Annotated in this window: 47 protein-coding genes, 1 tRNA gene and 2 pseudogenes (1 of these 50 running past the window's edge); 23 read left to right on the top strand and 27 right to left on the bottom strand. The window is 68.0% G+C overall.

The features are described 5' to 3' along the window. Together FMP39_RS20690 and FMP39_RS20685 are read left to right on the top strand one after the other, a co-directional pair. A protein-coding gene (locus FMP39_RS20690) for a DUF692 domain-containing protein (RefSeq protein ID WP_141592041.1) crosses the window boundary here: on the top strand, window positions 1-16 show its final stretch. 830 nt of this gene lie to the left of the window's left edge; 16 of the gene's 846 nt are visible here — the last part of the coding sequence; its start codon lies beyond the left edge, outside the window; it ends in the stop codon at window positions 14-16. After that, on the top strand, window positions 13-750 hold the full coding sequence (locus FMP39_RS20685) for a DUF2063 domain-containing protein (protein WP_141592040.1): 738 nt from the start codon (window positions 13-15) through the stop codon (window positions 748-750). The genes FMP39_RS20690 and FMP39_RS20685 overlap by 4 nt, the downstream gene beginning before the upstream one ends. 22 nt (window positions 751-772) lie before the next feature. Here the strand turns inward: FMP39_RS20685 and FMP39_RS20680 are convergent, their stop codons facing one another. Genes FMP39_RS20680 through FMP39_RS20660 form a run of 5 tightly spaced genes read right to left on the bottom strand, consistent with a single transcriptional unit; the run spans window position 773 to window position 7,739 of the window. Then, window positions 773-3,523, bottom strand: coding sequence for a PKD domain-containing protein (locus FMP39_RS20680; RefSeq protein WP_228558179.1), 2,751 nt, complete (start codon window positions 3,521-3,523; stop codon window positions 773-775). A 37-nt stretch (window positions 3,524-3,560) separates the two neighbouring features. Then, a complete protein-coding gene (locus FMP39_RS20675; RefSeq protein WP_141592038.1) occupies window positions 3,561-4,685 on the bottom strand; it encodes a carboxypeptidase-like regulatory domain-containing protein in 1,125 nt (374 codons plus the stop codon). After that, a complete protein-coding gene (locus FMP39_RS20670) occupies window positions 4,685-6,328 on the bottom strand; it encodes a caspase family protein (protein ID WP_141592037.1) in 1,644 nt (547 codons plus the stop codon). Before FMP39_RS20670 ends, FMP39_RS20675 begins: the two co-directional genes overlap by 1 nt. Before the next feature lie 10 nt (window positions 6,329-6,338). Then, window positions 6,339-7,157, bottom strand: coding sequence for a hypothetical protein (locus FMP39_RS20665; protein WP_228558178.1), 819 nt, complete (start codon window positions 7,155-7,157; stop codon window positions 6,339-6,341). A gap of 6 nt (window positions 7,158-7,163) precedes the next feature. Further along, complete coding sequence (locus FMP39_RS20660) at window positions 7,164-7,739, bottom strand: RNA polymerase sigma factor (RefSeq protein WP_141592035.1); 576 nt, start codon at window positions 7,737-7,739, stop codon at window positions 7,164-7,166. A 159-nt stretch (window positions 7,740-7,898) separates the two neighbouring features. Between FMP39_RS20660 and serC the strand changes: the two genes are divergently transcribed. The 3 genes from serC (at window position 7,899) to FMP39_RS20645 (ending at window position 10,018) form a co-directional block, all read left to right on the top strand. Continuing rightward, entirely contained in the window at window positions 7,899-8,987 is a 1,089-nt protein-coding gene (gene serC, locus FMP39_RS20655; RefSeq protein WP_141592034.1) for a 3-phosphoserine/phosphohydroxythreonine transaminase, read from the top strand. 41 nt (window positions 8,988-9,028) lie between these two features. Further along, window positions 9,029-9,586, top strand: a complete 558-nt coding sequence (locus FMP39_RS20650; protein ID WP_011554925.1) for a chalcone isomerase family protein — start codon at window positions 9,029-9,031, stop codon at window positions 9,584-9,586. A 183-nt stretch (window positions 9,587-9,769) separates the two neighbouring features. Continuing rightward, window positions 9,770-10,018, top strand: coding sequence for a GlsB/YeaQ/YmgE family stress response membrane protein (locus tag FMP39_RS20645; protein WP_011554924.1), 249 nt, complete (start codon window positions 9,770-9,772; stop codon window positions 10,016-10,018). A 22-nt stretch (window positions 10,019-10,040) separates the two neighbouring features. On the opposite strand, the gene FMP39_RS20640 is transcribed toward FMP39_RS20645, so the two are convergent. The 3 genes from FMP39_RS20640 to FMP39_RS20630 all read right to left on the bottom strand — a co-directional run bounded on the left by FMP39_RS20640 (window position 10,041) and on the right by FMP39_RS20630 (window position 12,277). Continuing rightward, entirely contained in the window at window positions 10,041-11,078 is a 1,038-nt protein-coding gene (locus tag FMP39_RS20640; RefSeq protein ID WP_141592033.1) for a PA0069 family radical SAM protein, read from the bottom strand. Between the two features lie 121 nt (window positions 11,079-11,199). Beyond that, on the bottom strand, window positions 11,200-11,595 hold the full coding sequence (locus FMP39_RS20635; protein WP_141592032.1) for a hypothetical protein: 396 nt from the start codon (window positions 11,593-11,595) through the stop codon (window positions 11,200-11,202). A gap of 238 nt (window positions 11,596-11,833) precedes the next feature. Beyond that, complete coding sequence (locus FMP39_RS20630; RefSeq protein WP_194858495.1) at window positions 11,834-12,277, bottom strand: transposase; 444 nt, start codon at window positions 12,275-12,277, stop codon at window positions 11,834-11,836. Window positions 12,278-12,667: 390 nt separating this feature from the next. Between FMP39_RS20630 and FMP39_RS20625 the strand changes: the two genes are divergently transcribed. Next, window positions 12,668-13,144, top strand: coding sequence for a hypothetical protein (locus FMP39_RS20625; RefSeq protein ID WP_141592030.1), 477 nt, complete (start codon window positions 12,668-12,670; stop codon window positions 13,142-13,144). A 638-nt stretch (window positions 13,145-13,782) separates the two neighbouring features. Here FMP39_RS20625 and FMP39_RS20620 read toward each other — a convergent pair. Beyond that, window positions 13,783-14,247: a hypothetical protein gene (locus FMP39_RS20620; RefSeq protein WP_141592029.1), complete on the bottom strand. Its 465-nt coding sequence runs from the start codon at window positions 14,245-14,247 to the stop codon at window positions 13,783-13,785. Window positions 14,248-14,622: 375 nt separating this feature from the next. Between FMP39_RS20620 and FMP39_RS20615 the strand changes: the two genes are divergently transcribed. Together FMP39_RS20615 and FMP39_RS20610 are read left to right on the top strand one after the other, a co-directional pair. Next, window positions 14,623-16,071, top strand: a complete 1,449-nt coding sequence (locus tag FMP39_RS20615; RefSeq protein WP_194858494.1) for an EGF domain-containing protein — start codon at window positions 14,623-14,625, stop codon at window positions 16,069-16,071. 153 nt (window positions 16,072-16,224) lie between these two features. Then, on the top strand, window positions 16,225-21,234 hold the full coding sequence (locus FMP39_RS20610) for a hypothetical protein (RefSeq protein WP_228558177.1): 5,010 nt from the start codon (window positions 16,225-16,227) through the stop codon (window positions 21,232-21,234). A gap of 99 nt (window positions 21,235-21,333) precedes the next feature. Here FMP39_RS20610 and FMP39_RS20605 read toward each other — a convergent pair whose 3' ends face one another. Beyond that, window positions 21,334-21,657: a hypothetical protein gene (locus tag FMP39_RS20605; RefSeq protein WP_141592027.1), complete on the bottom strand. Its 324-nt coding sequence runs from the start codon at window positions 21,655-21,657 to the stop codon at window positions 21,334-21,336. Between the two features lie 417 nt (window positions 21,658-22,074). Here FMP39_RS20605 and FMP39_RS20600 point away from each other — a divergent pair, with 417 nt between their 5' ends. Further along, the gene (locus FMP39_RS20600; protein ID WP_228558176.1) at window positions 22,075-23,121 is read left to right on the top strand and encodes an EGF domain-containing protein; all 1,047 of its coding nucleotides are present in this window, start codon (window positions 22,075-22,077) and stop codon (window positions 23,119-23,121) included. Window positions 23,122-23,247: 126 nt separating this feature from the next. On the opposite strand, the gene FMP39_RS20595 is transcribed toward FMP39_RS20600, so the two are convergent. Then, window positions 23,248-24,132: a hypothetical protein gene (locus tag FMP39_RS20595; protein WP_194858493.1), complete on the bottom strand. Its 885-nt coding sequence runs from the start codon at window positions 24,130-24,132 to the stop codon at window positions 23,248-23,250. Between the two features lie 456 nt (window positions 24,133-24,588). On the opposite strand from FMP39_RS20595, the gene FMP39_RS20590 reads away from it, so the two are divergent. Continuing rightward, a complete protein-coding gene (locus FMP39_RS20590) occupies window positions 24,589-25,590 on the top strand; it encodes an alpha/beta hydrolase family protein (protein WP_141592026.1) in 1,002 nt (333 codons plus the stop codon). A gap of 142 nt (window positions 25,591-25,732) precedes the next feature. Here FMP39_RS20590 and FMP39_RS20585 read toward each other — a convergent pair whose 3' ends face one another. Further along, a complete protein-coding gene (locus tag FMP39_RS20585; protein ID WP_228558175.1) occupies window positions 25,733-27,004 on the bottom strand; it encodes a hypothetical protein in 1,272 nt (423 codons plus the stop codon). A 408-nt stretch (window positions 27,005-27,412) separates the two neighbouring features. On the opposite strand from FMP39_RS20585, the gene FMP39_RS38470 reads away from it, so the two are divergent. The 3 genes from FMP39_RS38470 to FMP39_RS20575 are packed head-to-tail and all read left to right on the top strand — an operon-like array spanning window position 27,413 to window position 30,980. Then, entirely contained in the window at window positions 27,413-27,535 is a 123-nt protein-coding gene (locus FMP39_RS38470; protein WP_011554910.1) for a hypothetical protein, read from the top strand. Window positions 27,536-27,553: 18 nt separating this feature from the next. Then, window positions 27,554-29,539, top strand: a complete 1,986-nt coding sequence (locus tag FMP39_RS20580) for a YcaO-like family protein (RefSeq protein ID WP_141592025.1) — start codon at window positions 27,554-27,556, stop codon at window positions 29,537-29,539. A 31-nt stretch (window positions 29,540-29,570) separates the two neighbouring features. After that, entirely contained in the window at window positions 29,571-30,980 is a 1,410-nt protein-coding gene (locus tag FMP39_RS20575; RefSeq protein WP_141592024.1) for an NAD(P)/FAD-dependent oxidoreductase, read from the top strand. Window positions 30,981-31,081: 101 nt separating this feature from the next. Here FMP39_RS20575 and FMP39_RS38060 read toward each other — a convergent pair whose 3' ends face one another. Further along, window positions 31,082-32,341 (bottom strand): hypothetical protein, encoded by a 1,260-nt coding sequence (locus FMP39_RS38060; protein ID WP_228558174.1) that lies wholly within the window; start codon window positions 32,339-32,341, stop codon window positions 31,082-31,084. Beyond that, window positions 32,325-32,996, bottom strand: a complete 672-nt coding sequence (locus FMP39_RS20560; RefSeq protein ID WP_228558173.1) for a hypothetical protein — start codon at window positions 32,994-32,996, stop codon at window positions 32,325-32,327. Before FMP39_RS20560 ends, FMP39_RS38060 begins: the two co-directional genes overlap by 17 nt. Before the next feature lie 212 nt (window positions 32,997-33,208). On the opposite strand from FMP39_RS20560, the gene FMP39_RS20555 reads away from it, so the two are divergent. The 5 genes from FMP39_RS20555 to traA all read left to right on the top strand — a co-directional run bounded on the left by FMP39_RS20555 (window position 33,209) and on the right by traA (window position 38,659). Continuing rightward, window positions 33,209-33,580: a hypothetical protein gene (locus FMP39_RS20555; protein WP_141592022.1), complete on the top strand. Its 372-nt coding sequence runs from the start codon at window positions 33,209-33,211 to the stop codon at window positions 33,578-33,580. Then, entirely contained in the window at window positions 33,577-34,074 is a 498-nt protein-coding gene (locus FMP39_RS38055; protein ID WP_228558172.1) for a hypothetical protein, read from the top strand. The genes FMP39_RS20555 and FMP39_RS38055 overlap by 4 nt, the downstream gene beginning before the upstream one ends. A 646-nt stretch (window positions 34,075-34,720) precedes the next feature. After that, window positions 34,721-35,611 carry a hypothetical protein gene (locus FMP39_RS20545; protein ID WP_141592021.1) on the top strand — a complete coding sequence of 297 codons (891 nt, stop codon included), beginning with the start codon at window positions 34,721-34,723 and terminating at the stop codon, window positions 35,609-35,611. A gap of 66 nt (window positions 35,612-35,677) precedes the next feature. Next, window positions 35,678-36,835 carry a class I SAM-dependent methyltransferase gene (locus FMP39_RS20540; protein WP_141592020.1) on the top strand — a complete coding sequence of 386 codons (1,158 nt, stop codon included), beginning with the start codon at window positions 35,678-35,680 and terminating at the stop codon, window positions 36,833-36,835. Window positions 36,836-37,087: 252 nt separating this feature from the next. Beyond that, window positions 37,088-38,659 (top strand): outer membrane exchange protein TraA family protein, encoded by a 1,572-nt coding sequence (gene traA / locus FMP39_RS38580; protein ID WP_141592019.1) that lies wholly within the window; start codon window positions 37,088-37,090, stop codon window positions 38,657-38,659. On the opposite strand, the gene FMP39_RS38040 is transcribed toward traA, so the two are convergent. Together FMP39_RS38040 and FMP39_RS38035 are read right to left on the bottom strand one after the other, a co-directional pair. Continuing rightward, window positions 38,584-39,573 carry a hypothetical protein gene (locus FMP39_RS38040; RefSeq protein WP_228558171.1) on the bottom strand — a complete coding sequence of 330 codons (990 nt, stop codon included), beginning with the start codon at window positions 39,571-39,573 and terminating at the stop codon, window positions 38,584-38,586. The genes traA and FMP39_RS38040 overlap by 76 nt on opposite strands. Window positions 39,574-39,627: 54 nt before the next feature. Further along, window positions 39,628-39,852, bottom strand: a complete 225-nt coding sequence (locus FMP39_RS38035) for a hypothetical protein (RefSeq protein WP_228558170.1) — start codon at window positions 39,850-39,852, stop codon at window positions 39,628-39,630. A 417-nt stretch (window positions 39,853-40,269) separates the two neighbouring features. On the opposite strand from FMP39_RS38035, the gene FMP39_RS20520 reads away from it, so the two are divergent. The 3 genes from FMP39_RS20520 (at window position 40,270) to FMP39_RS20510 (ending at window position 42,683) form a co-directional block, all read left to right on the top strand. Continuing rightward, entirely contained in the window at window positions 40,270-41,262 is a 993-nt protein-coding gene (locus tag FMP39_RS20520) for a discoidin domain-containing protein (protein WP_141592018.1), read from the top strand. Window positions 41,263-41,378: 116 nt separating this feature from the next. Further along, window positions 41,379-42,368, top strand: a complete 990-nt coding sequence (locus FMP39_RS20515; protein WP_141592017.1) for a WD40 repeat domain-containing protein — start codon at window positions 41,379-41,381, stop codon at window positions 42,366-42,368. Window positions 42,369-42,503: 135 nt separating this feature from the next. After that, window positions 42,504-42,683, top strand: coding sequence for a hypothetical protein (locus tag FMP39_RS20510; protein WP_141592016.1), 180 nt, complete (start codon window positions 42,504-42,506; stop codon window positions 42,681-42,683). 33 nt (window positions 42,684-42,716) lie between these two features. Here the strand turns inward: FMP39_RS20510 and FMP39_RS20505 are convergent, their stop codons facing one another. From FMP39_RS20505 to FMP39_RS20485, 6 genes and pseudogenes are all read right to left on the bottom strand, one after another. After that, on the bottom strand, window positions 42,717-43,871 hold the full coding sequence (locus tag FMP39_RS20505; protein ID WP_228558169.1) for a cytochrome P450: 1,155 nt from the start codon (window positions 43,869-43,871) through the stop codon (window positions 42,717-42,719). Window positions 43,872-44,411: 540 nt separating this feature from the next. Continuing rightward, window positions 44,412-45,239 (bottom strand): hypothetical protein, encoded by an 828-nt coding sequence (locus FMP39_RS20500; protein ID WP_141592014.1) that lies wholly within the window; start codon window positions 45,237-45,239, stop codon window positions 44,412-44,414. A gap of 458 nt (window positions 45,240-45,697) precedes the next feature. Then, a pseudogene (locus FMP39_RS38695) lies at window positions 45,698-46,867 on the bottom strand (discoidin domain-containing protein); the annotation flags it as partial. A gap of 72 nt (window positions 46,868-46,939) precedes the next feature. Further along, window positions 46,940-47,755, bottom strand: a pseudogene (locus FMP39_RS38690) (discoidin domain-containing protein); the annotation flags it as partial. A gap of 596 nt (window positions 47,756-48,351) precedes the next feature. After that, window positions 48,352-48,424: transfer RNA gene (locus FMP39_RS20490), tRNA-Gly, on the bottom strand. A gap of 60 nt (window positions 48,425-48,484) precedes the next feature. After that, a complete protein-coding gene (locus FMP39_RS20485) occupies window positions 48,485-50,641 on the bottom strand; it encodes an ABC transporter substrate-binding protein (protein ID WP_194858492.1) in 2,157 nt (718 codons plus the stop codon). 157 nt (window positions 50,642-50,798) lie between these two features. Between FMP39_RS20485 and FMP39_RS20480 the strand changes: the two genes are divergently transcribed. Further along, window positions 50,799-51,638, top strand: a complete 840-nt coding sequence (locus FMP39_RS20480) for a discoidin domain-containing protein (protein ID WP_228558168.1) — start codon at window positions 50,799-50,801, stop codon at window positions 51,636-51,638. A 53-nt stretch (window positions 51,639-51,691) separates the two neighbouring features. Here the strand turns inward: FMP39_RS20480 and FMP39_RS20475 are convergent, their stop codons facing one another. The 4 genes from FMP39_RS20475 to prfA form a co-directional block, all read right to left on the bottom strand. Then, on the bottom strand, window positions 51,692-52,081 hold the full coding sequence (locus tag FMP39_RS20475; RefSeq protein WP_011554891.1) for a zf-TFIIB domain-containing protein: 390 nt from the start codon (window positions 52,079-52,081) through the stop codon (window positions 51,692-51,694). Between the two features lie 145 nt (window positions 52,082-52,226). Next, window positions 52,227-53,489 carry a UDP-N-acetylglucosamine 1-carboxyvinyltransferase gene (gene murA, locus FMP39_RS20470; protein WP_141592010.1) on the bottom strand — a complete coding sequence of 421 codons (1,263 nt, stop codon included), beginning with the start codon at window positions 53,487-53,489 and terminating at the stop codon, window positions 52,227-52,229. A 14-nt stretch (window positions 53,490-53,503) separates the two neighbouring features. Further along, the gene (prmC, locus tag FMP39_RS20465; RefSeq protein ID WP_141592009.1) at window positions 53,504-54,385 is read right to left on the bottom strand and encodes a peptide chain release factor N(5)-glutamine methyltransferase; all 882 of its coding nucleotides are present in this window, start codon (window positions 54,383-54,385) and stop codon (window positions 53,504-53,506) included. Further along, window positions 54,382-55,470 carry a peptide chain release factor 1 gene (prfA, locus tag FMP39_RS20460; RefSeq protein WP_141592008.1) on the bottom strand — a complete coding sequence of 363 codons (1,089 nt, stop codon included), beginning with the start codon at window positions 55,468-55,470 and terminating at the stop codon, window positions 54,382-54,384. Before prfA ends, prmC begins: the two co-directional genes overlap by 4 nt. 155 nt (window positions 55,471-55,625) lie before the next feature. Here prfA and FMP39_RS38465 point away from each other — a divergent pair, with 155 nt between their 5' ends. Further along, the gene (locus FMP39_RS38465; protein WP_002637587.1) at window positions 55,626-55,748 is read left to right on the top strand and encodes a hypothetical protein; all 123 of its coding nucleotides are present in this window, start codon (window positions 55,626-55,628) and stop codon (window positions 55,746-55,748) included. Window positions 55,749-55,756: 8 nt separating this feature from the next. On the opposite strand, the gene FMP39_RS20455 is transcribed toward FMP39_RS38465, so the two are convergent. Then, window positions 55,757-56,837 (bottom strand): CapA family protein (locus tag FMP39_RS20455; RefSeq protein ID WP_141592007.1); only part of this gene is annotated, 1,081 nt, incomplete at its 5' end.

Below are 56,837 nucleotides of genomic sequence, written 5' to 3'. Positions count from 1 at the left end.
GGTCGCCGGCCCATGAAGCCGTCCCTGCGCGACTTCTTCGACAGCATGGGGGACTACCTCGCCGAGCCCGGCCCGGAGTCGCTGGCCGCGCTGTACGCGAGGCACCCGGGGTGGGAGGCGCCGCGCGAGCGGGTGTCGCTCTACGGCAGCTTCGTGCTCGGCCATGTGCGCTCCGCGCTGGACAAGGTCTTTCCGCTGACGCGCCAGGCCCTGGGGCAGGACGCATGGGATGACCTGGTGGTGGCCTTCACGCGGACGCGGCCCTCTCGGCACCATGAGCTCAACCACCTGTGCGAAGGCTTTCCCGCGTTCCTCGCGGACGCGGCGGCCTCGCGGGGATTGGCGTCCTTCGTGCCCGCACTGGCCCGCTTCGAGTGGACCGACTTCGCGGTGTTCGCGTCCCTGGAGCCCTCGCCCGAGCGCGTGGAGCGGCTGACTGCCAATCCCACCCTGGTGGTGCTGGAGCACGACTTCCACCTCTGCGCGTATGTGCGGGCCCGAGGCGCCGCGACGTCACCGGAGGCAGGCGCGGAGCTGGCGCTGCTGTGGCGCCACCCGGAGCAGTTGAAGACGCTCTACATGGCCGCCACGCCACCGGCGCTGCTGGTGTTGAAGATGGCGGTGGAAGGGCTGGCCCTGGCGGACGTGGTGGCGGCCACGGGCATGGCGGAAGCCGACCTGCGCGCGACGGTGGCGCGCTTCGGCCGCGACGGACTGGTGTTCCTCCCGGAAGACAGCGACGGGGAATGAAGGGCCCGCGCTGTCTGGGCGCTCAGTGCCACGGGTACGTCACCAGACCTCTCGCCGTGCCCACGTAGCGCGGTCCTCCCGGAGCCACCAGCAGGGCGCTCACGTCCGGGTCCGGCAGGCCCTCTTCCGTTCCGAAGTGGGTGGCGATGTCTGCTGACACGTCATAACGCACCAGCCCGTTCTTCGTGCCGGCCCAGAGGATGTCCCGGGTGCGCGCGTCCACGGCCTGCCGTTCGAAGTGGAGCGTGCGAATCTCCTCGTCCTGCAGTCTCCAGGGGGCGTCGCGCAGCGCGGGACCGGGTTGTCCCAGCGCGCTGAAGCCCTTCCTCGTGCCGGCGAACACCTGGCCCTCCGGCCCCACGGTCACGGAGAGGACGTCGTCATCGGGGATGGCGGGCGGAGCGTGAAGCCGCACCGAGACGTCGGCGAGCCCGGGCTCGAAGTCGTCGTCCGCCCAGATGGTGATTTCCGCCAGGCCGTCCGACGTGGCCGCCCAGGCCGTCACGCGTTCCGGGCTGGAGTCCGGGGAGATGGCGAGCTGGCGCACCTCGCGTCCCTCCAGCAGGCGGCGGCCTCCCACGGTGCCCGCGCGTCCTCCAGAGGCGGGGTCGCTCGCGCGTGTGAGGACCAGGCCCCGGCGGGTGCCCAGCAGCAGCACGTCCGGGGATTCCCATGCGGCCACCGCGGTCACCGCCGCGCCCGTGGCCCCCAGCATGGCGCCCGTGTGCCGGGTGCAGGTGCGCTGGACGCACCGGAGCACGCCGCCGCCGTCGGTGCCCACGAAGAGCACGTTGCCACCTTGAAACACATGGAGCGACAGGGCCGGGGCGTTCACGTCCAGCACCGTCGTGGACGCACGCTCCGCATACACGCGGGAAGAAGTGCCATCCGCGTAGCGGAGCCCGTCCGGGGTGAGTGCCAGGGCCACCACGGGCCGCTGCGCGTCCGGGACGTCCTCCATCAACCGCGCGCGTCCCAGCGGCAGCACCGTGAAGGACGTCGCCGCGCGGCTCACGGCGCCGTCCTGGTCGGTGGCCGCCAGCACCGTCGTATGGCGACCGGCGAGGGGGAAGGCGAGGGTGGCGGTGGGCACCGGCTGCGCGACCGTCAAGAGGCTCCCCGCCAGGTTGTCCAGCCACGCCAGTTCCGCGATGTGGCCCTGGGGGGCGGCGGGCCTCGCGAAGCCGGTGAGGACCACGGGTTGCCCCTCCAGGCATGGGCCTCTGCCGCAATCCAACAGTCCTTGCATCACGCTCTCCACCCGCACGTCGGGCGCGCCGTTCACGGTGACGGCCACGGCCGCCGCGCAGGCCAGTCCCCACGGGTCCGTCGCGGTGAGCGTCAGCACGTGGTGGCCGGGCGTGGACAGGCGGACGGTGTGCGTGCTCGGACCCTGGGCCAGTGCGCCGTCCCGCGAGGACACCCACGTGTAGCGCAGGCCCGTCCGCGCATCCTCCGCGTCCGACGCCGAACCCGTGAGCGTCAGCGGCACACCCGCGTTCACCACCGCGTTCGGAAGCGGTGCCTGGATGGAGCAGCCCGTGGGCGGCGTGTTGATGATGGCGCGCACCGGCCGCTCCACGCAGCCGCGCAACGCGGTGTCCTCCGGGTCCACGGCGCACGCGGACAACACCTGCGCACCGGCCACGGACAGCACGGCGCTCACGGCTTCACCCGTGCCAAGGGGCGTGGGTTCGGCGCTGGTGGTCCAGATGGGCTCCACCCGTTGCTCCGTCTCCGGGTCTACGCAGTGGGCCCGCAGCCGGCTGGGGACACCCACGAGCACGCGTGGATTCTCGGTCGTGGGGAGCTCCAGCTCGCACCGGGGCGGAAGGTTGGTGACCAGCCGCACCCGCACGCTGTCCGAGGCGGTGTTGCCGCGCCCATCCACCACCCGCGCCCTCACCGTGTAGACGCCGGGCGTGGTGAAGGCGTGTGTCAGGGCCGGGCCTCGGCCCAGCGGTTGCCCCGAGGGCGCGAGGCTCCACTCCACCGCGCCGTCCAGGTTGCCCGCGCCTCCCTCGGCATGGAAGTCCTGGGCGGTGGCCGCGAAGCGGACGGAGGCGCCGTGGGGCGGGGCCTCGCCTTGCTTCACGAAGATTTCCGTGGGCTCGGGCCGGAGGATGCGCACGCTGGGGGCGCGTGTGGCGCGGACGGTGACGCGCACTTCGGCGGTGGCGGAGACCTTCGTGGCGGAGTCCACCGCGGTGCAGCGGAGGGTGTCCTCGCCGGCGACGGACAAGGTCGCCCGCACCACGTCACCGGCAGGCAGCGGCCCGGACAGCGCGGATGTCCACTGCACCGCGCGCCCCTGGAGCCGCACGCCACGCTCCGTCATCGCCATGCACTCCAGGCCCAGCACTTCGCCGAGGTTGAAGGTGCTGCCCGGCGCGGGGCGCAGCACGGTGGCCACGGGAGCCCCCCGCGCGAGGACGTTCAGGTGGAGTGACGCGCTCGCGGCCAGTCCACCGGCGTCCACCACCGAGGCGGTCAGCCGCTGCGCTCCGGGTTCGCGGAAGGCGAGGGTGGCGCGCTCGCCGCGGGCCAGTTGCCCTTCGACGGAGGACACCCACAGCACGTTGGCGCCCAACGCTGCGCCTTCCTCCGCATCCTCGACGGTGGCCGCGAACTCCACGGCCTGGCCCACGCGCACCGGGATGATGTCCAGGGTGGGGCTGACTTCGAGCCGGGGAGGCGTGTTGTCCGGCGTTGACGGAGGGCGGGGGACTGGCCCACAGCCCCACAACGTGGCGGCGTACAGCGGGACCAGCACGAGGCGGAGCCGAGGGGGGCCTTGGCTCGCCACGGGGTCACGTCCCGGCCTGGCAGACGCGGCCCGCCGATGAATCCACGCACCGCCGGCTGCCCGGGCAATCGAGGTCCGTTGCGCAGGGCGCCGTGCAGGCCCCGCTGACACAGCGCCCTTCGAGCAGTCCCAGCTCGTGGCAGCTCGCGTCGTCGGTGCAGGGCGCGTCCATGCGACGCAGGGCATGGCAGCCCGCGAAGTTCGCGGCATTCGGCAGGCACCGCCCGGACTGGCAGGTGAAGCCCGGCGCGCACTGTGCCGACCCAACGTCGTCCGGCGGGGCCTCGACGGAGGGGGGGACGTCATCGTCGCCGCCACACCGGGTGGCGCACGCGGCGCTTCCTTCGGGCAGCGCCTCGCAGTGCGCCCCTGCGGCGCATTGCCAGTCACCCGTGCAGGGCGCGCACAGGGGACCCGGGCCCTCGCAGCGGTTGCCCTTGCAGGTCAATCCCTCGCCGCAGTGCGAGTTGCCGAAGCACTCCAGGCACTTCTTGTTCGGCGCGCACACCAGGCCGTCCTCGCAGCCAATCTCCTGGCAGCCCAGGTCGAGGAGCGACTCGTCCACCACCAGGTCGACCTTGAGCTCCTTCTTCTCGCCCGGGCCCGCGCAGTCCTGGGCCTGGGTGGCTGGAAATCCCAGGGCCGTCACCGTCACCGTGTAGCAGCCGTCCGGAAGGGGCCCCACGCGCAGCCGCCCCCTCGCGTCCAGCAGCAGCCGCTGGAAGGGGGTGCCCTCCACGGACGCCTCCGCCGCGGACAGCCGGAAGCCGTTGGTCGTCTTCACGTGCAAGTCGAGGAAGCCCGCGGGCGTGGGCGCCACCGGTTGCACCTGGACGGACTGGCCACCCAATACCCGCACCTGGACGCGGGCGGCCTTTTCGGTCGTGGCGATGATGAAGAGCTCCGCCATCCCCGTGGGCACGTCTTCCAGGGTGAAGCGCCCGTCCGCGTCGACAGGGCTGCTCACGCCGGGTTGGCCCACCAGCGACACCATGGCCACCGCGGGGTCGCTCTCCGTGAGCTGCCCATGCACGGTGCCCACCCGGAAGGGGGCGTTCTCCAGGTTGCCGCAGCCCGCGGCGCAGCAGGCCACGAGGGTGGCTACCGCGATGTGAATCGTCGAGCGCATCAGAATCGATATCCCGCGCCGGCCCAGCCACCCGTGAAACCCACGGCCTGCCCCTGCCCATCCACAACGACATACGTCAGCATGAACTGGGCCTGTGTCATCAGCTCCAGCCGCTCACCCACCCGCCACACGATGCCGCCCACGACGCCGGGGCTGACGGTAAAGAACCGTTGCCCGTTGACGGCGGCCTCTACGTCAAAGGACCGCCTGAGGTGCAGGCCGGCCACACGCGGCCCCGCGAACAACGTCAGCCGCTCCCAGCGCCACAGGTAGGGAAGGGCCACGCCCGCGGAGATGGTGGTGTACCGGAAGGGCACCTCGCTGCCCGGCGTCAGCTGCAGGGCCCGGTCGCCGGTGCTGAAGGCCACGTCGAAGAGCAATCCGAAATCCTGAAGCGGCTGGTCCTCCAGCCGCAAGGACAGGGCGACTTCGGGGGACACGGGCAGCAGCTCCGCGCGGCTGCGGGCATCCGCGAAGCTGAACAGGCCGCCCAGCAGCGACAGCGAGCGCCGAGGGAAGGCCTCCGCCATCAGGCGCTCCAGGGGGAGACGGTCCCCCTGGCCCACCTCCACGTCGCGGCGCATGAGGACGGCGTCGCCCTTGGTCAGCTCCACCGTCCGCTTGCCGGGCGCCACCGCCGCGCCGCCGGGCAGGTCCGTGCGCTCCTCGCCGTCCACCTTGAGCGTGAAGCCGTCCAGGCGCGGGTTGTAGGAGAACAGCTCGGGGCGGCCCGTCCGGGTGATGCTGCCGGAGAGCACCACGGGGTCCGCGCCCACTTCCATGATTTCCGCCGACGGCCGTTGCCGCCCCTCGGTGAAGGCGAAGGTGCGGCGGCGTGCGTGGTCGTGGGCTTCAGTGGCAGTGACGGCGCCATCACCATTGCGGTCCGCCGCGCCGCTCAAGCCGTCGATGAGGAAGTGGGTGTAGATGTCGTTGCGCAGGCTCTCGTCCTCGCGCGCCGTCTCGCCCCAGTCGCAGGCGGCGAAGACCATGGACGCGCGCGACGACTCCTCCAGCGGCCGGGTGTAGAAGCCGGACTTGATGCCCTCCAGCTCCGCCTTCAATTCCTTGGGCAGCAACGACTTGCCGCTGCCGCTGTGGCAGGTGGCCAGCACCAGCATGCGGCGCCGGCTGGCCAGCCCGTCGAACTCCTCCTTCAGCGTGTCCATGCTCAGCGCCGTCTGGGGAATGTCCCGGTAGGCCGCGTCGCGGGTGACCAGGTATCGCCGCAGCTCGCCCTTCGCGTCGCGCGCCAGCGTGCCGTGCGCGGAGAAGTAGACGACCACCACGTCGTCGGGCCGGCTCGCCTCCTTCTTGAGCTGCCGGAGCGCCGCGAGGATGGCCTCGCGCGTCGTCTCCTCGCGGCGGGTGAGCATGCGCACCTGGTCGAACCCGCCGCGCGCGGGGTCCTTCAGCGCGGCGCCCAGGTCATGGGCGTCCTTGACGGTGTAGCGCAGCCCCTTCCAGCGCGGGTCGTCGAACGAGGCGATGCCCACCAGCAGGGCCATCCGGCGCGGCTTGTAGGCGCTGGACAGCGACGCTTCATCGAGCTTCAGCGGGACGAGTCCGCCCTTCTCCCCGGAGGAGGAGGGCGTCGCGCACGCGGCCAGGCAGGCCAGCAGGATGGGAAGGAGTCGCCTCACGTGGAACCGTTCAAGGACGATTCTGGCTGCTTCGCACGCTCACGTCGAACCGGATGATGGCCAGTGGGTCCTGACCCTCGGGGCCTGCTCCGTTTCGTCCCTCCAACATTTCACTGACCGTCTCGGCCTCAGGCGGCTCACCGGTGGAGCCCACCAGCCACAGCGTCACCGGGCCTTCCTCTCCCGCGAGGCTCACGCCCGCGAGCCCCTGCGGTCCCTGCAGGTCGTGGGTGCCCGCGACCAGGGGAAAGTGGCCCAGCAGCTCCGGCGCCGCGCCCTGCCGTTGCTCGAAGAGCAGGGCGGTGCCCGCCTCGGTGGCGTGGTAGCGCAGGAGCAACACATCCGAATCCTCCACCAGGCTGCCCGGGTCCAGACGCCGCAGGACTCCCGCGCTGTCGCGTGCCACCACCGACAGCTCCAGGGCGATGCGTGCCAGGCGTCCCTTCTCACCCGTCCATTCCACCGCGGAGCCTTCCTGGCCGGCCGGGTCCGCCGCCCGCATGCGGGGCAGCAACACCACCGCCAGCAGGCACGCGGCAAGTCCTCCGGCGACCAGGCCCCAGTGCCCGGCCGCGGGCCGATGGGCCCGCAGCGCGCGCCGCACGCGCGCCAGACCCAGGTCATCCAGGGGCGGGGCGGACGCGCCCGTCGGAGCGAGCCCCAGCAGCAGCGAGTCCACCTGGCCGTCGAGCAGGCCCGGGCCCGGGTGCGTGGCGAGGAACGCCTCGCACGTCTCACACGGGTGAGCCAGGTGGGTGGCGAAGTAGGCCACGGCCTCGGGCTCTCGGCGGGAAAGGGCGCTCAGTGCGCCATCGTTCAGGTGTTTCATGAACACTCACTCCCACCGGCCGGCGAGGACTCGCCGCAGCAGCTCGCGCTTGATTCGAGACCGGAACCGCTCCAGCCGCATCGTCACCGCGCTTTTTCCCACGCCCAGCTTCTCCGCAATCTCCCGCGCGGACAGCTCACCCTCCACGTAGAAGAGGTGCACCGTCCGTTTCTCCTCGCCCTCGGGCAGCTCCGCGATGAGTCGCCGCACCACCTCGATGTCACGCTCCAGTTGCAGCGCCTCGGGAATGTGGGGGACCGGTTCCGGTTCCGGGTCCGCCACGTCCTCCTCCAGCCGCCGGGTACTGGACTTCCGCTCCAGCCGCGTCCGGGCCCGGTTTCGGGCAATGGACAGCAGCCATGACTCGAAGGCCCCGGGCTCCTTCAGCCGCGGGAGCGCCCGGAACGCCCGGACGAAGGTCTCCTGGATGACGTCCTCCACCTCATCCGAGTCCAGTTGGGCGAAGCCGCCCACCAGCCGCGCCACCAGGGGGCGTGTGCGCCGGTAGATTTCGCTATAGGCAGACGCCTCCCCATGCGCTGCCCGCCGCACCCAATCCGTCAGTCCCTCCGACGCACCCACCTGTCCTCCAGACCCTCGTCAAGGCCCGCCGGCCACAGGGCCGGTGGACGCTACCGTCTCCATGGAAGCAAGCGGGCAACCTTCTTCTCGCTGGCACCCGGGGGGGCGCTGGGGGGAAGAATGTCGCCGCGGCCGTTCATTTCAAGAAGGGACACTGACATGCGCGTCATCAACTTCAATGCCGGCCCGGCCGGATTGCCACTACCGGCCCTCGAGCGGGCTCGGGACGAACTGATTGACTTCCAGGGCTCCGGCATGTCGGTGATGGAGCACAGCCACCGGGGGCGGGAATACGAGGGGGTCCACGACGAAGCCATCTCCCTGTTGACCCGGCTGCTGGGGATTCCCGACACCCACCAGGTCCTGTTCCTCACCGGCGGCGCCTCGCAGCAGTTCGCCCAGGTGCCGATGAACTTCCTGCGGCCCGGCGCCAGCGCGGACTACCTCATGACGGGCGTGTGGAGCGAGAAGGCCTTCGACGAGGCGAAGTACTACGGCACGCCGCGCGTCGCGGTGAGCACGGCGCAGCCGGACAAGCGCTACACGCGGGTGCCCCGCCAGGATGAGCTGCGCCTCGAGTCGAACGCGGCGTATGTCCACCTGACGAGCAACAACACCATCTTCGGCACCCAGTGGCACACCTTCCCGGACGTGGGGAACGTGCCCTTGGTGGCGGACATGAGCTCGGACTTCCTGTGGAAGGGCTTCGATGTCAGCCGCTTCGGCCTCATCTACGCGGGCGCGCAGAAGAACCTGGGGCCCTCCGGCGTGACGCTGGTGGTGGCCGACAAGGCGTTCATCGCGCGGGGGCGGACGGACATTCCGAAGATCTTCCGCTACACCACCCACGCGGAGAACAACTCGCTCTACAACACGCCGCCTACCCTGGCCATCTACCTGGTGCGCAACGTCCTGGCCTGGATTCAGTCGGTGGGGGGGCTCGCGCAACTGGAGCAGTGGAACCGGGAGAAAGCGGCGTTGCTCTACGGGGCCGTGGACCGGCACCCGGAATTCTACCGCGCGCCGGTGGAGCGCGAGTCCCGTTCAGTGATGAACGCTGTCTTCCAGTTGCCCACGGAAGCGTTGGAGGCGGCCTTCGTCGCTGACGCGAAGCAGCAAGGAATGGTGGGCCTCAAGGGGCACCGGACGGCCGGAGGAATCCGCGTTTCGATGTACAACGCGGTGAGCGTGGAGAATGTGCGCACGCTGGCCGCCTTCATGGACCACTTCGTGAAGACGCGCGGGTAGGCTGCGTCCAACCGCACGGATTACCCACACCCGGAGGATTCATGAAAGCCACGCTGACCGCCGTCGTGCTGTCCCTGATGTTCGCCGCTCCGGCCTTCGCCAAGGAGGTCGCGGGGGTGAAGTACCCGGAGACCGCGTCCGTTGCCGGCAAGGAGCTGAAGCTCAACGGCGTGGGCCTGCGCAGCAAGCTGGTGTTCAAGGTCTACACGGCGGGGCTCTACCTGGAGACGCCGTCCAAGGATGGCGCCGCCATCATCAGCTCGGACCAGATCAAGCGCGTGCGCATGTACATGCTGCGGGACCTGGACAAGAAGACCATCGTCGATGCCATTGGCGACGGCTTCAAGAAGAACGCGGGCTCCAAGCTGCCGGAGCTCCAGCCCAAGCTGGACACCTTCAACGCGGCCATCCCGGACGTGAAGAAGGGTGACGAGCTCATCCTCACGTACATCCCCGGCCAGGGCACGCAGGTGTCCAGCAAGACGGGCAAGGAGATCTCCGTCGAGGGCAAGGACTTCTCCGACGCGCTCTTCTCCGTCTTCGTGGGCAAGAGCCCGGTGGATGGCAGCCTGCGTGACGGGATGCTCGGCAAGGACTGAGTGACTCCGGTGCGCGCCACGTGCGGCGTGGATGCCCCGTGTCTCCGAGCGAGGCACGGGGCGTCGTCGTTTCAGGGGCCGGATGCAATGCGTCCGTGGCTCGCGCGTACAAGATGAGGACGGCCGGCCGCTGCGCGAGGGCGGGAGGTCTGATAGCAACCGGAGGGCACGAAGGAGGTCGTCATGGGAATCTGTACGTGGTTGGTGCTGGGTGGCATCGCGGGCTGGCTGGCCAGCATCATCAAGGGCACCAACGCCCGCATGGGCATGTTCGCCAACATCGCCACCGGCATCGTCGGGGCCATGATTGGCGGCTGGATTTTCAGTCTGATGGGCGGCACCGGGGTGACGGGCTTCAACCTCTGGTCACTGCTGGTGGCGACGGTGGGCTCCGTCATCCTCATCACCATCGTCCAAGCCATCCGGAAATGACGCCCGCCGCCCGCGTGCGCGCTCAGAAGAGGCTGAGCTGCGGCGTGGGCGGCGGCTTGCGCTCCGGGCGCCGGAAGGTGTCCGGGGCGTCCTCGGTGATGTAAGAGGCGCGGATGCCCACCTTGCGCGCCGCCGTGTGGAAGAGGCGGTGGATGGTCTCCGCGTAGAGGCCGTCACCGCGCATGCGGTGCTTGAAGCGGCTGTCGTTGAGCTCCCCGCCGCGGGTTTCCCGGATGCGGTGGAGCACCCGTTCCGCGCGCAGGGGCAGCTTCGCGCGCAGCCGCTCCGCGAAGACGTCCTTCACCGGGCCGGGCAGCCGCACCAGGATGTGGTGCGCGCGGGTGGCGCCGGCTTCACGTGCCGCGGCCAGCACGCGGTGGATGTCCTCGTCGTTGAGGCCCGGGATGATGGGCGCCACCGACACCGCCACGTCGATGCCCGCCTCGGTGAGCCGGCGGATGGTCAGCAGCCGGCGCATGGGGGAGGCGGCATAAGGCTCCATGGCCCGGGCCAGCTCCGCGTTGTGGAAGGGGAGGCTGATGCTGACCCACAGGCGGGCGTCCCGGGCCAGCCGTTGGAGGACGTCCAAGTCCCGTTCGACGAGTACGCCCTTGGTGATGATTCCCACCGGGTTGCGGTACTCGGCGCAGACCTCCAGGCAGCGTCGCGTCAGCCGTAAGGAGGCCTCCAGCGGCTGGTAGCAGTCGGTGACGCCGCTGAAGACGACGGTCTCACCCTTCCAGGAGGGTTTCTCGAAGGACTCGCGGAGCAGCTCCGGCGCCCGGGGCTTCACGACCAGCTTCGTCTCGAAGTCGGTGCCCGCACCCATGTCCAGGTACTGGTGCGTGGGCCGCGCGTAGCAGTACGCGCAGGCGTGGAGGCAGCCCCGGTACGGATTGACGCTCCAGCTGAACCCCACGTCCGGGCTGTCGTTGTGCGACAGCACCTGCCGGCTGTGGTCCTCGAAGACCTCCAGCTTGGACGGCGGGATTTCGTCCAGGTACTCCACCGCGGTGCTCGCCCAGGGGTTGGGCGGATTGTCGATGGGACGCGCCTTCATGCGCCCACCGTGGGCCTGAAAGCACGTTCAGTCAAGGGGCGAGCGACCCTGAAAAAGGGGAACCCCCTGCAGAGAGTTCCCCCAATGCGCCATCCGGATGGCGGGCTCCCGAAACAGCGCGCTACCAGGTCCAGACGTAGAGCTTGTGGGTGCCGACGGTGCCGCTCGTGTTGCTCACGTAGAGCCGCGCCCCGGGCCACGCGCAGTTGAGGTTCAGGTTGCTGTGCGTCTGGCCGACGTTGACGGTACCGGAGATGTTGTTGCTCCCGCAGTACGCGTAATACGACGTGGGGGCGGTACCGACGTTCTGGATGGAGAACGGCGTCACGCCGAACAGCCAGGTCGAGAAGTCGCGCGTCTGACCAGCGTCAATCCACGCGGACTCCATGGCCTGCTCCACTTCGCTCAACTCAGGCTGCTGCATGGCCTGCTCTTCCTCCGGCGTGTACTCCCCACCGCAGCCAACGGCAGCCAGAGACAGCAGACCCACAACTCCCAACGTATTGATCTTCTTCATGACTTCCCCCTCATTGCTAGTTGTTCCCGAATTGGGAACGCGCGGTGTGTATGGGGGTTTTCACTTAATGTAAATGGTGTGTTTTTGACACCCGGTGGGGTGAAATGGATTGCATCGTTGGATGACGCATTGCGATGGCGGCGAGCGCTGACCCAGCCCTTCAGGTGAGTGCCAGATTTGCTTCGCGCCTGGCCGTTACAATGGCGCGAGGAAACCGGGACTGGGCGCGCAGCAGGCATCAATCGCATCGAAGGATGCGATGCGAGGGACGCCGGCAGCAGCAGACGACGATGTTCCGCCTGAGGACGCCGGGTTGACGCAATCCCTCCAGGAAGTGTCGCAACGTGCTGTCACGCCCGTAGACTTCGTCGCCCACCACCCATGCCTGCTTCAGTCCTGAGGCCAATGCCCGTTGCAGCAGGCCTTGAGCAAGGGCTGGCTTGGACTCGAAGTCGGCGTCGTTTGGGATGCCGCCTGCGTCACGGTGCGCCGCGTCCGGTGTCCAGGCTTCTGGCAGGTACAACTCCCTGTCCACCAGCGCGTGCCCGCGGGGCGTGGCATACGAGAGAAAGACGCCTCCCCGCGCGTTCTCGGTTTTGCCCGCCGTGGCGGTGTACTGGCGCGCGACTCCGACGGACTTGTCTCCCTTCTTCAAGAAGCCCGTCTCGTTCACCGCCAACACGCTGCCTTCCCCAGGCTCCTTCGGGCGTACTCCAAGACGTCGTCGCGCACCGAGTCCGCGTCTCACTTCGCGCGTAGCAGCAGGTGCTGGAAGGCATACGGGGTGGGGTGCTCCGCGTCCTCTGAAAGGCCCCACGCATTCTTCCGCTGCGCGCGACCCAGCAACGCCCTTACGTACTCCACTGCGGCGGCATGTGCTTCGCGCCTGCGGAATCGGCATGTCATCCACCAAGGCCTTGCCCTGGGAGGAGGCGGTTTGGCAGGCTCCTTGTTGGGAAGGGAAACTGCTCCCGTGCCGAATCAGCAGCGTCCTTGAGGTCTTTTGAGTGCTGCTCAATGCGAGTTCGTTGGGCGGCACTCATGTCGGTGTGTTTCAGGAAGGAGACCGCAGGTGTTCACCCTCTTTGGACTGATACGGTGGGTGTCATTAGTCGCTGGTGCCCTGCTGGTCGGGCTGGCCGGTTTCCATCTCGCAGGCATGGGAGGTGGAGTGGGAGGGGCATTGGCGGGGATGGCGCTTGGATGGTGGCTGGGCGTTCTCCCGTACACTCTCTCCCTGCGAGCATTGAGGAAAGACCTCAGCGGGGCCGATTCGGTCGCCTTGAAGCAGCGGCTGGTCGATGAATACTATATTTCGGGCATAATCCTGGATGAGTTGAACAGGCGGGGGGAGGATTGGGCGTCGCTTGAAGGGGAAGTGTTTCAGATGATGCGGTCTGATTCGGTCTCCCGCAGGTGCATTGGGTTTCAGAATCTCCAGGTCTTGTTTCCGGAGCGGGCACGAGTCATGTCAGACTACGACCCATACGCCCCCGCCGAGGATTGCCGTCAGCAGGTGGCGAAAATTCAAGATTCGCCAATGTGTTGAGGACGACGCGCTTCTTCTCCTCGGGACTGTTCTACAAACCTTCGCCCCTGGCTTGTTCATTTTGGAGGGTGTGCCGTCGCGCCATAACCGTCCGGCCAACGACATGCCGTGAGGGATTGTCGAGGTAGCGGAGCACAGGGGGCGCTGCTGTGCATGTCGATGCAGGTGGAGAAGCCGGAGTGGGTGCGCGTCGCGAAAGCGTTCGAGGCCAGCGGAATGACGCAGAGAACTCCAGCTGTCCTCTTCCTCGGTAGGGCGGTTGGCTGGTCGACTCGCTTTACCAGACCTCGACGCAAGCGGGAGCGACATGGGCGTCACGCGTCCAGGGAAGCAGCGCTTCGAAGCCGTCCCCGAAGAGCGCGCGCATCCTTGCCAGCGAGCTTCTCCTCGAAGTGCTGACGAAGGTGGCCAGGGAGCCACTGCTTGAGTCGAGCAAAACGCCCTTCCGCCAACAAGGCCATCTGGGATTCGCGAATCACCAGCACGAACCGTCCCTCGCTGGAGGCGTTCACTTGAGGCCCTGTCCCGCAGCGTCAATGCATGGCGCCTTGAGTCCGTTGAAAAGCTCGACATAGCACACTTGTTTCGGGCTCGGGTCCGCCTATGGAAGCGGCGACTCTCAGTCGCGTCTGAAATTCTTACGCGCCCAGGTACGCGAGCATGGCGTCCTTTCCACCCGTGGCCAGTACGTAGGGCGTGCCTGGTGCGATGAGCCCCTTGCGCGCCGCGACACCGTCCACCGCGTCCTGCGCGTGGGTGAGCTGCATGCCTGCTCCTCCGCCGCCGAAGACGAGGGGTGCCCCCATTTTCAGGTCGAGCACCACTACCCGGCGTCGAGCGGGCCGGGGCTCCGCCATGTCCACGACGACGAAGTCTCCCGCGAAGCGACGCTGGTCACAGCGGAAGACCCACAGGTTCCGTTTGCGGCCGAGGAGCTCTCGCACGAAGGGCTTCTCATCGCTCTTCAAGGCGTAGCGTTCGGAGAGGAGGGCGGCGGTGGCGAGCGGATAGCCTTCCTCCTTCACGAGAAGCAGCGCCCACGGGTTCGCATGCCGGAGCAACGACAGAGAGACGGGTAGGACGACGGGAGGTTCTCGAGGCATGTGTCAGCGTGCTCGACGGGTGATGTTGCTCATGTCGGACACGCATTTGAACACGCATCGCCGCGGTGTGTTCATCAAGGATGGCATCCATGGAATCGCTCCATGGATGGGCCTCTTCACTTTCGAGAATCGAGAGGATTCTCTCTCGCTGGCATGAAGGTGCCGGCCCTCATGTCCAGGAGGGATGTCGCATGGTGTTCGCCGCGGAGCCGTCGGGCGAAAATGCTGTCCAATGGAATGCGTGTCTCAATGTCGGCGCGCATGTGTTTGAGGCCACGCCGCCGCCTCGTACCTAGCTATGGATTGGCGGCGCTTCGTTGTGATTGTCCTCGTGCCGTGCCGCCATCCCCCAATTCACGTGGAATGGAGCAGATAATGGATGTTCGTCGACTGGCCCGCGAGTGGCGATGGATGCGCATGGCCTTGGCGTTCGGAATGTTGGCCGCGTGTGGGCCTCAGGCGGAGGAGGAGTCCCTTGTTGCCGGAGAGGCTTTGACGGAGGTCGGATCGTCCTCGAAGGTGTCGGCGTTGGCGCCTGACCCCTACGCCAACCTGGTCGTCCAGAGTGGTGTCATCGCCGTCATCAACCCAGGAAATGCGGTGGGTGCGCCTGATGGGAATGTCGCCAGCTTCTTGGGCCTTCTGGGGGGCTCACTGCTGCTGGACATGGGCGAGGGGGAGGCGGGCACGGGCCCCCTGCGCATCTACTACCGGGGGCTGTCGCTGTCGGTGATTGCCCAGGTGGACTTCCTTCGGGAGGACCTGAGCCTCATCAGCACGGGGCAGGCGGCCCTCGTGGACCTGGGCATTGGGACGCACTCCGCGCTGGTGCCTTTCAGCAGCGCGACGCCCTACCGGTACGTGCGGCTGCGCGGTGGGCTGGCCGCCCTGTACAGCGTGGATGCCGTGGAGGACATGGGCTTTGGAGGGGGTGTCTTCTGCGGCAATGGCCAGGTGGATACGGAGGAGCAGTGTGATGATGGCAATCTGGTATTGGGAGATGGCTGCGGTGCTGGCTGCCAGGTGGAGCCGGGCTACTCCTGCTCCGGCACGCAGCCCAGTGTCTGCACCGACGTCAACGAATGTACGAATGGCACCTCCCAGTGCTCGGTGAATGCAACCTGTACGAACACGCCGGGGAGCTACATCTGCACGTGCAAGCCGGGCTACTCGGGCAATGGCTGGACGTGCGACGACATCGACGAGTGCGCGAATGGGACGGCCGTGTGCCAGGTGGGCGAGCTGTGCGTGAACACGCCCGGTGCCTACACCTGCGTGGCCGGTGCCTGCCAGTCGCCCACGGTGCAGTGTGGCTCGCAGTGTGTGGATGTGTCGTCGGATGCGTCCAACTGCGGCGCCTGTGGAAATGTTTGTGACGTTGGGCAGACCTGCTTGGAGAGCGCTTGTGTGGCGGATGGCATCAAGCTGCAAATCGCCACGTCGTGGGCGCGCGCGGGCGATGGGGACCTCGTCGTCCGGACTCCCTCGGGGAAGCTCATCCACGGCGGCAACCGGGGGCCCGGCATTGAAACGGACTATGGGACGCTGGACCGGATTGCGTCAGCCGGGTGGGGGCCGGAGCGGGTCATCTGGAACGCTGGTGCGCCCCCGCCGGCTGGCCAGTACGACGTCTGCTTCAAGGCGGCGGGTTTTTCTCCGCCGCCCAGCGCTGAGAATCCCGTCTCGTACACTGTCACGGTGAGGTGGCTCGGGCGGCCGGACCTGATTGTCTGGAGCGCCGCCACCAGCGCCGACCTGGGGGCCGAATGCTCCCCGGAGCACCCGACGCACGTCGTGTCCTTCACGTATCCCGGTGGTCCGTAGCGGGCGTCATGTGCTGATGGGACCTCGTCCCTCGCGGCACCACCTGTCGCCGCGAGGGACGAGGTGATGGGCCACTTTCCGCGGAAGTGAGACAGCCACGGTATCGACGTGCGTCAAGCAGGCCTCGCGGGACTGGGGCTATGCTGCCGCATCATGATCTGCCAAGCCTGCGCTCGGCTCCGTGACGTGGCCTTGGGGGCCATGTGTCAGGAGTGCGGTGCCCCGCTCGTGCCCGCCACCAAGCCGAATCTCGACGCACTCGTCAGGGAGACACTGCGCCGTCACATCGAAGGCTGGCAGGCCAGCGCGCTCATCGACGTCGTCACCGCGACCCGGCTCGCCGAGTCCCTCGTGCCTGGCGCGGACGACCGTCACCCCGAAACGCCGAAGGCAGAGGAGGGGGCGCAGGCCCCCGCCCAGGACGTCTTCGAAGCGGTCGCTGTCCCTCCCGCGGACGCGGCGACCCGCGCGGAAGCCTGGGCCGATGGTGTCGCGACCTCGCTTCGCGACGGGGGAGAATGGCGGCTCTGGGGCTGGGGCGCCGCGCTGGCGCGCTCGTTGGACGAAGCCGCGAAGGCGGAGCGGGAGCAGAGCGCGCGCAAGCGTCGAGGGCTCCGGCCTGACTCGGAGACGGGGGATGACGACCTGGGCGCGGCGCTGGATTCCGGGCAGACGTTCTTCGACCGGGGTGCATCAGGTCCGCTCAGCGGAGGACTCGAGGCTGTCGTGGCGCTCGATGCACGGCCGGAGAGCGCGCCCCGGTTCCAGGAGTTCATCTGGTGGTTCCTTGGCGCGATGCTGGTGCTGGGCGGCTCGCTCATGGGCGTGCGCGAGGCCTGGCAGGCACTCGGCGGCGTTCCACGTCAGCTCCTCGTCACGGGCGCTCTGTGGGGATACCACGCGGGCTTCATCGGGCTCGGTGTGTTCCTGTCCCGGCGCTCCATGCCGGTGGGGCGCGTGCTCTCGGGCATTGGCCTCGCGTTGCTCCCCGTCGCCTTCATCGCGCTGTCGTCGCTGTTCGCCCTGTCACCTGGGTTCGGTGCCGCGGTGGCGCTTGGCGCCGCCGCGCTGGGCATGGTGCCGCTGAGGTCGGCGGGACGTCTGCTGCATGGCACCTCCGCCGCGGCCCTGGGGGTGGCGCTCCTGCCCTCCCTGTTCGCGGGGCTTCCGCTGATGGCGCTCGAGGACGCGCCTTGGCTGCGCACGCTCTGTGCCTTCGTGGGTGTCATGGCCCTGACCGCCACGGTATGGCGCGCACGGAAGGCGACGGAGGGAAACACGGCGCTCGTCAGCGCGAGCGCCGCGCTCTATGGCGCGCTGTGGCTCGCCGTCTTCTGTGTGGTGAGCGCACCGTCGGGCTTCGACGCCCTGGAGCCAGGGAGCGCCCTGTTCGCGGGCCTCACGCTGTGGGCTCAGGCATTGGCCACCGTCATCGCCGTGGCCGCGACCACCGACGCCGCGCGCGAGGCCCATCCGCGCGTGAGTCCGGTACTGGAGATTGTGGCCTACGCGGTGCTCGCCAGTGGCGCGGTCGTGGGAGCGCTGGGCGCGTTTTCCAGCGAGCCTGGAGGGGACTTCCAGGTCGACTTGGCCTTGGCGCTCGCGCCACTCATCGCGACGGGTGTCTTCTTCCTGCTGGAGCCACGGCGGCGGGCCCTGGTCCACCTCATGGTGATGACGGCGCTCCTCGCCGGAGCCTTGTTCGCTCGCACGCAGGCGCCGACGGAGCCGGGCTGGTGGGTATTCGGCGGCACGGTGGCGACCGCGGGCTTGATGCTCCTGGCGCGTTGGAGTGCCTTTCCGGGACTGCGTATCCGCCTGCTCGCCTGGACCATCCTTGGGTCGTTGGTGGCAATGCCCCTGGTGCGGCAGGTGGGCAGCGCCGCCTCGCCGTGGCGCCAGGTGCTGACGGGGCTGGTCATCGCTGGGGCCGCGCACGTTGCTGGCGGCTGGCGCTGGCGGGGCCTGCACTACCTGGGCGGCGTGGGCCTTGTCTTCGGTGTGCTCGCCTTCGCCGAGGGGACCCCGGCGTTGGAGGGAAGCTGGGGCCGGCTGGCGGTCTTCGCGCTCGTGAGTGGACTCTACGGTGTCGCGGGGCTCGTGCAGGGGGCGTGGGCGCAGCCCGCGTCACGCAGGGACGGGCTGCTGCCCCTGGATGACCTCGCCCTCAGCCTGGCCGCGGCGGGAGTCCTCCTGGCCGTGGATGCCGCTCCGAGCGCTCCGGATCTGCTCGTGTCAGCCACGGGGCTGTCAGTCAGTGTGCTCTCCGCGCTTCCCACGGCCGTGGTCACGGCCTGGTTGCTGCTCCGTGTCCGGCGGGATGGCAGCAGGCTCGTCGGGTTCCTCGCGGCCTCAGGGCTCGCGATCGCGGTCTCCCAGGTGATGGGCACCGTCTCCGACTTCGCATCCCCGCGAGCTGCCCTGGTCGCCGCGTCATTGGCGCTCGGCTTCGCGGCCTTCTCCGCGCTGCGCGGCCGCACTCCGCTGGATGCCGCGGACACCGCTGCCGGGCGCGAGGGCCGGAGGATGTTCGACCTCTTCAGGCTGCCGCTCGGTGCGCGGGGGCTGCCGCTCTTCACGGATGGCTTTGCCACGGCGGCGCTGGTGCAGACGGTCATCGCTACGCTCACGCTGGCTGGGTGGCTGGCCAGGCCCACGGATGCCGAGCGCGCCACGTGCCTGCTCGCGGCCGGTCTGCTCCTCGTGGTCGTGCTGGTGGCCTTCGTGTCGCGCGGATTCGAGGCCTGGCACCTGCGCGGCTCGGTGGTGACGCTCGCGTCGCTGGGCGCGCTCATCGCGCTCACCGCGCTGCTCAACCGCGCGGGCCGGCCATCGCCGCCGGACGTCGCGGCTCTGCGGACCTCGCTCATCGGCATCGCGCTCTGGGGCGTCGCACTGGCGACACGGCGCTTCGGGCCCTGGGTCGCCGGGCTTCTGGGAAAGCCTCGTCACGGCAAGCTCTACCACTGGGTTCCCCATCTCGGCGTGGCGGTCCTGGCATGTGTGCTGCTGAAAGGCGCGCTCCTCGTCGGCCTGCCCCGGCCGTCCCGTGCGCTGGCTCTCATTCCGCCCCTGATGTTGCTGGGGCCCGCGACGTTGATGTTGCTGCTCTCCGTGTCCGCGCGCTCGGTGCGGCTCGCGAGCGTGGGGCTCTGGCTCGGGCTGCCCGGTGCGGCGCTCTGGGCCGCGAGGCAGTCGTTGCTCGGGCCCAGACTCACGCACGCGTGGTCGTCCGAGGGCAGGTGGGTGCGCATCGGCGCCGAGTCCCTGCACTGGCTCGATAAGGACGCGTGGCTCGCACCAGGAGACACGGTGTTCCTGCTGTGGCAGCGGGCTTTCGCGGGCATCGCCGCTGTGGGGCTCGTCTATGCCGTTGCCTCGCTCCGGGGGCTGCCCGATTCCTTCCAGCGCCTGTTGCAGCGCCATTCGGTCATCAGTGTGGGCGTGGTCTTCGTCGCGGCCCTCTTCCAGCCTGGGCTCACGGCGGCAGGCCTGGTCTGCATCGCCGGTCTGGTGCTGTTCCTCGGCGGGGCCAGGGCGCAGGGGCGCGGTGTGCTTGGCGCGAGCATCCTCCTGCTGGTCCACGCGTGGGCGCACCGTGAGGAGGTCTTCGAGGTGTGGCCCGGCCCGGTGCTCGCCCTGGTGGGGCTGACGGTGGTGACGCTGGGGCCGTGGATCGTCCGGCGCAGGGGCTTGTCCGAGAGCGCCGCTCGCATGCGCATCCACCAGGCCAGCGCCATTTATCTGTTGGCAGCGCTCGTGTACGCGTTGGCGACGAATGGGACGCCGTCGTCGACGCTCGCCGCGCTCAACCTCCTGGGGGAGATGCTGCTGAGCATGGGCGGGAGCTGGATGGTCTCTCCCGCGTTGCCTGTGACACTGGCGCTCGTCGCCGCGTCGGTGCTCGTGGCGGCTTTCCAGTGGAAGGGCACGCTCGCCTCGCTCGTCGCGACGCTGGGGGCCTGGGTGGTGGGCGGCACGTTCGTCGCCTCACTCATGGCCTTCCTTTCGATTCGCGCGAGTCTGGTCGGCCCGTGGCTGCGTTACGGCGAACTCTTCATCCTCCATGGCGCGGCCCTGTCCCTGGCCGCCTCCGTGGGCGTGCTGGCCCTCCATGCCGCCCAGGCGTGGGTGCGGAGGCGCCGGCCGGACGTCGCGGGCGGCCTGTCATGGGGGCGCGACACAGGGCTCGTGGTGAGTGGGCTGATGCTCACGGCCCTGGCGGTGGGGGGCTCTGCCTCCGACGGCGCTCTTCCGCTGGCCATCGCCTCCATTGGCATCCTGGTGTTGGTGGCGCTGCACTGCGCTTGGAGCCAGCACACGGGCCGGCACGTCTACTTCGTGCAGACAGCGGTGGTCGGCGTCTACGCCCTGGTGCGCAATCTGTATGCACCGGGCCTGCGTGCGGAGCACGACGCATTCTTCGCACTGGCCCTGGGCTTCATCCTGGTGGGCGTGACGGTGCTGGCCCGGAGGGCGGGCGTGCAGCCCGTGGAGGCGGCCACCCGGCGCTTCGCGGCACTGCTGCCCGTGGGCATGGCGCTGGTGCTGCCAGGCGAGGCGACGCAAGAGGCGGCGCTGCTCGCGGGGGGCTCCGGCCTCCTGTACGCGACGCTGGGCGCGGTGGAGCGCAGCCGGCTGTTCGGTGCGTTCGCGGCGGCCGCGTGCAACTTCGCGCTGCTCATCTCCGCGCTGGCCTTTGGCCTGGAGGGTTTGGAAATCTACCTGGCGCCCATGGGTTTGCTGTTGTTGATGCTGGGCCAGCTCTTCGCGGAGAGCCTGCCGCACGCCGCGCGCAACACGGTGCGACTCCTCGGGGGCTTGTTGCTGTATGTGCCCGCGGCGGCGCGCATCGCGGTCCAGGTGGGCCAGTCTCCCGACGGCACGTATGCGCTCGTCTTCGGCGGGGTGTGTCTGCTCGGCGTGGTGGCGGGCATGGTGTTCCAGATTCGCGCCTACCTGGCGTTGGGGACCCTGTTCCTCACGCTGGACGTCGCGGCCACGCTGCTCGACGCCGGGCTGAGGGACCACCGCATCGGCTTCCTGGTGATGACGCTCACCGGGCTCACACTCATTGGCGGGCGCGTCCTGACGACGTTGAAGCGTCAGGAGTGGGAACTGCTCGTGCGGCGGGTCCGCGTCCAGCTTCGCGGTTGGGATTGAGCGCGCGGGTGGCGGCCCAAGCCCCGGGCTCCCTGCGGACCTTGCGCCGGCGGGGAGCGGGGAGCGTCACCGACGTTGGCCCTGGGGTGCTTGCGCCGCCTACTTGAAGCACAGGGTGGTCGTGGTCAGCATGTCTGTTCGCTTGACCGATTCGACTGCCCTGCAGGTCTCTCCGGGCCCGCAGGCGCCATCGTCCTGGCAGCGGCGGTGACACTGGCGGTCGCCCTTCTCCGCCTGGCAGTAGAGCTCTTCGTCAGGGGCGGGCGGGCCACAGACCTGGCTGACGTAGCACTCCTCGTCGGCGTTCGCGCACGCGTCGGTGAAGGAGCAGGCCGCGAGCGAGGAATTCGGTAGATGGGACGTATCGTCTCCGCAGCCAGCGGAGACCAGAAGGCAGAGCAGGCTCATCAGTGACAGTCGCATGGGGCCTCGGGAAAGGGTGATGCGTTTCCCCAAGTATACGATAGGCGAATGGTGCGGGCCATCAACGCCCCACAGGCATGGGCGCGGAGGCGTCGTGGGCAGGCGCGTGCAACTTCGTGGCTGAGATTGAGGGGGCGCGCCGCTGCTTTCTTTTCTCTTCACTCCCGAGAATCGAGAAGGCTGCCTCGTGCTAGGACAGGAGTCGCAGCCTTCGTGTCCAGGGTGGGTGTCGCCTTGCGGTCGACGCGGCGATACCTGGAGAAAAAGCTGTCCAATGGCACACGCGTTCTGGATTCGAAATGCGTGCCTTTAAAGCTGAAAATGGAATTCGTGCGTTCATTGTTGTGGCGGTTATCCGGCGTGACAGTCCTCACGTCGGACCGCCATCCCCAAGTCGAAGCGGATTGGAGCAAGACAATGAAGGTCAGTCGAGTGGCCCCCATGTGGCGAATGCTGAGTGCGGCCCTGGCGTTCGGCATGATGAGCGCGTGCGGTTCTGAGTTGGAGGACGAATCCGTTGTTTCCGAAGAGGCACCGGTGGGCGGCGAGTCGTCATCGGACTCGGTGTCGGCGATGGCCGGTGACCGTTATGCCAACGCAGTCGTCCAAAGCGGTATCATTGCCGTCCTCAATCCGAACAACGCCGTGGGCGCGCCGGATGGGAACGCCGCGACGTTCCTGGGGCTCCTGGGCGGTTCCATGGTTCTGGACATGGGCCTGGGCGAAGACGGCACAGGGCCGCTGCGCGTCTACTACCAGGGCCTTTCGCTGGCGGTCATCGCCCAGGTGGAATTCCTTCGTGCAGACATGAGCATCATCAGCACGGGACAGGCGAACCTGCTGGACCTGGGGCTCGGGACCCACTCCACGCTGGTGCCATTCAGCAACTCCACGCCGTATCGCTACGTGAGGCTGCGCGGTGGGGTTGCCTCGTTGTACGGCTTGGACGCGGTGGAGGATACGGGCGGTGGTGCGAGCGCCGTGTGTGGCGATGGCCGTATCAACAATGGGGAGCAGTGTGACGACGGCAATCGGGTTTCGTCGGATGGCTGTAGCAGCACCTGCCGGGTGGAGCCGGGGTACACCTGCAATGGCATGCAGCCCAGTGTCTGCACGGACGTCAATGAATGCACGAATGGCACTGCGCAGTGTTCGGTGAATGCGATTTGCACGAACACGCCGGGAAGTTACACCTGCACCTGCAAGCCGGGCTACTGGGGAAATGGTTGGACGTGCAGTGACATCGACGAGTGCTCGAACGGGACTGCCGCGTGCAATCCAAGCCAGGTGTGTGTCAACACCCCGGGTGGCTATGAGTGCGAGGGTGGCTCCTGTCCGGCGCCCCGGGTGCAGTGTGGCGCGCAGTGCGTGGATGTATCGTCGGACGTGAACAACTGCGGCGCCTGCGGCGTTGTCTGTCCGGTGGCGAAGACCTGCTCGTCGGGCGTCTGTGTCATGAGGTAGCTGGGAGCGACGCTGTCGCTCGCTGAATGACATCATGAGCTGGCGGACTCACCGCCCTCGCGGCGCAACACGGCGCCGCGAGGGTCGGGGTTCTCCTGGCACGGTGATGGGACGATGCGCGGTGGCTCAGGACTTCTTCCTGGCTTCGTCAATCACCTCTTGCTTGGAGAGGGGCTTGAGCGAGCCGTCTGGTTGGCCCTGGAAGAAGTCGAACTCGTGGATGATGCCCTTGATCAGGTACTCCTTGTCCCGCGCAGAGTTCACCATCGCGCGTTCGCGAAACGTGAACGAGGGCTTCTCAGGGGCCACACCGACTTGGGGCATGATGGCGCGCTCTTCGGGGGTGGGCTGCCAGAGGGGCTGTGGGCGTGGCTCGGAGCGCAGCACCGCGGTCTCGTCGAAGCCGGGCCTGGTGCTCGTCCGGAGGTCGCGCTGGATGTCGAACTGGTCGAGCACCACACCACTCTTGGGGTCCTTGGCCGGGTTGGTGACGATGCGGTCCTTGCCGTAGAGCGGGTTGTCGATCAGGGGCCCCGTGGCCGTGCCGTCCACGCCCACCGGCGGGCCGCTGAAGGACGTATACGGCGTCTTCGCCTTGATGGACTTTTCGCCATCGACGTGGTCGGAGGCGCTGGTGGTGGCGCTGTCGCCCGCGGGCTGGAGCTTTCCGTGCTTGTCGATGGCGGACTTCGACGTTCCGTACCCCGGTTGGATGGCGTCAAACGCGAAGTTCTCACGGCGCGACAGCGGAACATCCGGCTTGATACGAGGCGTGGCCGCGTTGTTGCCGCCATCACGGCGATCCATGGCATCCATGATGTCGCTCATCAGGTCCAGGCTGTTGTTCCGAGCCCGCGTCTCGCTCGCGATTTGAGACGGGCTTGATGCCTTGGTGGAGTGATGGGCGACTTGTGGCAGCACGCGGGTGGGTGCCCGGTGGCCGCCGGAGCGGGACACGCCTCGTGCGCCTTGCTTCAACAACGTCGTCGTTACCCTCGTGATGGTACCCATGATGTAGACCCCCCCTGGTCTGAGGCATGAGGTGCGTTCCTTCGTGCCTTTGTGCGAATTGTCCTCCATCTGCGCACGGAGTTGCGTGGGGGAGGACGATTGGGGCGAGGGCGCAGCTGCGTCCCATTCGAGGTCTCCGTCATTGGAGGGTGGGGCCTTCCGGGATGAAGCGAGTCGCCACGGAATGCATTTAATGGACAACTCGCGTCCACAGTCGCGGAAAAGACACAGCCTCAGCGGCCCCCGCCAGGGAATGACACGGTCGCTCCAACGTGTGCATTGCCATGGCCAGATACGCCCCCTAGCGTCGCACCTGTCATTGGCGGATGAAGAGCCGTTGTCGCTCCACCTACTCTCCGAGGTCAGAGGATGCGCAGATTGCTGCCCCAGGACGTCTTTGTTTCCAGCACCGCTCTTGAACGATGCGAGTCTCCCGCCCGTGCCGCACGCAGACTCATGGGAGTCTTGTTCGTCGCCCTGTTCCTCGGAGTGTCAGGCGGCGCGGAGGCATCCGATGCCTCGCTCGCGCCGAACTTCTATTCGGGGCATGGCATCACGGTTCATGCGGTGCGGCACATCACGGATAGGCTCATCGACGTGGAAATCTCCACGCCGCTGATCGCGCCTCATGCGGTCTATGACCCTCGCCACCACGTTCGGGTGCTCCTGCCGACGGGGTATTACAACAACCCGGGCGTGCGATACCCCGCGGTCTACCTGTTGCACGGGGGAGGCGGCGCGAACTCGGCTCAGTGGGTGGAGTTCGGTGCGGCGTATGCGATTACCGAGAACATGCCCGTCATCACCATCATGCCGGATGGCGGCAAGGTCGGTTGGTACACGAACTGGGTCTTCCCTCGCGGGGTGAATCAGGCGTGGGAGGAGTTCCACCTCAACCAGCTCATTCCGTGGGTGGACCAGAACCTTCGCACGCTGGCGTACAAGCAGGGCCGTGCTATCGCGGGGCTGTCCATGGGCGGCTTCGGGGCCATCAGCTACGCCGCGCGCCGCCCCGACCTGTTTGCCTATGCGGCCAGTTTCTCGGGGGCCCTGGACCTGGGTGACGCCGCCATCCGCGCCACCATCACGGAGGAGGGGACACGGTGGCTGCAGAACCCGGATGGAGCGTTCGGCTCTCCCTTCTGGCCCTTCGACCAGGCCTGGAACATGAACAACCCCATTCCGCGTGCGGCGTCTCTGCGGGGCGTGGCCGTCGCCTTGTATGCGGGGTCGGGCATCTGGGATGGGGATGTGCTCGAACGCGTCCCGGGGGCGTCCACGGACCGGTTCCACCATGCGCTGAATGCCGCGGGCGTGCCGCACCACTACGAGATGTATGGCCGCCCCGCGCCGGGTCAGAAGCCCTTCGGGTGTGACGGCGGGCACAACTTCAGTTGCTGGAACTACGCGTTCTTCGACGTGCTGCCGCGCATGTTGGCCGTGCTTGATGGGCCGTAAGCCCAACGGCACTTCAGGTGATGGAGCCCTTCGTCCGATGCGAAGGGCTCCATCTGCCACCCGCGCGAGCCGAGCGCCTTCTTCTTGCGGCCTCTTGAGACGGCTGCTGGATGCGTGGGGCCACGAACGGAGATGCTTCTCATCAGTGGCTCAGCAACCACGTCGCGAGCGGTTGCCACGCGAGCGTCGGTGCATCCGCCGCGTACAAGAGGTCGCCATGGCCGAAGTCCTCGGCCACTCGCTCCGGACCGAAGCGGCGGACGACGAGCGCCGTGACATCCGTCGATGACACCCGGGTCGTCGAATACAGCCCGTAGTCACCGAACGCGCCAGCGGCGCCGAGGTAGAACAACGGGACGCGGATGTTCGAGAGCTCGGGCCTGGGTGTCGTCCCGCACCAGATTTCGTCGAGTTCCACGGTCTCACGCAGCGACTGGTGCGGCGGCGCGCTGGCGAACCACGCGCTCACGCTGTCCTCGGACGACTCGCGCAGTGCCGTGACGTCGCCGTTGGCGTCGAGGATGGGCGCGCTCAGGTGGTACAGCGGCGTGTATGGCGCGAGAAGGTAGGTCAGGCCATTCATCGCGAGCAGTGCACCGCGGTTGGTGTAGCTCGAAAACACGGGAGACTGCGCCTGGGGCGCACTCCGGGCCAGCTCGCCCAACGTGATGAAGAAGCTGTTGTCGGAGTCGGTCACGCCTTGAGCAAGCGCCTCACGTCCCGCGGCGGCATTGGCGCACGCAAGCTCGCGCAGTTCCGCGTGCTCGGGCGCGATGTCGTAGTAGGCGTCGAGCACGGCGACCGCCGACACGTGGCGGCCGTTGGCGGCGGCATACGCGTAGGCCAGCTCGCCGCCATGCGAGAATCCGCCGAGCACGATTCGGCCCTTGTCGCGGTCGCCGCTGAGCCGTGCCGCCCGTGCGAAGGTGAGCGCGACGGCGATGTCTCCGAGCTCCTGGGCAACCCCCATCTCGCCCAGGTCGGAGATGTCTCCGTTGACGGAGGGCAGCGTCCAGCGACGGTCAACGCCCCAGACGTCGATGTCCCGGGCCGCCAGGTACGGAGCGAGCCCCGGCGCCGATGACGCGGGATGGCCGAGTGTCGGCACGAAGTTCGTGACGAAGTTGGCGAAGTCTCCGTGAAGCAACATGATCGCGTGGGCGGGCGACCGTGGCCGCCACGGCGCGCGCTCTCGGACGACGCGATGGACCCGCACGATGGCGTTTGGTGCGGTGCCGACACGAATGTCGAATCGGTAGTGATGGATGTCTTCGGTCACGAAATCACGCAGCACCGCGAACGGTGTTGGAGCCGACGCGAGCGATTCCGCTTCAGTTTCAATCCGCGGAGGTGGGGATGCGAATGCGGACGTGCATGCGAAAAACACGATGAACGAAAGACCAAGATTGGACATTCGGGGCCCTTCAGGTGCACTCGAGACGGGATGTGTCACGCCCCCTGAATGGGAAGGGGCTGGCCCTCTCAGAACGAAGGGCCCGGCGCGGACATATCGTCCCGTGTTCATTGAGGGTTCGCTTCGTGGGAGCAGCGCCGGAAGCCAGTCACTCAAGGCGGTGGTGCCCGAACGTGCGGAACCCGAAGCGACGCAGCGCCTGGTTGAGGGCTGCACGGACGCGGGCTGACTTGAGGTCAGCTCGACACGGAAATGGACTGTCAGATCTCGTGGTGTTGCGCTCTGACAGGTAGGCCCATCTCCTGTGTGGCCCACGGCAATTCCCATCACGGCCAAAGTGCCCTGTCATGTCGTTGACTCGGAGTCTGGCTTGAAGAGACACTTCTCGCTCACCAAGGGAGGCCGAACATGAAGAAGCCTGCTCGTACGAAGCGTGCAAAGACTCTCAAGGTCACGGTGCGCGTTCTGAAGGTGTCCGCGCTCAAGGCCTTTGAAACCAACGTGTCCAGCATTTCCCACATCTCGAAGTAGCGGCGTCCCGGGCACGACATGGGCGTTCAATCAGGTGTCGTGCTCCTCGAAATGGCGAGGGGGAGCTCCATCCTTCAGACCCGCAGGGCGCTGATGGAGATACGGGGCCTCCCCTTTGCTCTTCTCGTCTCCATCCTCGGAGACGTTCGCCGCGGAGGGAGCTCCGCGGTCGTCCGCGCGCTGGTGAAGGCGGGCGTCGACCCTACCGGCGCCAGGGAGCTCGGAGCGCGGCTCGAAGAGGAAGGGGCGCTGGGGCGAGGTGCTCCACGTTGGATGGACGAGCAAGCCCTCCGCAAGGCATTGGGAATCACCGGCAGGCTGCGACTGGGACCTCTTCGCACGGCCGACCTTTCCGAGAACAGCGGAGCACTCATCCAACTGAGCGCCACACGTTGGCGAAGCGCTGGCAGTGGTGTGTGTATCGCCTGTGGTCTGCTCTGGGAGGTTCAGAGCGCGGATGCGCCCGATGAGGCCGCCGCAGTGGCGAATGCGCTCCCGCGCCGCGCCGTGATTGCGCTGGGGACAGCCGATCTGACGGCGCTCCGGAAAGCCATGAAGCCGCATTCTCTCGATGCGCGTGCCTGGACAGAGGGCGCCTACGGCCGGCCAGGCACCAGACGCATCCAGTCTCGGCCCGCAGCGGGGTGCCCGTGCTCCGCGAACCGGGGCGCGGCGACCCACATCGGCAAGCTGGAGGGCTCGCGGATGGCCGGTGCCGCGTTGGGGCGCGTGGGAATCGCGACGCGCGAAGCCACGGTCCGTGGCAGGCGGGGGGCTCCTCCCATTGTCACCCTGAGCTGGGGAGCCGCCACCCTGCGTCTTCGGAAACGAGGTCGTCCCGTGGTGTCAGGACATTTCCTGGCCCAGGTGGGCGTCGGAGCATCCCTGGAGGAGCGGAGGCTGACCGCGCGAGCAGAGGCCATCGAGCGTGCCTCGTCCCTCCTTCGTGTGCCCGACGTCTGCGCGACTCCGGCGCGTGCGCTCGAGCAACCTTTCCTGCCCATGCGTGATTGGGACCTCTACACGCCGGAGCAGTACGCAAGCCCGGGGTTTCCCTACGCGCCAGTCAACCAGGACACGCCACTGGATTGGGTCAGGGCCACGGATGCGGAGACCGGTGAGCAATTGCTCGTTCCTGCAGCCTTCACGACTTCCGAACGGCTCGTGGGCCCGCGCTTCCTGTGTGCCTCATCCAATGGCGTCGCGACGCATACGAGCGATGACGCCGCGTTGCGGTCCGCGCTCCTGGAGGTGGTAGAGCGCCATGCGCTCCAGCTCGCCTGGTACCGGGGGCAAGGGGCGCGGCGCCTCGACATGGCTACGCTCGACATTGATGAGGGGATGTCGCGTCATTTCAAGGGTTCGGGCTGGACTCTCCACTTCTCGTACCTGCCCGGTCGCGCCGGCCTTCACGTCATCGCACTCATCGCCGAGGCGACAGGAGAGGGGGCGTTTCCCAAAGGAGGGACGCTCCTCGCCGCCGCGGCCGCCGGGGACCCGGCAGTGGCCGTGCACCGAGCGCTCCGTGAAATGCGAATGTTGACGGAGGCGGTGGCCCTTCGTCGGGAGCTTGCGATTGACTTCGAGGCGCTCCGGCGGCCCCCGGTCCTGGAGAAATACTGGCTCATCGACTCCCTCCTCGACATCACGTTGCTCTACTTGAACCCCGCGATGCGGAGTGCTGTCGACCTGCTCCTGGAAGGCCCCCCGGTGGCGCTCCCTCGTGTTCGGGTCCCCGACACGGCGGGGGAGCTCGTCACGAGGTTCCGACAGCATGGGCTGCGCACCCTGGTCATCAATCTCACGCTGGCGGCGGCCTCTCCGTTCCGGACTTGCCAGGCGCTGGTCCTTGGGACGCAGCCTCTGGCGTTCTGTCCGAGCCTGTTACGCCTCGGGAGTGGGCTGCTGCCGCGCCGCCTTCCCCCGCGCAATCCCCAGCTGCCCTCATCGCCGCTCAAGCTCAGGCGAGGGCTGCTGAATCCGTACCTGCTTCCGCTGGCATGAGTCTCACCGAAGACGCGAGGCGACGTCTCGAATGAGCGAACGCGTCATCATTCTGGGCGCGGGGCTCGCAGGACTGGCGGCAGCGCATGCGCTTGTCATCGCAGGCCGGGATGTCGTCGTGGTCGAGGCGCGCTCTCGAGTCGGTGGCCGGGTCCTGACCCTGCGGCAGCCGTTCCTGGACGGAATGTACGCCGAGGCGGGCGCGAAGTATGTCCTCAGCGGGCACTCGACGGTCCTCGGCTTGGCGAGGAGGCTCGGCCTGGAGCTCGACCCGCTGCCAGTTCCGCACACGTCGGCCTTGCGGCCCTTCCATCTTCGGGGACGTCGCATCCTGGCCCCCATCGGTGATGATACGGGCCTCCCGCATGTCCTGAGGGCGGATGAGCAGCAGCTCGGCCTTTCAGGCCTCTATAAGAGGTACGTGTCTCCCCTCGTGGAGGCTGTCGGCGACCCCTTCCATGAGTCCTGGCCCGGTCCAGCCGCGACCCACCTCGATGGCCTGACCCTTCGTGAGGCGCTCGTGGAACGGGGCGCTTCTTCAGCGGCCATCGACGCGGTGAGCCTGGGGCGGTTTGACCTCGTGGGTGATGGCATCGACGCAAGCTCGGCGCTTGGGGTTCTGCGGCGGGAGTTGCTGACGGTCGGCAGAGGCGGCTCGAGCGCCTACACCTTGAGGGGCGGAAGTGACCGGCTTCCCGTTGCCCTGGCGGAAGCGCTCGGTGGAAGGATTCAGTTTGGATGGGCTGCGAAGCGCATCGAGCAGGAACAGGGGACCGTTCGTCTGTACTGCCGCGGCAGCACGGGAGAACACAGAACGTTCACAGCGGAGCGGCTCGTGTGCGCCATTCCGTTCTCGATCCTTCGTGGCGTTGAGCTCGTCCCTGCCTTCCCGGCGGACAAGCTGCGGGCGATTCGCGAGCTCGAGCATACGTCCGTCGTGCGCACCTTCATCCAATACCGGCGCCGCCTCTGGACGGAGTGGGGGTGGTCGAGTGGGTGGCTGACGGACCTCCCCATCATGCACGTCCTCGACGCCGCACCGACACAACCTCCGCCGTCAGGCATCCTCGAAGCGTATCGCGTGGGTCCGTGCGCCCGCGCGGCGGGCCTTCTCTCCGAGGAGGAGCGCATCGCCATGGCTGTGCGGGGCCTGAGCCAGTTCGCGCCGGAGCTGTCCTCCGAAGTGCAGTGCGGAACCTCCTACGCATGGGACCAGGACACTTGGGCTCGGGGTGCCTTTGCGTGGTTCCGGCCGAGGCAGCTCACGCAGTGGGGGCGTGCGCTCGCAACGCGCGAAGGCAGGGTCCACTTCGCCGGAGACCAAACCTCTCCCATGCCTGGCTGGATGGAGGGAGCGCTCTTGTCAGGCCAACGCGCCGCCCTTGAAATCCTGTCAGGCGCCAGCGGGGCGTGCATGGCCGGGGACCTGCACGGCGCCTGATTCAGGCCGTGGGGCCAGTCCCTCCACGAACGCTTCGTCCGATTTCACCTACCGCCCAGCGGGAACAGGTGATGTTCCGCTGGGCGCTCCAGCCTGCGTCCCTACTTACTGGCCTGGGGCGGAGGGCTGCCCTTCCGGGGGCGGCGCGATGTCTTGGCGGCCGCCGCTGGCTTCCCCGCGGCTTTCTTGCCACGCGTCGCCGCGGGCTTCTTGGGGCGGGGGGCTCGGGGTTTCTCCTCCTCCGTGGCAGCGCCGTCACCGCGGCGGACGCGTGCCACCGCGTGGCTCACGGACCGGGTCAGCCGCGCGACCTGGGGGGCGGCTCCAAGAGAGTGGGTCAGTCCCTGCACCTTGTGGGACACGGAGCTCAACGCGCGGCGCTCCCGGTCCGACACGGGGAGCAGCGCCGCTCCCGCGACGCCTGCTGCCAGCGTGGTCAGTCCGATGGCCACCGCGTGTTCACCCAGTTGGTCGGCTGCCCAGGTGCGTGCCTTGCCTGCTCGCTCACGGATTCTGTCTCCACTGGGGACGCGGTCTCGCAGATGCTCCAGTGTCTCGCGCCCTCGGGTGCTGACCCGCTGCATGGCCTCGCGTGTGTGCGCGGCGACCTTCTGGGGGCCTGTCTTCTCTTCCTCCTGGGCCTTGCGGCGCTTCCAGGCCGCGGTGAGCTTGCCCAACCTTTTTCTTCCGGATTTGGTCGTCTGCGCCTTGGCCATCGCGCTCTCCCTTGTTTCGCCCTCGTTGGGGGCCGGCGTTCCTCGTGTCAAAGAAGGTATGGATGAGAGGACCCGGCGCAATGTGCTGCTGCGGGTGAGGACGGCCGGCACGACGAAGGCGCGCTGGGCGCCGAGCGCGACGCCCGCCCACATTCCTCCATCCGTGGCCAGCGCGACCGTCGTGCTGCCAGCCGGGCCCCGCGCCCTCGCTGCGCCTGCTTTGACCAGGGTCGCGGCCGCGTTGAGTGCCAGTCCCGTCCCGCCATGCTTGAAGCGTTGGAATGCCTCCTGGTCCTCGAAGAGGACGACCTCCGAAGATGTCTGTCCGCCCAGTTGGACTCCGAGGGTCAGTTGGACCAGCGCCGCGTATCCGACCAGCCGCTCGTGACGGAAGACCTCGCCCATCCCCCAGGTGCCTCCGAGCACGGCGCTTCCCTGGCCTAGCGAAGGGAAGACGGCATAGGCGTAGGCCCGAGCCCTCGCCTGAGCAAGCTCCGGTGAGCGGGCCTCCAGCCGGTGCAGTGCCGCCCGTGCGTCACCATGCAGTCTGCGGTGGACGCCCAGCTCCATCCTCGCGAGCTTCAGCGCGCGTCGGCCTTGGCTCGCCAGCTTGTCTCGGATGGGCGCTTCATTCGTGGCGAGCACTGGCCTGCGCCTTGATGATCCGGGTGAGCAGCAGGGCGGCGGCCGTCAGCCCCGTGGTCAGGGCAGGAGGGGGCTGCGATGCTTGCAGCCGCGGACGCTGCCCGGTGTCATCGGCCCCGTTCTCCTCGGACGCATCCTGCCTGCGGAAGCGCTGCACCAGACCTCCGTTCCCTCGCTCCGATGCGTCCGAACGCGGAATGAACGTGAACTTCTGTCCGCCCAGGGAGGCCTCGAGCAGCATGCCGCCACGTGAGTAGGCGTGAGCCACGCACTTCGCATAGTTGATGGTTCCGGACGCCGCCGCCTTCACGAGCACGGCGGACGCGTTGGCGGCGAAGGCCGCCTTTCCTCCCTTGAACGCTTCAATGGCATTACGGTCATGGAAGAAGATGAGCTCGCTCAGAGTCTGTCCGCCCACCTGGACTCCGAGGGTCAACTGGCTCAGCGTGGCGAAGCCAATCGGCTTGCCCTTCTCGAAGACCTCGCCGTGGCCGTATGAGCCGCCGAGGACCAGCGATGCCCTACCCAGCGAGGGGAAGACGGCATAGCCCTCTACCTGCTCCAGCTCTTTCTTCAGCTCCGGGTGCTTGAGCACCAGGCGGTCCACCGTTGCCACGGCCTCTTCGTGAAGCGTCTTCTCCTGCTCTGGCTTCATGTTCGCCTCCTGATGAATCAACGTGGCGACGGCCATGTCCGCAAGGTACCCACGGGACGTGCGTGCGAACGACCACGCCGTGAGCGGTCTGGTTGCCCGGACGTGACGCGGAGGTGTCTACCTTCGGTGTCAGGAGGACGCACATCATGGCCTCGAAGAAGACAAAGGAGAGGAAGCGCTCGCGCGGCCCAGCGCGACGCGCATCACCCAGGATGGAAGCTGCGCAGAAGCAGCTCGAACAGGTCACGGGATACGCGCGGGGCCGGGTGAAGGAGCGCCTGGACTTCCAGCGGGGCTTGCTCGTGTCGGTGCTGGAGGACATGGCGGAGGGGTTGAGCAGCGCCACCCGGCGTGCACCGAGCCCGGCATCGCAACGCATGCTGGAGACGGGAGAGCGCATGTTTCGTGGCGCCTCCTCGCGGCTGGATGAGCAATCCGTCGAGGCACTCCTGGACCGCACAGGACAGTTCGTGCGGCAGCGCCCGGGATTGTTGCTCACGGGACTGCTGGGGGCTGGCCTGCTCGCGGGGCGGATGTTTCGCGCCAGCGGTGCTGGCGATGTGGAAGGGAAGGCTGAGTCATGAGACGTAGCGCGAACAAGACGGCGGCGCGCGAGGGACGGAACGGCGGCGCTCCCGTTCAGGCGCAAGAGGGACTGGCGCCGTTGCGGACGGTCCGCGACAAGGGCCGGGCGGTTGCTGGGAGCCTCCGAGAGAAGTTTCCCTCGCGAGACAATGCGCGCTCCCGCGCGGTGGGAGCCCAGACGTGGACAGCGCAGACGATGCGACAGCATCCCGTGGGGACGGGACTTGGGGTCCTGGCCCTGGGCTTCCTGTCGGCTTCCCTCTTGCCGGCCTCGGCGCTGGAGCGTCGCGCGTATACACGTGCGGCGGGAAAGGCGCGGGACCTGGCTGACCGCTTGGATGCATCGGGGCGACTCGAAGACGTCCTGGCGACCGTGCGACACATGGCGGCGGACGCGGCGGCCGAGCAGTTGGCCTCGTTGAGGTTGAGGCCCGAGCCCGAGGAAGGTCCTCTGCGGCGCAAGTTGGAGCGGGTGGACCGAAAGGGTGAGTGATTGCCGGGCGGGTGGGGGACGGGAGGCGCCCGCCCTGGCTACCGATGGCGGTTCAGCCGCGTCTCCGGCCGGAGCGCTTCCGAGGGGGCTGGGCCTTGCCGGACGGTGGGGGCGCTGAAGGCTCCTGAAACCGTGTTCCCACATGCATGGCTGCTTCGAAGGGCCCGTAGTGCCCTGGCGTAAGGGGCGCCGGTACACCTGTCCGGTGCGAGGTGTGGACGCTCTCGACGCCAGGAGACGACCAGGTGCGAACATGAACGCCATGGATTGCATGCACGACGAGCGATTCGCCCCGGGCGCGTGCGGCAATGGAGACGTCATCGTTCAGCTCGGATTCCTGGTCGTTCAATGGCGCGCTCTGGAAACGCGCGTGACTTGATTGCGGTGGTCGACGTACCGGCATAGGGAACTCCCTGGGGCATGGGTCAACAGCTCCCTTTCAATCTGGAGACGCGTTGCTCGGGAGGCTGTGACAAGGCGGGAGTGGCCTGCTTCCGTGGGGGCCTTGGCTGCCTGCGCGAGAAGCCTTGCGGCCTGCCGGCAGTGCCTTTCGATGGACTGAGGCCAGTGGGACGAGGTCCTTGGCCACACCGGGTGTCAGGCCCGTTGTCCGCTCCTCACTCTTGACAGAGCGAGGAGGTCGAACGTGGCAAAGACAGGATGGGGGGCATGGCGATTCCGGGGAACGAAGTCCGCGAACAAGACGGAGCATGACAATCCCGAGGAGCGGCCTTCGCAGCGGGAAGGCGGAGCCACGCGAGAGGACACACGGCATGCGCTCGCGCAGGCGGGCATCGACGAGGGGCCCATCGAAATCGTGCCCGACGTGCTGCTCGACGTTCCGACGGTGAAGGTGGATGAGATTACGCTCGACGTGGAGAACTTGCGTGCACGCGTCTCACTGCATGCCGAGCTGGCCAACCTCGTGCGCCTCGACGTGGGCGCCGACGTGGGCATCGAACGGGTCAAGCTGACCATCAAAGGCGTGGAGGCCCAGGCGCTGCTCAAGGTCCGGCTCCAGCGTGTCTATGAAATCCTGGACCGTGCGCTCCAGACACTCGACAGCAACCCCGAACTGCTCGCCAGCCTGCTTCGGCCCGTGGGGCATGCGATAGGCGAGGTGGGGGAAGCCGCCCATGAGAGCCTGAAGCCTGGCGGAGCGGTGTCCGAGGCCGTCCAGGACGTGGGAGGGGCGGCGAAGGGGGCGTTGGAACCCGGCGGGACGGTGAACCGCGTGGCCGACCAGGCACTCGGGCCTGGTGGACCCGTGCGAGACGCCGTGAAGGGCACGGTCGGGCCCGAAGGCGTGGCGAAAGACGCAACCCAGGCGCTCAGTGGCTCGATGCAAGCGGGCGGTTCGAAGCGTTCGAAGCGCCCATCACAGGGCGACGGCGGCGGGAGGCGAGAGCGAAGGCCGCCGCAGCCGGCCCCCGCCCCGGAGCCGCGTTCCGGCGCACAACGTTTCAGACACGGCCCGCCGGCCGGTGGCTCGAAGCGCCGTGCGTCAGGACGACCGCGTCGCCGCCAGAAGCGCTAAGGGCGCGGCGAGCGCCGGTGGTTTCCCACACGCGACGGGAGCGCGTGGACGTGCTACCCCATCCCCATGCCTCGCGCTCCCCGAACCGATGCCTCGCCCGAGGGGCCGAACCCCTCCACCTCTCCGTCCGCGCCACCGCTGGACTTCGCCTTCACCTGGCACTCAGAGAGCTCGGAACCCGCGCCTGCCCGGCTGTCTCCCGTAAATGACCGACTCAGCGCGGATACGGCGCTCAAGCGGGTGCGCCGAGGCGAGTTCCTGCTGTACTCCGGTGACTTCCACAACGCGAAGCAGCTCCTCGGCGCGCTGAGCCGGCGGCTGCCGCGGCCCGCGAAGGCGCGCTCGCCGCTGGAGGCATTCCGTGCCGAGCGGCGGGCCCGGCAGCTCGAACACGAGACCCTGTCGCGCATCGTGGTGTCTCTCGACCGCGATTACCGGCTCGGGCTCGCGCGGGCACCGGACACTTCACTGGCATGTCATCAGGTATGGGGGGATTCAACGACGGACACCACCGTGGTCCCGCTCAAACAACTCCTCGGCATGCTCGGGGCGGCGGAGTGGCGTCGCAAGGGGCTCGCTGTTCCTGGCCTCACTGGGCTGCTTCATCCGCACTACGGCGTCTATCTTCCGACCCGAACGGATTACGTGGAGCTGCTGAACTCCTTCACGGAGGTGAAGGGCAAGCGCGTGTTCGACATCGGCACTGGGACCGGCGTGCTCTCATTCATCCTCCTCCAGCGGGGCGCGGCGTCCGTGCAGGCGACTGATTGTGACTCTCGCGCCGTGGCCTGTTCCCGGGAGAACGCGGAGCGGCTCGGGCTCGGCAAGCGCTTCCAGGTGGCCGAAGCCGACTTGTTCCCGAAGGGCACGGCGGACCTCGTGGTGTGCAATCCACCCTGGATTCCCGAACCGCCCAAGAACCGGGTGGACCGCGCGGTGTTCGACGAGGACAGCCAGTTCCTGCGGCGCTTTCTCGAAGGACTCTCCGCTGCGCTTGCTCCTGGGGGCGTGGGCCTGCTGCTCCTGTCGGACCTCGCGGTGCTGCTCGGCCTGCGCCCACCCGGGTGGCTCGAAGCGGAGTTCGAACGGTGCGGCCTGTCGGTGCAGTGGGCCCGGTCGACCCCGGCGCGGCATTCGAAAGCGAAGGACACGTCAGACCCGCTGCACATGGCGCGCTCTCGCGAGCGCACCACGCTCTACTGCCTGAAGCCGGTGCGCCCGTAGCTCAGGTGTTGTCGTTGGCCTGCTGCCGCCGGAGGAATTCCCCGGCGGCAGCGCGAGCCGCGAATCACCTGGCGTGACCTGTGGCGGCTCCCCACGTGGCTTGCGATGGTGGAGGTGGACGTCCCCGCATTCCAATGCGCTCGGAAAGGCGTTGCGCGCGTTTGGATGAGCCAGGCGCCCGGTGGGCTTGCGCGTGATGGAGACATCCGGCCGCACTTGTCGGAGTTCGGCGGCCAGGAGTAAGACGCGCGGATGCGATTGCTCCGCATTTTCGTGCTCTTGTTGTGTGGATTGTCCATTCCTTGCACCGCCAGCGCTCAGGCCGTCATGGTGAGTGGACCTCCCGTGGCGCCCCTTCCCGAGACGACGGGGGCGGGCCTCTGCGTCGCGACGAGCGTCTCGCGGAATCCCGCGGCTGACTTCCCCCAGGCTCAGTCGACCTACATCGCTGGTATCAATGCCTTCATGGAGGCGAACCGGGGCAACCGCGTCACTTCGGTGCTGCGGACGCCCTTGGACCTGTCCAACAACCTCAATGACGGGAGGACGCTGAGCTACGGGGACTTCACCGGGGCCGTCGCGGGCTGCCCCGTCGGCGGGTGTGACTTCGGCTACAGCGATGCCGTCACATCCTTCGCGACCCGCCTGCGTGGCTTCATCGCGGTCACGAGCGACATGGTCGACAGGCCCCTGCACTTCGGGTTCTACGCCGACGACTCGGTGAGCCTGGCGCTCTTCGACCGCGACCAGACGAGCTACCCGGTCATCAACCGTCCGCTGACGCTCGGCTTTCCGACGTGGCGCGCCACCAACACGGTCCACTTCGCGCAGCCCGGACTCTACGGCGTGGAGGTGCTCCACACGAACGTCGGGGATCACGCCGCACTCGAGATGTCGGTATATGACGGCGTCTTCACGGACTTCGAGAGGGCAGCGACCATGCCGCCCATCATCAATCTGGCTACCGAGGGCTTCGTACTCGTCACGCCCGGGATGTTCCATCAGACGGAGTCGGGGCAGCCCTCGTTCCCAGTTCCCACCGAGTGCGCTCAATGCAACCGTCAGTTCGCCAACGCGCCAGGGAATGGGGGATGCGAGACGGGCTACCGGTGCAACGCGGCGGCCTTGTGCGCTCCCTGTGATTCGTCGCTCTTCTGTGGTGAGTCGTGCTCTCCGTGCGGAGCATCGACGCCGTACTGCGTGAGCCAGACCGAGGGCTTCGCCTGTGCGCAGTGCCAGGATGCGAATGACTGTGTGGCGCCGGATGAATGCCACCTGCCCATCTGCACGGAGACGGGCAACTGTGCCTCCACTCCCGTGGAGGATGGCTCGGAGTGCACGGGAGGGACCTGCCAGCAGGGCGAGTGCAGGCCCGTGGACGCGGGGACCCCCGACGCTGGTGAAGCGGACGCTGGTGAGGCGGACGCTGGAGAGGTGGACGCGGGGCCCCTCGATGCGGGAGCGGCGGACGCGGGAGAGGCGGACGCGGGGCCCCTCGATGCGGGAGCGACGGACGCGGGAGAGGCGGACGCGGGGCCCCTTGATGCGGGAGCGACGGATGCGGGCGCGACAGACGCAGGTGGGGCCGGGGATGTGGACGGCGGCCCCCACCCTGGCGTGGATGGGGGAAGCACGGGCACGGACGGTGGAAATCCCACGGCGGACTCGGGAGTTCCGGCAGGGGACGCGGGCTCTGTGGATGGAGGCTCGCCGGAGGACCCTTCGGAGCCGGAGTCTGGCTGCGGCTGTCAGGGTGGTCCGTCCGCGCTGTTCCCCATGGCCCTGCTCGCGCTATCGCTCGTCGTGAGACGCGGCCGGCGATAGGACACGCCGTCGCGCGATGGAGGAGCGCGACGCGAAAGTCGCCGGCCCTTCAGCTCAACGGCTCGGCACGGTAGCGCCACGTGCGATTCGGTTGGACTGGGTGTGCGTCTCCGCCAGCCGAACTCCTCGGCGGCGGAGACAGCGGGCACTCCCGGGACACGCTCTCCTTCCGCGAAGGTGACGTCACAGACATTGGTTCCACCGGCGGTACCCCGCATGGGTTGCTCGGAGCCGTCGAGCCAGATTTGGAGACCATCCACCCGGCTGCCCGTGCGAAGGAGGACGCGGGAGATGTTCTGACCATTGGCGGCGGCGTCCTTCGCACGGCCCCCTCCCGAGATGTTCTCCGCGCCACCGTAGGGGCCCGTCAGTGCGTGAATGACGCTCTGGACGGGGAGCTGGCCGGTGGAGCCGAAGCACGGCCACATGAAGGAGGGCGCCAACCACCCCAGCGTATTGACGGCGAACTGTTGAGTATAGAGGAACGCCTCCCGCTCGCGGTGCTGGTTCTCCGCCTTCGACTCCGCCCAGGCCTTCTGCTCGTTGAAGGCTTGCTTTGCCATCACTTTCAGCGCGGCCGTGGCCTGCTCCAGCATGGAATCCAGCGCCAACTTGAAGGACTCGCGCTTCGCGGGCCCCTCTGTCTGATACCAAGGCGCCGAGGCGTAGATCTGGTCGAAGTAACGCCAGCGCGCGCTGTAGATGGCCAGCGCGATCGTGAAACAGGCGGAGCTACAGGGCAGCTTCTGCGAGGGGTACTGCGACGCGGGGTAGTTGGCGTTGTAGGTGAAATGCGGGGCGCGGTCCGCGATGAGCTGGCACAGGCCGTCGTACTCATTATAGAGCCGGTCGTTTTGATACAGCTTGATGGCGTTGAGGATGCCCCGGAACTCGTTCTCAACGGAGCCCATCACCGATGACTCAACGCCAAGGAAGACGGCCTTGACGATGTACCGCTGGATGGCTTCCTAGATGCGGTTGGGGTTGGTGGTGGAGGGCCAGAAAATGCGCATCAGGCTGCTGAGGAACCCTCCGATGTCCGGGATGAGGTTGATGAGCACCCCCACCAGCGACTCCAGATCGTTCGAGATGGTGGCGAAGAGCGCTTTTTCTTCGACAATCGCCAACTGGGTGAGGGCCTTATTCCGTGCCGCGGACGCACCGGGCCAGTCCGCGGGCTGGGCGCTGAACATCTGGAAGCTGTCGTGCTGACTGGGGAACTGGAGCCAAACAGCGGGAACTTGTAGTCATCCAGATCCGAGACGTTCTGAGCGCCCGTGAAGTTGATGTAGGCGTGCTGGTAGCCCCACATGTCGAAGAACTGCACCCAGGTTCCAGAAGCGCTCGTGCTTGGCATTGATGTCTCTTTCTCAGGGAGAAGCCCCGGCAGAGACTCACTGCGATTCGCGCACCCAACGACCTCCAGGTGCGGACGCACGTTTTCATCCGGAAGCGGGGCGTTGCTGCGTCACGGGAGGAGGCAACTGCGTTCCAGCCGCTGCACGCTTCGACGTCCAGGCCCGGTCCTCCACCGCCTATCCGGGTTTTTGACACCCTCACCGAATGGCTCCGAAGCTCGCCGCATCCCTTCCCCCGAGAGGCTTCACTCCATGCTCCCATCCCTGTCCCGCGGCAGCCTGCCCATCTGGACGCTCGTGCTCGCCATACTCCTCTGCGGCACCGCCAACGCGCAGTTCACCGGCAAGCGCCGCGCCTATGCCTCCAGCTTCTGGGGTGGCACCGGCGCCAGTGGGAAGACCATCTCCTGGAGCGCGCTCTACGTCGCGCTCCCCCTGGACTACGGCTACAACGCCGCCAACACCACCATCGTCAACCTGGCTGGCGTCACCGCGGCCTATTCGGACCTGCGCACCAGCAGCACGCGCTCGCTGAAGTGGGGCACGCAGATTCGCATCACCAACCGCCACCCGGGACACGCGGGCTACGGCCGCAGCGTCCTCACCACGCTCCAGGACTCCGGGCCCGCCGACAGCATCCTCAGTGACGCCGCGCTGGGAGGCCGCGCGGCATCCCCCTACAAGCCCCTGGGGTGCTGGATTGACGTCACCCCGGGCGTGAAACAGGCGCTGGGCAGCACGAAGCCGGAGACGGAAAACCTCATCGTCGACTTCGAAGTCGTGAACGACCTCGGCAGCTCACTCGATCTGGACTCCAACCCCAACCTTGCCTTCGGCATGGCGGCCAGCGCGAGCGACTCGGAGAACACGGGCATCAGCGCCCCCAGCGCCGCCGTGGACGGAAATGGCGCCTACCACCTGGAGAACTATCGCAGCGCATGGCGCTCGGCGTACCACGCCAACACCTCGGACACGGTGTGGCTCAACGTCAACCTGAGCCGGCCGGAGGCCGTGCGCCGCGTCGTCGTGAAATGGGGCAGCTTCGTGCCCCCCGGCTACACGCTGATGGGCTGGACGCCGGGTATGAGTTCCTGGGTGACGCTCGCGACCCGGACGGGCGCGGGCGGTGGCACGCACGTCCACTCCTTCACGTCGGACCAGACGTACCAGTACTTCGGCCTGAGCATGAGCGGCGCGACCCGGTATGACGTGAAGGAGCTGGAAGTCTACCGCTGGGACTACTGACGCCCGGAGCACAGCAGGTCCCCAGTGCTCGCCGCGACGCCTCGTTGGGCGAGCACAGGCTTGTGCCCGAGTGCATTCCCGACCACAGCACGGGGACCTGCCTCTAGAGAGTGCCAATGACCTCCCTACGTCCCATCATCACCCCGGCCAACGCCGCGCGCCTGAGTCGCGTGCGGCAGCTCGGTCCCGCGCGCGTCTCCTACTCCTCGGGCCAGCGGCTGGGCTTCGACTCTCAAGGTGCGGTACTGGTCGCAAAGGACGGCCACCCCGCACATCTGCGGTGGTGGGATTTGGGGACGGACTCGGACCATCCCGTGATGGACACGGAGTTGCCGCTCCTGGGGGCTCCCGCCGTGGCGGTGGGGGAACTGGTGCTCTGTATCGGCGCTCCGGCGCTGTCACCCTCGGGACTCTGGCGGCCAAGCCTCAAGGCCCTGTCCGCCAGGGATGGCTCTCTCCAGCGCCAGGAGTTCCTGCCCCATGCGGTCACCACGCTCTGTGCGTCCAGGGACGGCTCCCATCTGCTCGCGGTGATGGACGAGGAAGCGGGCCTTCTCTGGGATGTCCGCGCCTGGCGTCCAGTCCGGGAGCTGCCGTGGCCGGAGGGGGAGTTCTCCGTCACCGCGTGCGCCCTCTCGGCGGATGGCCGCTTCGCCGCGGCGACCGCCACGCAGTGGAGCGATGACCAGCGGGGCGTCCTCTGGCTGTGGGAGGTGGCGTCGGGAGGGCCGCCGTGGACGATGCCCTTCAATTCGTCCACGGCCTGGAGTGTCGCGTTCCATCCCCGGGAGCCCCTACTCGTCGTGGGGGGCCTCACGGAGGACGTCGCCGTCGTCCACGCGGAGGAGCGCCGCCTCGTCCGGATGATTCCGGGCTTCTATGGCTACGCCTGCAACCTGGACTTCCACCCGGAGGGGCACCTGCTCGCCGCCGCGCACGACGGTCGGGGCTTCGCCCTCCACCACTTCGACACGGGAGAGGTCCTCTTCCGTGCCAGCGACGGCGACGACCTCCAGACGAGTGATGCCGTCTTCTCCCCCGACGGGCGCTTCGTGGCCTGGGGGCAGGGAAATGGCACCGTAGGGCTGTGGGCCGTGGCCGACTGACGGCCTGGGGGCACGCGAATCTGAAGCACCTGGGCCTGCCCACGGCAGGTGCGAGACTGGCCCCGGAGAGAGGGCCCCCAGGCCGCGTGGTGTTGAGGCAGGGGGCTTCCCGGCGGCGAGCTGGAGAGAGACTGGTTGGGCACCTCCAGCCTCGCTCCGCTGGTGGTGCTGGATGAGGACGGCCAGCGGCGGCTCAACCCCGCGTTGGCAGTCGGCGGGGTCCAGGCCATCAAGGACGCGCACGGCAAGACGTCCCACCTGTCCCAGGCGGACATCGACGCGCTCGTCGCGTATTTGATGTCTGGGCTGGCGTAGGGCCGTCTCTTCATCTGCCTGTGCGTCGGGTCGTCAGAGGGCCTGAATCGCCTGGACGTCCCACGCGACCTCGAGGCTCTCGTGCCTCCGGACGGTGACGCTCCTCAGGAAGCCCGGCTTCTGCCCAGGTACGAGCCGGAGCCCCGGGAGACTTCGAAGCAATGCCTCCACTGCCAGGCGTGCCTCGAGCCGCGCGAGCGGCGCGCCGATGCAGAAATGGAGGCCCTGCCCGAAGGCGAGGTGCTTCTTGACGTCAGGCCGCCGGATGTCGAAGCGCTCAGGCTCGTGGAACCGGGCCTCGTCGCGGTTGGCCGACGCGTAGACGATGCGGATGTGGGCTCCCTTGGGAATGGGCACGCCCCCAATCTCCACCGCCTCCAGCGCCGTACGGAACATGGCATGCACGGGGGAGATCATCCGCACCGCCTCCTCGACCGCGCCCGCGATGAGGCCCGGGTCGTCCTGAAGTGCTCGCAGTTGCTCCGGATGCTCGAGCAGGAGTTCCACCGCTCCCACGATGAGGCCCGCGGTCGTCTCATGTCCCGCGAAGTGCACCTGCATCAGCAGGCTCACGAGCTCCGCCATGCTCATGGGCGGCGTCATCCCCTGCGCCCCGGTGACGATGTCGCTCAGCAGGTCCTCTCGGGGGGACACCTGCCGCTCTTGGAGCGCCGAGGCCAGGTATCGCTGGAACTCGACCACGCCTCGCGCGCACGCGACCTGGTGCTCGATGGGGCCATGCGCCGCGAGGACCGTGGACAGGTCATCGGACCAGCGCCGGAACCGGTGGATGTCCGAGCTGGGGATTCCGAGAATCTCCGCGATGATGCTGCACGACAGCGGATGGGCGAACCGGAGGAACAGGTCCGTCTGCCTCTCGTGCCTGAAGGAGTGGATGAGCGCGTCCACGAGGGTGCGGATGAAGGGCTCCTTCTCCGCGAGGCGCTTCCCGGTAAAGGCCTTGCTGACGAGGCTCCGGAAGCGGCCATGCGCTGGCGGATCATTGTCGACCAGGCTGGGCACCAGGGGGTAACCGTCCATCAGCGCGGTGACCACCTCCGGCGGCGTCGTCGCGGCGCCCACCGTGATGGACTCTGCGGACGAGAAGCGTGTGGTATCGGCGACCACTGCGCTGATGTCCGCATGGCGCGTCACCACCCACGCCCCCAACGCAGGACTGAAGAACACCGGTTCCTCCCGCCGTGCACGCGCGAGGAACGGATGAGGATTCTCGAGCTGGGGAGAGTCGAGCGGGTGGTACTCAGACCCGAGTCCTGAAGGGGCGTTGGTCTTGGACATGCGTGAGCTGACCTCAACGGCTTGTTGGGTGGGGAGCGGGACAGCGGACCGCATGGTGCCAGGGCTTAAGGTTTCGCACACGGGGCTGGGCCATGCTGGACGGAGCGTCCCATGTCCACGCGGCGCCGTCTGGCTTGAACATCACCGGGGATGCTCTCGTTGCGCGACTCCCGTTCGAGCGAGCGACGCTCTCCATGTGAGTCGCTCAGCACGCGACTGTCCGTCCACGCGACGAAGGTGATGGCCGTGGGCGGCAGACTGGACGTGCCTGCTCCGGCCGCCACGGAGACCTCGCTGATGGAGGAGCGCCGCCGGTCATTGGCGTCTGCCAGGAGAATTCCTACCCTGGAACCAGAAGGCGCGGCACAACTCGTATCCAAATCAAAGGAGCGCTGGGGGCCCATCAGGATGGGGGCAACTTCAGACCCTCTAGTTCTCCTTCACGCGCGACACCCAGTTCTCCAGGGTGCTGAGGCTGCATCCAGATTGGGCGTGCTCCTGGCTCATCCCCAGCGCATCGACAATCTGCGCGCAGCTGCAACCAGCGGTGTCCACGAGGGTAAAGCGGCGCTCCGGCTCGCCGTCGTTCGATGACAGCGTGTTGAAGGTGCCATCGCCGTCAGTATCGGCGAAGCGGTTCATGCCCGGCAGGGAGCTTGTGGACAGGGACTCGGGGAGCACGGTGCCCGCGCAGCGGTCCGCGCTATCGCAGACGCCGTCCTTGTCGGAATCGGTGCAGGTGTCGCGGCAGCAGAGCACACCGCCAAAGCGGGAGCCCGTCTTGATGGCCGTGTAGGCCTCGCAGAGGCCGTTGTCGTCAGCGGTCGTCGCGGCGTTACACGACCATGGCGAGCCTTCAAGCCCCGAGCACAGGTTCTCCGAGAACCGGTTGAGGGGGCCACACGTGGCCTCGGTTCCGAAGTTGCCGCAGCCGAAGAAGTCGTTCGACGTCCGGGCGGTCTGCAGGCAGCCAGGAGTGCAGCTGTCGGAGTCGCACTCCGGACCTGTCGAGGTTCCGTTGGCACAGACGCCGCAGCCATTGGTGCTCTGCCGGGTGGCGAAGAAGAGGGCCTGGTCTCCCGCCTTGGTGGCTCCCTTGCAACCGGTGGAGGACCGACTCATCACCTCGGCGTCGCTCGTGCAGACGTGCCACCCGCTCGCGCAGAGGTCGGCCACGTTGCAGCCGGCGCCACCCGGCTTCGGGCCATCGTCACCGCCCTTGCGGCCGCAGGCGGGGGTCAGGGTGTCGAAGGTCACGAGGCCCGGGCAGGCCGGAGCAATCCCCGGGTTGTCCGTGTGCAGGCCCGGAATCCGCCATGCACCGGCGCACCCCGCGATGTCAGGCCAGCGCGCGATGTCTTTGAATCCCTCACGCTGACGGTCCGCGCAGCCGGCTGCATCTGAGGGATGGGCAAAGCCTGGCGAGGCCGCCATCAGCAGCGAGCCGAAAATCAGACCGCAAGCCATCCGCATACTGTTGGGCTGATATTGGATTGCTCGATTGCGCTGCCACGCAGATGACCGGTATGCGCTCCCGGCCCCTTCTCGTCCCCGAGGCGGACCCACTCCGGCACACGGGAGAGGGGCCCCTGTCGACTGGGGGAATCCAGGGAGGGCTCGGACCCCGGTGATGGCGCCCATCGAATGCCCTGAAAACGCCACGCCCCGGCACTCCAAGGAAGGAGCACCGGGGCGGGCGTCACGTGGTCAGCGGCTCACTGCTCCGGCGAGATTTCGCGCACGGACAGCCACTTGAAGTCCACGTCGTTGGCGCTGTCCCAGCGGAACACCGCGATGGGGCCGCCCCAGGTAATCGGCATTGCGTTCACCGCGCCGCCGCAGTGGCTGGCGTCACCACCCCAGCTGCCCGAGTCCACCATGTCGTAGACCTTCTTCCAGGTCTTCTTGTCGGCGTTCTCGTTGAGGTACATCTCCAGGCGCACGGCTTCCTTTCCGTTGACCTTGGTGTTGCGCATCACCGACTTGAAGCCCACCCAGCGGCCGCGCAGCGCCGAGGTACCGGACTTGTACGACGCCTGGTTGTAGGAGACGTGCCACGTCTCCTTCTGCCAGCGCACGCGACCGTCATAGTGCAGCGAACCCTTGTAGCTGCTGCCCTCGCACCCCGAGTGGTTGTCGTTGTGCTTGCCGCCTCGCGCGTACCACGCGAAGTTGTCCGACACGTCGGACACCGAGTTGACCTTCACGAAGCCGGTCATCTCGATGTTCCGCCAGTCGTTCGCCGCCTGCATGTAGCCCCGGCTGGCCAGCACGTCGCGGTCGTAGGTCGGAATCTTGGACGCGCTGTAGCCCGTGGAGGTGAACACGGACATGCGCACCTTGCTGTTCTTCATCTTCCAGGAGCCGTCCGAGTTGCGCGTGATGGTGTTCTGCGGGTCGAAGCGCTTGTCGGACGTCGCGTTGTCCGCCAGGAACCACTGCTCGCCGCCCGACTTGGTCGGGTAGATCATCGTCACGCCGAACTTGTCCTGGCCCTGCTCGCCAGGCGGGTCGGTGGGCGGGGCCGAACCGGTACCGGGCTGCATTTCCGCGATGCTGGCCCAGGTGTTCATCGAGCTGCCGTTCACGGTGATACGCACGTAGCGTGTGCTCACCGGGGAGAACGAGTAACGCTCCAGCGCGGAGGTGGTGCCGGACGACCTGCCGGAGTGCACCTGCGCGAAGTTCGTGCCGTCCGTCGAGGTGGAGATGACGAAGTTGTTGACGCGCTCGTTGCCACGGTGCCAGCCGATGTCCACGGCGCCCAGCTGGGCCACGGTGCCCAGGTCGCCGGTAATCCATTGCCCCACGCCGTCGCTGGACCAGCGCGTGGCGGGGTCGCCGTCAATGGCGTTGGCGGGGACGTTGCCGTCATCTCCGCTGGCGGCGACGGAGGTGAAGCGCTCGGGAGGGACGCCGGGCGGGGTCGAGCCGGTGCCAGGCTGCATTTCCGCGATGCTGGCCCAGGTGTTCATCGAGCTGCCGTTCACGGTGATGCGCACGTAGCGTGTGTTCACCGCGGAGAACGAGTAGCGCTCCAGCTCGGCGGTGGTGCCGGATGACCTGCCGGAGTGCACCTGCGTGAAGTTCGTGCCGTCCGTGGAGGTGGAGATGACGAAGTTGTTGATGCGCTCGTTGCCACGGTGCCAGCCGATGTCCACGGCGCTCAACTGCGCCACGGTGCCCAGGTCGCCGGTAATCCATTGCCCCACGCCGTCGCTGGACCAGCGCGTGGCGGGGTCGCCGTCAATGGCGTTGGCGGGGACGTTGCCGTCATCTCCGCTGGCGACGACGGAGGTGAAGCGCTCGGGAGGGACGTCGGGCGGGTCGGTGGGCGGGGTCGAGCCGTCGGTGACGGCCGCCAGCTCCGCGATGCTGGCCCAGGTGTTCATCGTGCTGCCGTTCACGGTGATGCGCACGTAGCGTGCGTTCACCGCGGAGAACGAGTAACGCTCCGGCGCAGCGGTGGTGCCGGACGAGTTGCCGGAGTGCACCTGCGTGAAGTTCGTGCCGTCCGTCGAGGTGGAGATGACGAAGCGATTGACGCGCTCGTCGCCACGGTGCCAGGAGATGTCCACGGCGCTGAGCGATTTCACGGCGCCCAGGTCGCCGGTGAGCCATTCGCCCACGCCGTCGCTGGACCAGCGCGTGGTGGGGTCTCCGTCGATGGCGTTGGCGGGGACGTTGCCGTCATCCCCACTGGCCGTGACGGAAATGAATCCCTCGGCGGCTAGCGTGGGCGTCGCGAGCGCAAGGGCAGTCAGCGCGAGCACACGGGCAGGCTCGCGCAGGTGCAGCCATCCCCCCCGGGATGAGGTCCTGTGGTGTGGATTCAAGTTGATACCTCAGGTGAGACCATCAGGAGCCACGACTCACCGGGCGGACGATGCCGGACCGGCGCGCCGCGATCCCCCAGCGGCGCGTTGGCTTCCAGACCGCAGGCCCGCGCCCCGTCAGCGACCCACGCCCCGCGCTGGGCGCCTCGCTTCCGTCAGGACCGGCGGTGTTTACGACTCGGTAGCGGTGTTGCGGGCGCGAATACCCTTTCACTTGAAATGGTATTCCCATGGCCATTTCTCAAAGGGATATCGAACTCGCCCTGCAGACAGGCGTGCGGCAATCCCTCTCAGTTCCGCTGAAAATTCTCACCCTTGCTGCGGATGCGCCCTACCGCAGTGGCTGTGTTTCAATACAAAGCAGGAAAGGAGGCGAGGGTGGCGCTCCAGGCACCAGCGAGGCCGTTCCGCACTTCCAGCAGGCCAGCGCTTCGCGCCGTTGACTGCATCCTTGCTGCAAGACGCCCCGAGGCCCGAAAAGACGAAGGCCGGCGGTCCTGAGTTTCCTCAAGGACCACCGGCCTTTATCCGTGAGCGGCGGAAGGGATTCGAACCCTCGACCCCGAGCTTGGGAAGCTCGTGCTCTACCAACTGAGCTACCACCGCGGGCGAAGCAGGGCGCAAAGTACGGGCCGCCCCGTGGCTTGTCAACGGGAAGTGAGGCCGCTACTCCGACTCCTCGACGGTGAGCTGGTAGGAATCCTGGAAGTTGGACTCGCGGTTGCGCGCGTCCCGGACCTCGAAGAGGTAGACGCCCGGCTCGGCGCTGTAGCGGATGCTCTCCGGTTGGTCGCCCTTGGCCCGGTCGGCCGTCTGCACGAGCGAAAGCTTCCCGTCCGGCTGCACGCGGTGCAGGTACAGCCCCACGTCGACCTTCAAGATGCCCAGCAGCGTGGCCCGGATGGGCGTGCGCACCGGCCGGTCCGACAGGTCCAAGCGGAAGAAGTCGGTGTCCTTCACCGGATACACCGTGCCACGCACCGGCTGGCCCAGTGTCAGGTCCTGCGCCCGGTCCGCGGTGTTGTTGGGTTCACGCTCCTCGCTGCCGTTGTCCGGCACCGTGGTGACGGTGATGCGGTAGGGCTGCTCGGCGTTCTCGAAGTCCTTCACCCACTTGCCGTCCACCTTGCGCGACGCGCCCTCCACGCGGAAGTAGCAGGCGCCGTTGCAGGCGACGTTGTTGAGGCGCTCGGGCTCCTTGATGGCGCCGTCGTTGGCGCGCAGCAGCACCGTCTCCTTGCCGGACTCACCCTCCGGCGGTTCCACCATGGAGAGCACCAGGTCCAGCCGCTCCACGCCCGTCAGCTCCACCTTGGCCAGCACCGGCTCGGCCGTCTTCAGGACGAAGTGGTCCACGTCCCCCTTGGGCGCCAGGAAGCCCTCGCGGTAGCCCCCGGCCGTAATCGTCGTGGCCTTGTGGAGCTCGTCGTTCGGCTCCAGCTCCGCGCTGGCGCCGGCCTCCTCCTGCGACACGGTGAGCGTGTACGGCATGGTGGTGTTGAAGGTCCGGCGGGCCTCCTTGCCCGTGCCCACCCAGCTCGTCTTCACCACCACGTAGACGACCCGGTCCGTGGCGCGCACGCCGATGTTGCGCAGCGACAGTGTCTCGCCCTCCTTGCCGCGCAGCGTGAAGAGCGGCGCTTCCGCCGCGGACAGCACCGACAGCTCCGGCCGCACGCCGTCCACGCCCGTCAGCTCGATTTTCAGCGCCACCGAGGGCGGCTCGGGAGGCACCGCCGGTGTGCCCGCATCCAACGCGCGGGCGATGGCAGCGCCCACCGCCTCACTGCCCACGGGCGGCGGCTCGCTCCCCGCGAAGGTGCCTTCCTGAGTGGGGGAGGGGGGCTCGGCACGTCCGAAGCCGTCCCCATCGCCCTGGCCGGGCGACGTGCCCTCCGCGTCCGGGTTTCGAGGCGCGGCGCCTTCCTCCGCGTCGAAGCCGGTGCCGCCCAGGTCCTGCCGCTCGCCAGGGAGTCCATGTCCGTCCCGCGCGCCGGGATTTCCCATCCCCTGCCGGGCGGCCAGGTCCCCGCCCTCCGCGGTGTCCTGCCCAGAGGGCAGGGCCGTGCCACCCGTTCCGGGCTGCGTGCCACCCATCCCTTGCGGCGCGGCGCCAGCGCCCTGGGGCGGCGTGTTCTGCGAGGGCGAATCGCCGAAGGGCGAGGGGTTCTCCGGCGTCCCACCCTTGCCCGGCGCGGCGTCCCCCGCGTTCGACGGCTGCGTCGGGTCCGGCAGCTCGATGCGGTACCAGTCCTCGTCGCCGGCATGGCCCAGGAAGGCCGTCACCGTCTGGCCCAAGGTCAGGCTCACCGCGTCCACGGCGCGGTCATTGGGCTCGCGCTCCTCGCCGTCCTCGGGCGCGCGCATGCGGACCTCGAGCGTGTACGCGCCGCCCACACCCTTGCGGGTGGGCACCACGCGGATGAAGCGCTCGTTCTCCACGTAGAGGTTGGGGAACCGCTCCGGCTTGCCCTCACCCTCGCTGTTGATGCCGACCAGGCGGTTGCGGTCGCGGTCATACACCTCCAGGGTGATGTCCCCGCCGGGCAGGCCGGACACGGTGACGTCCGCGATGCGCGGCGCGCCGGGCGCCAGCCGGTACCAGTCCTCGTCCGCCTTGTTCGGCTGCGCGGTGAGCTCCGCGCTCACCGTGCTGTGGCGGGTGATGTCCAGGGCCTGGTCGGGCCGGTCGTTGGGCTCCTTCTCCGTGAGAGCGGCCGGTCCCGTCTCCACCGGACCCGCGTCCGGAGCTTCCGGCGCCTTGTCTTCCTTGCAGCCGGCCAGCATCAGCCCCAGCACACAGGCCCACCCCCAGCGTCTCATCACGGTCTCCTCCAGCACAGGCCGCCATCCTTCCCGTCGGGGACGGAGTGTCAAGCACCCCAACATCCGCGCTGGCGCTTTCATCCGCATCCACCCGGCCGCTCCGTGCGTGCTCGGACTGGAGCCGCGCTCGCGAGGCGATCAAAGATGCGGGGACATGCGACGCCTGCTCCTCGCCTCCCTCCTGTTCTCCACGGCGGCCTCCGCCGCACCCAATGTCCCGCCAGGCTACGTCCAGGCCTCCGACTGGCTCGACCGCACCAGCCAGCCGGAGCGCTATGGGCCCCTCAACGTGCTCGACGGCCGCGACTCCACCGCGTGGTGTGTCAGCGGAGACGCGCCCGCGTCCTTCACCTTCGGTTTCAAGGACATCGTCACCGTGGACGAGGTCCGCGTGTACACGGGCGACGGCTCGGACCGGGCCGCGTTCAAGGCCCGCGCGCGGGCGCGGAAGCTCACCCTGACCGGCATCAAGGAAGCACGTAGCGTCAGCGTGGAGGACAAGCGCGGGCTCCAGGTGGTGCCCCTCAAGCCCGGACTTCGGGGCGCCCGCTTCACGCTGGAAGTGTCGGAGCGCTTCCCGGGGGCCAAGGACGACGCGCCCGTGTGCGTCACCGACATCGTCTTCTACTCCGGCGGGAAGGCCCTCAATGGCACCTGGCTGGCGCCCAAGCTGCGCTACAACGGCCGGCTGGCGCCGCTGCTCGGCACCTGGTTCGGCGGCCTGAAGGGCGCACCGCACCGCTTCTTGTCCTTCTACCTGGACGGAACCTACAGCCTCACCGAGGAGCCCCTGGAGGGCGAGGTGTCCACGACAGTCAGCGGCGCCTACACGCTGTCCGGAGAGAAGCTGTCCCTGGACGTCCCCCCGCACGGGCGGGTGACGGTGCGCTTCCCGCGAGGGGACTCCGAGGGGACACGCTCGCCGGATGCATCACTGGCGTTCGACGGGCCCGTCGCCGAGGCCTGGGGTGAGGAGTTCCGCAGCCAGCGGTGAGCGGGCGGGCTGGCTGCCGCCCGCCCGGTTTCCCGGGGGGCGACGCACTGCGCCTACAGCGCGGCCATCTTCCGCTTCGCGCCAAAGTGGCGGAAGAACGCGATGATTTCCTCGACCGCGACCTTCACGTCGGTGGCGTCCTGGAATTCGGATTCCAGGAAGATGCCGCCGCAGGACTCGCAGGTGTCGTAATGCAGTGGATGCTGGCGGTCGCCACCGTCCACGCGGACGAGGTCGACCTGGCACTCGGGGCACTGACCGGTCAGTGCCTCCGCATCCACCTTGCCGCCCTGGCTCTCCAGCCCGGGGAGGTTGTTGTGGAGCAGGACCCGGTTGAGGTCCGCGACGTCAATCCAAAGGCCGCCGCAATCTCCACACTTTCGCAACGTCTGATCATCCCCCTCGAGATCGGACATCTCGACGTTGCAGCTGGGGCAATCCATGGGGCGGTTCCATTCTCCTGTTGGGGGGGAGTGGTGTTCTCCCCAGTCGATGGGAGAATGATAGGTCGCGCGAAATTTCGGATGCAACCCGCCTTGTGCCTTCTGTTGGCAACGCGCCGTCCCGTCGCCCCCCAGCCCCTCAGCCCTACGCCTTCTCGCGGCGGATGTCCGCACCCAGGGCGCTCAACTTGCGCTCCAGGCGCTCATAGCCCCGGTCCAGGTGGTAGACGCGGCTGACGTCGGTGCGGCCCTCTGCTCGCAGCCCGGCCAGGATGAGTGACGCACTCGCCCTCAGGTCCGTTGCCATGACGGGCGCGCCGCTCAGGCCCTTCACACCCTTCACCACCGCGGTGGGCCCCTGGATGGTGATGTCCGCGCCCAGCCGGTGCAGCTCCGGCACGTGCATGAAGCGGTTCTCGAAGATGTTCTCGCTGATGACGGACGTCCCCTGACTGACAGACATGAGGGCCATCAACTGGGCCTGCATGTCCGTGGGGAACCCCGGATGCTCCGTGGTGGTGATGTTCACCGCGTCCAGCCGCTGGGGCGCCTTGCAGCGCAGGCCGCTGCCCTCGGTGGTAATCGTGCACCCGGCCTCGCGCAGCTTCTCCACCAGCGCGTCCATGTGCTCGGGCACCACGCGCTTCACCAGCACGTCGCCGCCGGAGATGGCCGCCGCCACCAGCAGGGTGCCGGCCTCGATGCGGTCGGGGAGGATGGCGTGCTCCACCGGCTTCAGCCCGTCCACGCCCTCGATGGTGATGCTGGACGTGCCCGCGCCTTCGATGCGCGCCCCCATCTTGTTGAGCACCTTGGCCAGCTCCTCGACCTCGGGCTCGCGGGCGCAGTTCTCCATGAGGGTGCGGCCCTTGGCCAGCACCGCCGCCATCATCACGTTCTCCGTGCCGGTGACGGTGATGACGTCGAAGTTGACGGTGCCGCCCTTGAGCTGCTTCGCCGTGGCCTCCACGTAGCCTTCCGTGAGGTGGATGTCCGCGCCCAGCGCCTTCAGCCCCTTGAGGTGCTGGTCGATGGGCCGCGCGCCAATGGCGCACCCGCCCGGCATGGACACCCGCGCCCGGCCGAAGCGGGCGACCAGCGGCCCCAGCACCAGCACGCTGGCGCGCATCGTCTTCACCAGGTCGTATGGCGCCTCTGGGGTGATATGGCCGTTGACGCCCACCCGGCAGACATCCGTCGTCTCCTTGTCGCGCTCCGCGTCGCAGCCCATGGTGCGCAGCACCTTGAGCATGGTGGCGACATCCGCCAGGTCCGGCACGTTGCGGTAGGTGGAGGTGCCGTCGGCCAGCAGCGCCGAGGCGAGGATGGGCAGCGCCGCGTTCTTCGCGCCCGAGGCCTGCACTTCGCCGTGCAGCGCCTGGCCGCCCTTGATGACGATCTTGTCCATGGTTCCCTGCGTCTTCAGCCCTGTGGCTCGCTGGCCACGGGCTGTGTCCCAAATGCCATCCGTTCCCGCCGCTCCAGGTCCTTCTCCACCCGCGCGTCCGCGTAACCCGCGGCACGCAGGAGCTCCAGGACGGCGGGGCCCTGGTCCTCGCCAATCTCCAATGCAAGGAGGCCGCCAGGCTCCAACCACTGGCGCGCACCCGTCACCACCCGGCGCACCGCCACCAGCCCGTCCGGTCCGCCGTCGAGCGCCAGCTTCGGCTCGCGTCGCACCTCGGCGGACAGGCCGGGAATCTCCCCGGAGGCGATGTACGGCGGGTTGGAGACCACCACCTGGAAGCGCTCGCCCGCGGGCACCGGGGTGAAGAGGTCGCCCTGCAGCACCGTCACCCGGTCCGCCACGCCCAGCGCCTGGGCGTTCTCCCGCGCCAGCGCGCAGGCATCCGGAGACAGGTCGGTGGCGATGACGGTCGCCTGTGGCCGCTCGGCCGCGAGGCTGATGGCGATGCAGCCGGAGCCAGTGCACACGTCCAGCGCGCGGCCGGGCGCGTCCTTGGGAAGCATGCGCAGCGCCGCCTCCACCAACAGCTCCGTCTCCGGGCGCGGAATCAGCACCCGGGCGTCCACCTTGAAGGGGCGGTTGTAGAACTCACGCACCCCCGTCAGGTACTGCGTGGGCTCGCCCGCCATGCGCCGCTCGATGAGGGCACGGTAGGCGCCCAGCTCCTCCTTGGAGAGCGGGCGGTCCAGGTCCACGTACAGCCGGACGCGGCTGAGCTCGAGCACGTGCGACAGGAGGATTTCCGCGGTGAGCCGCGGCGCATCCACCTGTCGCTTCTCGAAGTGCTGCGTCGTCCAGGTGAGGACCCTGCGGATGGTCCAGGGCTCGCTGCTCATGCGGAGGGCTTCGGGCCGCCGGCCGTCTGCGCCTTGAGCGCTTCAGCCTGGTAGTAGGTCCGGCAGGCGGTGATGACGTCTTCCACGTCACCGGCCATGACGCCCGGCAGGTTGTGCACCGTGAGGCCGATGCGGTGGTCCGTCAGCCGGTCCTGCGGGAAGTTGTAGGTGCGAATCTTCTCGCTGCGGTCGCCGGTGCCCACCTGGGCGCGGCGCGCGGAGTCGCGCTCGTTGCGGATGCGCTCCTGCTCGATGTCGTAGAGCTTCGCCCGCAGCATGCGCATGGCCATGGTGCGGTTCTTCAGCTGGCTCTTCTCCTGCTGGCACTTCACCACGATGCCCGTCGGGTGGTGGATGAGGCGCACCGCGGAGTCCGTGGTGTTGACGCTCTGGCCGCCCGAGCCCGTGGAGCGCATCACCTGCATCTCGATGTCCGCCGGGTTCACCTGCACGTCCACGTCCTCCGCCTCCGGCATCACCGACACCGTGATGGTGGACGTGTGGATGCGGCCCTGCGTCTCCGTGGCCGGCACGCGCTGCACGCGGTGCACGCCGGACTCGTACTTCATGCTGCTGAACACGGCGTCACCGGACAGCGTCACCGTGGCGTCCTTCACGCCGCCGGCGTTGCCCGGGCTCATGTCCAGGATGTCCGCCTTCCAGCCCCGGCGGTCCGCGTAGCGGAGGTACATCTGCATGACCTCCTCGGCGAAGAGGGCGGCCTCGTCACCGCCCGCGCCCGCGCGGATTTCCAGGATGACGTTCTTCTCGTCATTCGGGTCCTTGGGCAGGAGGAGAATCTTGAGGCTGGCCTCCAGCTCGTCGCGCTGGTCCTTCAGTCCGGGCAGGGCCTCGCGCGCGAAGGCCTTCTCGTCGGCGTCGCTGCTGCCGAGCCAGGCTTCGACCTCGCTGAGGTCGGCGAGCACCTTGCGGTAGGACCGGAAGGCCTCGACCAGCTTCTCCAGGCCCGCGCGCTCCTTGGACACCTTCTGGAGCCTCGCCGAGTCGGCGAGCACGTCGGGGTTCGACAGGTCGGCGGTCAGGCGTTCGAACCGGCGTTCGACGTCTTCGAGTTTGTCAATCATCGTCGTTCCGGGGGGTATTGCCCCTTTGCACGGCCTCTGGCAAGGGCGGGCGGAGTCAAGAAATTCCTTGGACGCTTGGGCGGGAGCATGAAAAAAGGGCCGCCCTCACCGCGCTCAGCGGTCGGTTTCACATCACCTACACGGAGTCCTTCCACATGCCCGCCCAGAAGGGAAATCGTTCCAAGAAGAAGGTCGCCAACCGCGCCAAGGGCCGGAAGGCCCAGCTGAAGCGCCGCCGCAACCGCGCCAAGAAGGGCCAGTCCAACAACAAGGTCTAGTGTGTTGGCTACTCCCTCCCTCGGACTTCGGGGGAGGGAGGCGGACGGGCCCACGGTTCCAGTTCGGGCAGCATCCGCTCCACGCCTTCTGAAGACTCCGCCAGGAGCCGCAGCACTGCCTCCGCCGCCTCGCCCGTGACGGGCACCGGCTGGAAGGGCAGCTCCGGGAAGCGGTCGGTCCTCAAGGGCAGAATCTCGCTGGACAGGTAGCCGCCGTCGGGCCCGAAGTGGCCCTTCCACAGGGCGCCGCGCTTGTCGCGAGGGTTCCAGTTCCCCCCGAAGACGAAGTTCCCCAGCGAGTAGACGACCGGTCTGCCCTGGTACAGCTCCATGGCCTGGAGGACGTGCGGGTGGGCGCCCAGCACACCCGCGGCGCCCGCGTCGATGGCGGCGTGGGCCAGCCGGACCTGGTAGGGCTCCGGGGTGTAGGTGCCTTCGCGTCCCCAGTGGAAGTAGGGCAGGACGATGTCCGCCTGGGCCCGGGCCGCGGCGATGTCCTCCCGGAGCATCTGCTCCATGACGGCCTCGTCGGAGAAGTGGCCGGAGACCCCAGGGGTCGTCTCCGTGGCGTAGACCCCGGGCGGTTCGATGTTGCGCGTGCCCAGGAAGAAGTAGCCCAGCAGCGCCACCCGCTGGCCGCCCACGGTGACGATGGCCGGGCGCCGGGCCTCCGCCAGGTTCCGGCCCGCGCCGAAGTAGGGGATGCGCGCCGCGTCCAGGGTGTCCAGCGTGTCGAGCAGGCCCTGGGCGCCGTAGTCCATCAGGTGGTTGTTGGCCAGGCTCACCACGTCCACGCCGCCGGCGGTGAGGATGCCCACCAGCTCCGGCTTCGCGCGGAAGTTGAAGTTCTTGGGCAGCTTCTCGCCGCGCTCGGTGAAGGGGCACTCCAGGTTGACGACGAACAGGTCGGCGGCGTCCGTCAGGGGCTTCACCTCCTGGAACCCGTAGGCCAGCAGGGCGTCCCGGGGGCGGCCCTTGGCGGTCTCCGCGTCGTAGTGTGTCTGGTAGTTGTGGCCCAGCGTCACGTCGCCGCCCACGATGATGGACACGGAGCGGGCGGGGGGCTCGGCCTCTGGCACCCCGGGGGAA

The organism is Myxococcus sp. AB056 (assembly GCF_006547365.1).
GTDB classification, from domain to species: Bacteria; Myxococcota; Myxococcia; order Myxococcales; family Myxococcaceae; genus Myxococcus; species Myxococcus virescens.
This window is presented reverse-complemented; position numbering and strand designations above follow the sequence as displayed.

Excerpts from the sequence above, each read along its gene's own strand:
- FMP39_RS20685 (WP_141592040.1), top strand. The coding sequence starts at position 13 with ATGAAGCCGTCCCTGCGCGACTTCTTCGACAGCATGGGGGACTACCTC.
- FMP39_RS20675 (WP_141592038.1), bottom strand. The coding sequence starts at position 4,685 with ATGCGCTCGACGATTCACATCGCGGTAGCCACCCTCGTGGCCTGCTGC.
- FMP39_RS20665 (WP_228558178.1), bottom strand. The coding sequence starts at position 7,157 with ATGAAACACCTGAACGATGGCGCACTGAGCGCCCTTTCCCGCCGAGAG.
- serC (WP_141592034.1), top strand. The coding sequence starts at position 7,899 with ATGCGCGTCATCAACTTCAATGCCGGCCCGGCCGGATTGCCACTACCG.
- FMP39_RS20650 (WP_011554925.1), top strand. The coding sequence starts at position 9,029 with ATGAAAGCCACGCTGACCGCCGTCGTGCTGTCCCTGATGTTCGCCGCT.
- FMP39_RS20645 (WP_011554924.1), top strand. The coding sequence starts at position 9,770 with ATGGGAATCTGTACGTGGTTGGTGCTGGGTGGCATCGCGGGCTGGCTG.
- FMP39_RS20640 (WP_141592033.1), bottom strand. The coding sequence starts at position 11,078 with ATGAAGGCGCGTCCCATCGACAATCCGCCCAACCCCTGGGCGAGCACC.
- FMP39_RS20635 (WP_141592032.1), bottom strand. The coding sequence starts at position 11,595 with ATGAAGAAGATCAATACGTTGGGAGTTGTGGGTCTGCTGTCTCTGGCT.
- FMP39_RS20620 (WP_141592029.1), bottom strand. The coding sequence starts at position 14,247 with ATGCCTCGAGAACCTCCCGTCGTCCTACCCGTCTCTCTGTCGTTGCTC.
- FMP39_RS20615 (WP_194858494.1), top strand. The coding sequence starts at position 14,623 with ATGGATGTTCGTCGACTGGCCCGCGAGTGGCGATGGATGCGCATGGCC.
- FMP39_RS20610 (WP_228558177.1), top strand. The coding sequence starts at position 16,225 with ATGATCTGCCAAGCCTGCGCTCGGCTCCGTGACGTGGCCTTGGGGGCC.
- FMP39_RS20605 (WP_141592027.1), bottom strand. The coding sequence starts at position 21,657 with ATGCGACTGTCACTGATGAGCCTGCTCTGCCTTCTGGTCTCCGCTGGC.
- FMP39_RS20600 (WP_228558176.1), top strand. The coding sequence starts at position 22,075 with ATGAAGGTCAGTCGAGTGGCCCCCATGTGGCGAATGCTGAGTGCGGCC.
- FMP39_RS20595 (WP_194858493.1), bottom strand. The coding sequence starts at position 24,132 with ATGGGTACCATCACGAGGGTAACGACGACGTTGTTGAAGCAAGGCGCA.
- FMP39_RS20590 (WP_141592026.1), top strand. The coding sequence starts at position 24,589 with ATGGGAGTCTTGTTCGTCGCCCTGTTCCTCGGAGTGTCAGGCGGCGCG.
- FMP39_RS20585 (WP_228558175.1), bottom strand. The coding sequence starts at position 27,004 with ATGTCCAATCTTGGTCTTTCGTTCATCGTGTTTTTCGCATGCACGTCC.
- FMP39_RS38470 (WP_011554910.1), top strand. The coding sequence starts at position 27,413 with ATGAAGAAGCCTGCTCGTACGAAGCGTGCAAAGACTCTCAAGGTCACG.
- FMP39_RS20580 (WP_141592025.1), top strand. The coding sequence starts at position 27,554 with ATGGGCGTTCAATCAGGTGTCGTGCTCCTCGAAATGGCGAGGGGGAGC.
- FMP39_RS20575 (WP_141592024.1), top strand. The coding sequence starts at position 29,571 with ATGAGCGAACGCGTCATCATTCTGGGCGCGGGGCTCGCAGGACTGGCG.
- FMP39_RS20560 (WP_228558173.1), bottom strand. The coding sequence starts at position 32,996 with ATGAAGCCAGAGCAGGAGAAGACGCTTCACGAAGAGGCCGTGGCAACG.
- FMP39_RS20555 (WP_141592022.1), top strand. The coding sequence starts at position 33,209 with ATGGAAGCTGCGCAGAAGCAGCTCGAACAGGTCACGGGATACGCGCGG.
- FMP39_RS38055 (WP_228558172.1), top strand. The coding sequence starts at position 33,577 with ATGAGACGTAGCGCGAACAAGACGGCGGCGCGCGAGGGACGGAACGGC.
- FMP39_RS20540 (WP_141592020.1), top strand. The coding sequence starts at position 35,678 with ATGCCTCGCGCTCCCCGAACCGATGCCTCGCCCGAGGGGCCGAACCCC.
- traA (WP_141592019.1), top strand. The coding sequence starts at position 37,088 with ATGCGATTGCTCCGCATTTTCGTGCTCTTGTTGTGTGGATTGTCCATT.
- FMP39_RS38035 (WP_228558170.1), bottom strand. The coding sequence starts at position 39,852 with ATGTTCAGCGCCCAGCCCGCGGACTGGCCCGGTGCGTCCGCGGCACGG.
- FMP39_RS20520 (WP_141592018.1), top strand. The coding sequence starts at position 40,270 with ATGCTCCCATCCCTGTCCCGCGGCAGCCTGCCCATCTGGACGCTCGTG.
- FMP39_RS20515 (WP_141592017.1), top strand. The coding sequence starts at position 41,379 with ATGACCTCCCTACGTCCCATCATCACCCCGGCCAACGCCGCGCGCCTG.
- FMP39_RS20485 (WP_194858492.1), bottom strand. The coding sequence starts at position 50,641 with ATGAGACGCTGGGGGTGGGCCTGTGTGCTGGGGCTGATGCTGGCCGGC.
- FMP39_RS20480 (WP_228558168.1), top strand. The coding sequence starts at position 50,799 with ATGCGACGCCTGCTCCTCGCCTCCCTCCTGTTCTCCACGGCGGCCTCC.
- FMP39_RS20475 (WP_011554891.1), bottom strand. The coding sequence starts at position 52,081 with ATGGATTGCCCCAGCTGCAACGTCGAGATGTCCGATCTCGAGGGGGAT.
- murA (WP_141592010.1), bottom strand. The coding sequence starts at position 53,489 with ATGGACAAGATCGTCATCAAGGGCGGCCAGGCGCTGCACGGCGAAGTG.
- prmC (WP_141592009.1), bottom strand. The coding sequence starts at position 54,385 with ATGAGCAGCGAGCCCTGGACCATCCGCAGGGTCCTCACCTGGACGACG.
- prfA (WP_141592008.1), bottom strand. The coding sequence starts at position 55,470 with ATGATTGACAAACTCGAAGACGTCGAACGCCGGTTCGAACGCCTGACC.
- FMP39_RS38465 (WP_002637587.1), top strand. The coding sequence starts at position 55,626 with ATGCCCGCCCAGAAGGGAAATCGTTCCAAGAAGAAGGTCGCCAACCGC.